Raw genomic sequence first — 57,671 nt, forward strand, 5'->3', positions numbered from 1 at the left:
GGTAATTCAAATTATTTTTAAACTTTTTTCTAAAACCCAACTTAATCAATTCAACCAAGTCATTGTTTTATCAGAAGTTTTAATCTTCATCACCGCCGATGGATGTGCATTCTACAGCATTTCACATTCGTTGCAACACCCTTTTTATGATTTATTTTACGCATGTCGCTTTTTTAAACACATAAACATTCTTTTGTATTATTATTGGGCTATATACGCCCTATTTCACATAATAAAACGTATATGCACCCAATTTTCATTCCATTTAATTTAAGACATTTTTGATTTCGTATGGTTGTTTTAAAAAAAACTGCCTATTTAATAATGGCGTGCTCCATTTCACCCTTATTATATGCAGCTCCCACAGCAAATATTTTCACAACCACTTTCTCTATTTTGAGTTATGCCAAGTGGGAAACCACTTCACCCAAATTTTGCGTGATTAATAATTCAAGTTTAGTCAATGATTTTAAAAAACTTGCGCCAACCCACAGCACTTATAAAATTACAGCCATCAATGTGAATGACATCAAATCCAGTCATTGCCAAGTTTTATTTTTTTCCAACCTAACAGCAAAAGAAGAACAAAACATTTTAAACAGCCATGTCAATTTCCCCGCCCTCTCTCTAAGCAGTAACAATAGTGAGTGTGAGTCCGGCAGTGCATTCTGTTTGTATAAAAAAAATCAGAGTTATTCGTTTAAAATTAATATGGAAAGTCTAACGCAGTCACAAATACATATTGATCCACGCGTTTTATTACTGGCGAAGTCATCGGAGTCAGCTGAATGAAACAACTCTATAACCCAATTACATTACACCAATTATTTACGCGTTCGCAGCTCACCATCTTTGCTTTAACATTTACGATTTGTTCTGCGATTTTTTTGGTGATTTCCACCTATACCATGCATACCTATGCAAAAAACAGCTTAACGATTTTATCAAATGCGATTAACGAACGTGTTCAACCGGCTGTGGTGTTTAATGACCAAACAACGATGCGTCAAATTTTAAATGAATACACTCAACTGTATCCCATTCGATCGATAGAAATTACCAACCTTCAAAATGCGTCGCTTGCTCATGCTGAGCAACAAGAAATTTCAACATTTTCTAGCCAAGCGATTTTAGATTATTTCTTTTTTAGCCAACCGATCCGTTTAGATATTCATCATGATCAGAAAAGTTATGGCGAACTGGTCGTATATGGAAACTCGTCAGATTTAGTTAGTTTCTTCCATAAAATTTTGCTGGGTTTATTTTTAGGTTTTATTCTTTTATTGGCTACTGTGTTTTGGTCGGTGAACTCTGTTTATCAATACTTAATGCAATCCGTTCGCTCTATTGTTGAATCAGCTCAAACCATTAGTATTAAGAAAGATTATAAAATGCGGGTTTCAAACTCTGATATTCAAGAATTACACGCACTCAGCACCGCCTTTAATGGTTTACTTAGTGAAATTGATCAGTCAAATAAAAACTTAATTTCAGAAAATGACAAGCTAATTCATCTAGCACGTCATGATGCATTAACCCAATTACCAAATCGCAATTATTTTTATGAAAAGCTGTTTGAGCTATTTGACTTACAAGCGAACGCTGCCGTGTTCTTTGTCGATATTGAAAACTTTAAACATGTGAATGACCAATATGGTCACTTAGCTGGGGATGCAGTACTGCGCGCCTCATCACATTGTTTAAAACAAGCACTGCCAGATGATGCTTTCGTTGCGCGACTCGGTGGTGATGAATTTGCAATTATTATCAATCGTTTAAATTTCCTGACAGAACTCGAAGTCTTTTGTCACAAAATACATGAATGCTATGGTTCCACATTTGTTTATGAGCAACATAATATTGCATTACAAGCTAATATTGGTGTGGCACTGATCCAAAATGCGAAATCGCCAGAAGATCTAATCGCAGATGCGGATCGCGCTATGTATGATGCTAAACTTTCGAATAATCATTGGTGCATTGCACCACAACGCCCCAACTCATAGGATTTGTTATGTTAAAGAACGCATTTAAAGTTTTATTTATACTTGCATTCACGGCCACTATGACAGCCTGCATGAGTTTAGGTAACTTAAGCTACAAACAAGCACGCATGCTTAAAAAAGAAGGTTTTGTCTTGACCAATGATGGTTGGACACTTGCCCTACCAGAACGACTTTTATTTGGCTTTGATGATTATCAAATTCAACCCCACCAACAAGGCAAGTTAAATACACTTGCCACTCAACTGATTAAATATGACCTAAACAAAATTAAGTTTATTGGTCATACGGATAATGTTGGACAAGCCAATTACAACCAACAACTGTCAGAAAAACGTGCGCAAAGCGTCGCAAACGTCTTTTTAAAGCAAGGTTATAACAGTTCAAATATTCAAATTATTGGCCGTGGGGCTGAACAGCCGATGGTCTCTAATGACACCGAAACAAATCGTGCCATAAACCGTCGTGTAAATGTCACGATCATTCCCTAAATAGTGAAATATAAAAAAGCCACCATAAGGTGGCTTTTTTATTGTGTTTATAAATTTTAGGCATAAAAAAACCGCTAAATGCGGCATCTTTTTTTACAGTATTGCTTTTGAGATAAATGGTCGGAGCAGTAGGATTCGAACCTACGACCCCCTGGTCCCAAACCAGGTGCACTACCAGGCTGTGCTATGCTCCGCTTTCAACTTTAAAAATTGGGGTGAATGATGGGATTCGAACCCACGACAACCGGAATCACAATCCGGGGCTCTACCAACTGAGCTACATCCACCATCATGTTCTTGCTTGTGAATAACCAATATAACGCATTTTAAATTACAGGCATAAAAAAACCGCTGTATGCGGTATCTTTTATCGACCGTTTTCTTTAAGAAAATGGTCGGAGCAGTAGGATTCGAACCTACGACCCCCTGGTCCCAAACCAGGTGCACTACCAGGCTGTGCTATGCTCCGAATTGGGGTGAATGATGGGATTCGAACCCACGACAACCGGAATCACAATCCGGGGCTCTACCAACTGAGCTACATCCACCATCACAACAAGTTTCAGATTCTAGTATCAGAACACCATTAAAATGGCGCGCCTGACAGGATTCGAACCTGTGACCATCCGCTTAGAAGGCGGATGCTCTATCCAACTGAGCTACAGGCGCATTACCGATGACATAGACTATCACGCGATTTTTGCCTTGAGAAATTGGTCGGAGCAGTAGGATTCGAACCTACGACCCCCTGGTCCCAAACCAGGTGCACTACCAGGCTGTGCTATGCTCCGTTTCATCTCAGCTTTCGCTGTATCGCATATCATGCGGTACGGTGTGCATTCTAGGCGTGACGTTGATTAACGTCAACACCTATCTTCAAAAAAACATAAAAAATCATTTCAAGCGATTATTTATCAAGCACTTTAATCATTTTTCAAGCAAAAATTAACGTTTTAAACTGGCACTGAAATTCAACATCCGATCTAAAGGCAATTTAGCACGCTCAGCCAATGCCGGATCTACAAAAATTTCCTGATCACCTTTTTGTAAAACTTCCAGAATGCCATCCAATTCATTCATCGCCATCCAAGGGCAATGCGCACATGAACGACATGTCGCTCCCTCACCTGCCGTCGGCGCTTCGATGAGAATTTTATTCGGTACAGCTTGCTGCATTTTATAAAAAATACCGCGATCTGTTGCCACGATTAAACGTTCGTGTGGCAAGCTTTGTGCAGCCTTGATCAATTGTGAAGTGCTACCGACGGCATCTGCAATATCCACTACAGATTCAGGTGATTCCGGATGTACCAAAACTGCTGCATCTGGATACAGCGCTTTCATATTGGCAATACCACGCGCACGGAATTCTTCATGAACAATACATGCCCCATCCCATAGCAACATGTCTGCACCAGTTTTCTTTTGAATATAACGACCGAGATGCTGATCGGGTGCCCAAATAATTTTTTCACCTAAACTATCTAAATGCTCAACAATTTCAACAGCACAGCTCGAGGTTACCACCCAATCTGCACGCGCTTTCACTGCCGCCGAGGTATTGGCATATACCACAACCGTATGGTCCGGATGTGCATCGCAAAATTTGGTAAATTCATCGACCGGACAGCCCAAATCAAGTGAGCATGTTGCTTCTAGGGTTGGCATCAGTACGGTTTTTTCAGGAGATAAAATCTTCGAGGTCTCCCCCATGAATTTCACCCCTGCAACTACCAACGTCGTTGCTTCATGATCCCGACCAAAACGTGCCATTTCAAGTGAATCCGAAACGCATCCACCGGTCAGTTCTGCTAGTTCCTGCACTTCAGGATCGCAGTAATAGTGTGCAACAAGGACAGCGTTACGCTTTTTGAGTTCCGCTTTAATTAATTCAAACTTTTCAAGCTTTGCAGCTTCCGTTAAGTGATGCTCTTTAACATCACCCAAACGATCCAAATGCGCTTGTACAATTGATTTTGCTTCATTTGCAATTAAGTTGTTTGCATTATTCATCACAACGTCTTCTCTATCCTTAATGCCTGCTACTACACAGGTGCTTCACAACTGACCCATAAATATGGCACTTGGCTATTTTTTACCGGTCATTAAAAAGTTCCACTTATAAAAAAGCCTCACAACGGAGGCTTTTCAAAAACATCAAATATCTTATGAACGGTAATCTGCGTTAATCTTGACATAGTCATACGACAGATCACAGGTATACACAGTATCTCGCGCACTGCCACGTCCTAAATCTACACGGATCGTGATCTCAGATTTCTCCATCTCTGCAGCCCCTGCTGCTTCGGTATAATCTGCTGCGGCACCACCGTCTTTACAGATTTGAACATCACCTAACCAGACCTGAATTTTTTCAACATCTAAGTTTGGCACACCTGCATAACCAATCGCTGCCAAAATACGGCCCCAGTTTGGATCTGATGCGAAGATTGCAGTTTTAACCAACGGTGAATGTGCAATGCTATAAGCAATATCACAACATTCTTGAGTATCTGCGCCGCCTTCTACCGCCACAGTAATAAACTTCGTCGCACCTTCACCATCACGGACAATGAGCTGTGCAAGACGTTTCATTACACGTGTTAACACGTCTAAAACAGCAGCATAACGTGAATCTGATTCTGAAGTAATTTCTACGCCACCAGCTTGGCCCGTTGCAATCAAAATACATGAGTCATTCGTTGAGGTATCACCATCCACCGTAATACGGTTAAACGACAGGTTAACTGTAGTTTTCAAAAGCTGTTGCACCAGCTCACGGCTAATGGGTGCATCAGTCGCCACATAACTCAACATGGTCGCCATATTTGGACGAATCATGCCTGCGCCTTTAGAAATACCTGTCATGGTATACAGGACGCCATCTAACTCAAATTGTTCAGATGCACCTTTAGGTGTGGTATCTGTGGTCATAATGCCCGTTGCCGCTTCCAACCAAGCGTCTTCTTGCAAACTGTCTAATGCCGGTTGCAAGCCTTGAACCAAACGATCAATAGGTAATTGCTCGCCAATTACACCCGTTGAAAAAGGAAGGACTTCTGTATTTTGAACACCAGCCAGTTCTGCCAGTTTCACACATGTCGCTTCAGCATTTGCCATGCCGATTTTGCCAGTACCTGCATTGGCATTTCCGGTGTTAATCACCAAATAACGTGGATTACCTGCTAATAAGTGCGCTTTCGAAATATGAACCGGCGCTGCACAAAATGCATTTTGAGTAAAAACGCCTGCGACATTAGAACCTTCAGCAAATTCAAAAATGACAAGGTCACGTCGGTTCTGATAGCGCACATACGCTTCAGCCGAACCGATTTTTACACCTTTCACCACATGCATCTGTGGCATAGATACGTCACCAACTGCCATTTTTCAACGTCCAACTATATGAGTTATAAAAAATACAGCTTAGTGCAAAATCTATAAAAAATCGAGCAGAAGCACGGTTTTGCTGTAATTTTATTGTGCATTTCTTTTGCACATAAAAAAACCAGTCTTTCGACTGGTCTTTATCGCTGTGCGTCGTAAATTAGTTACGCGCCAACTGAGTGGCTTCATCAAGAAGCACTTGTTTCGCTTTTTGTTGACTCGCAGCAGAAAGTGCTGGGTTTTCAGCCACAATACGGTCAGCATTCGCCGCATTGGCTGCTGCAATTTTCGCAGTCTGCAATACGATCGGACGATTTGGATTGGCAAAGGTATAACGAATACCCGTACGCGGGCTTGCTACAGTCACTTGACCGTCAGTACCAACCTGTACTTGAGTTGTTGTTGGACCAACTGCTTGTTGAACTTTCTCGACAGAAGTCGTCTGAGGAGCGTTTGCAAAGGCAAAAGTTGGCAAAGCCAAAGCAGCAATCATGAACGGTTTTAGTACTTTTTTCATTGTCTTTTCCGTCTTACGGTTATTGATAGAAACTAAATAACATTTAATCCGCTGCACTGCAAATACTATTCAGGTCAGATCAGCTGAGTAAATAAAAAATCAGAGCGCGATGGCTCTGATTTATTTGAAATTAAACAATGCTGTTTAAATTTTACCGTGACATTGTTTATATTTTAGACCTGAACCACATGGGCACGGTGAGTTACGACTTTCTGGCGGAACAATCACTTGCTCTGCAGGTGTATATTGCGCATCGATAACATCATTACCGTTGGCTTCAGCCAACAAATTATCAAAGTCATTGTGTGACAATTGAAGATTCATTGATTCAGCTTGAGCCTGTTTTTGAGCTTCCATTTCTGCAAGCTCTTCGGCTGTAGGCACATGAATACGAGATAAATCTGTCACGACATCTGACTTAATCACAGCAAGCATGTTTACAAATAAATTAAAGGCTTCTTTTTTGTATTCTTGCTCAGGATTTTTCTGCGCATAACCACGTAAATGAATCCCTTGACGTAAGTAATCCATTGCTGCCAAATGCTCTTTCCAATGGCGGTCCAATGAATTCAACATAAAGTGACGTTCGAGCATTGCAGCCGTTTCGTCACCCATTTGCGTACGACGTGAACGGTAGTGCTGAAGAACTTCATCAGTAATACGTTCAACCAAAGCTTCTTCATCCAAACGACGATCTTGCTCTAACCACTGCGAAATTGGCAGTTCAATCGATAGATCTTCACGTAGCGCCTTTTCAAGACCTTCTATATCCCACTGATCGTGAATAGACTCAGGTGGAATATATATTTCGATCATGCCTTTAGTCACATCCTGAATCATCGTTTCGATGTAATCTTGTAAAGACGGTTCAACAAGAATTTCATCACGCTGAGAGTAAATAATCTTACGTTGTTCGTTGTTTACGTCATCGTATTTCAATAAATTTTTACGAATATCGAAGTTACGTGCTTCAACTTTACGTTGTGCATTTTCAATCGAGCGTGACACCATTTTATGCTCAATGGCTTCATCTTCTTTCAGACCCATGGCACGCATCATTGCAACTACGCGATCACCTGCGAAGATACGCATCAAGTCATCTTCAAGCGACAAGTAGAAACGTGACACACCTGGGTCACCTTGACGGCCCGCACGACCACGTAACTGGTTATCGATACGACGAGATTCATGACGTTCTGAACCAATGATGTGTAAACCACCAGAGTTCAGCACCATTTCATGATTTTGTTCCCACTCTGCTTTCAAACGTGCTTCATCTGCTTCAGTCGGCTCTTCAATCTTCGCCAGCAACGCTTTCCAGTTACCACCTAACAGAATATCAGTACCACGACCAGCCATGTTAGTCGCAATGGTTACTGCACGAGGTGAACCCGCTTGCGCAATAATATCCGCTTCGCGCTCATGTTGTTTCGCATTAAGTACTTCATGTTGAATACCAGCTTCTTTCAGCTTATCTGATAAAATTTCAGAGGCTTCAATGGTTGCTGTACCAATCAGGATCGGTGCAACACCCGCTTCATGAACACGTTGAATTTCTTGAATGATGGCGTTGTATTTACCTTCACGGTTTAAATAGATTAAATCGTTTTGGTCATTACGAATCATCGGGCGATGGGTTGGAATAAGTACAACATCCAAGCCATAAATTTCTTTCATCTCTGCAGCTTCAGTATCTGCAGTACCCGTCATCCCTGATAATTTTTTGTATAGACGGAAATAGTTCTGGAATGTTGTAGTTGCTAAAGTTTGGTTTTCAGGTTGAATTTCCAAACCTTCTTTTGCTTCCACTGCTTGATGCAAACCTTCTGACCAACGGCGACCCGGCATGGTACGACCAGTGTTTTCATCGACAATGATCACTTCACCTTCGTGGATGATGTAATGCACGTTGCGTTGGTATAGGTAATGCGCACGAATGGCCGCAGAAACATGGTGCACCAAGTTTAAATTAGCAGATGAATATAGACTTTCACCTTCAGCAAGCAAGCCCATTTGAATCAATTCAGCTTCAACAGTTTCATAACCGACTTCGGTCATTTCTACAGAGCGCTGTTTTTCGTCAATCCAGAAGTGACCACCATCTGGTACCTTCTCTTCTTTTTGTGCATGAAGTTTTGGTGGAATGCTGTTAATGGCAGCATACAACTGAGATGAATCTTCTGATTGACCAGAAATGATCAACGGTGTACGCGCTTCATCAATCAGGATCGAATCGACCTCATCGATGATGGCATAGGTTAAGCTGCGCTGTTTTTTCTCAGCAGCAGAAAACACCATGTTGTCACGCAAGTAATCGAAACCGAATTCGTTGTTGGTACCGTAAGTAATGTCAGCTCGATACGCTTGAGCTTTTTCAGTTGAGTCTTGCATTGAGTAAATAATCCCAATGCTTAAACCTAAAAATTCGAATAATGGACGGTTTAATTCAGCATCACGCTGTGCGAGATAGTCGTTCACCGTAATCACGTGAACACCTTCACCACTAATCGCATTGAGGTAACAAGCAAGCGTTCCCATGAGGGTTTTACCTTCACCGGTACGCATCTCTGCGATCTTACCTTCATGCAAGGTAATACCACCAATCAGCTGTACGTCATAATGACGCATGCCCATGACACGCTTCGCAGCTTCACGACAAACAGCAAACGCTTCAGGTAATAATTTATCAAGGCTGTCGCCTTTTTTATAACGTTCTTTGAATTCTTCAGTTTTTGCAGATAAGTCTGCATCGCTTAGAACAGATATCGTCGGCTCGAGCGCATTAATCTTCTCTACGATTTTACGCATGCGTTTGAGTTCGCGCTCATTTTTGGTACCGAAGATTCCTCCGATCAGACTTGCCAACATGAATAGACTCTCTAAATCTTGCTTGTCAAATGAATATATTTTCTTAGTCGTTATTATGGTGCTAGAAATTCGAAGTACAAGGGTTTTGCACAAAAATCCCCTTAAATATTCTGCGCTCGGGTTCTAGCCCCGGAGACTTAAGGCAAGCTAATGTAACAAATTTTCTGCAGACAACATAGTGACTCTGTCGTGAGATATTTCGCATTTATCCCCCAATAAAACTGTTTTATATGAAATATATTCATAAAGAAATGAAAAAACACTATTTTTAATCATAAAAAAAATCCTTCATATTTATTTTCAAGTTAAACAAATTCAATAAATACGGGGATATTCCATGACGATTCGTTTAGGTGATACTGCACCAGACTTTACTCAAGACTCAAGCGAAGGCAGCATTCATTTTTATGACTTTTTAGGTGACAGTTGGGGCATTTTATTTTCGCATCCTGCCGATTACACCCCAGTCTGCACCACAGAACTTGGATTTACCGCAAAACTAAAAGATGAATTTAGCAAACGTGGTGTCAAGGCCATTGCCCTGTCTGTTGATGATGTTGAGTCGCATCATGGTTGGATTAACGACATTAATAATACTCAAAATACCACGGTCAACTTCCCGATCATTGCAGACAAAGACCGTAAAGTGTCCACCCTTTATGATTTCATTCACCCCAATGCCAGCGAAACATTAACTGTTCGCTCTTTGGTGATCATCGATCCAAATAAAAAAGTCCGTTTAATCATTACTTATCCTGCATCTACAGGGCGTAACTTCCATGAAATTTTACGTATCATTGACTCTTTGCAACTGACAGACAACCATAAAGTTGCAACACCGGCCAACTGGCAACAAGGTGAAGATGTTGTGATTGTGCCGTCATTAAAAGATGAAGAGGAAATCAAACAACGCTTTCCTCAAGGATATAACGCAGTTACGCCTTACCTTCGTTTAACGCCTCAACCTAAGTGAGGATAAAACGGAGCATTACGCTGTCCGAGCGCAAGATAAGAAGCTCTGCTGTGAGTGACCAAAGCGAAGGTACAAATTTAACTATTTTTAAGCGCAGCACCTAAGCAAACTAAGTATCATAACCATAGTTAATATAGTTTTCCCCCTTCAGAACGAATGACGAGCCCGTTCTGGCATTCTCCAACCTGCTCATCTCCGGATGAGCTTTTTTTGATTACAAATTCCTCTCAGGGATTAGATTGGTTAAACATCACAATTCCGTTATAACTAATAAAAACTTGAAAATAACAAACCGTGATTCATCAAATTCATCATTTACATTGTGGTAGTTTTTGTCCAACGTGTGCCCCTTTATTTGGACAGAAAGGCTTTCGCGCACATTTGGTCTGTCATTGCCTGCTCATTGAAACCGATAAAGGGCTCGTCTTAGTCGATACAGGACTGGGCTTACAAGATTATTTACATCCACAAAATCGTTTAGGTCGGTTTATTTCACGCACAGCGCAGATCAAATTTAATCCGCAACTGAGTGCGACTCATCAATTTCAAAAATTAGGCTTTAAGGCTCAAGATGTTCAACACATTTTGTTGTCACACTTAGATTTTGATCATGCTGGCGGGATCTCTGATTTTCCGCAGGCGACCGTGCATGTCTTAGCCAGTGAATATAATGCCACTCAAAACCTTCATAGCTTAAAATCACGACTGCGCTATCGACCACAGCAATTCCAACTGCATCGTTATTGGAATTTTATCGAAAGCATCGGGACGCAAGCATGGTTTAACTTAGAGCACACTGCCGGTCTATCTATTTTTCAAGATGACATTTTAATGCTCCCGCTTTTGGGACATACCGCGGGTCATGCCGGTATTGCAATAAAAAATAACCATCGCTGGTTGTTATATTGTGGCGATGCTTATTACTCACATCATCAATTAAATCCAAATTTTCATTCGCGGGCCTTAAATCAGCTTGAACGTTTATTTGCCACCGACAATACACAGCGACTGCACACACTTCATAAGATTCAGCAGTTAGCGCAGCATCCGGACATCGATCTCATCTGTGCACATGACCCATTCGAATTCGCTCGCTATCAGAATACAAGCTATGACCGCTAAAATCCTACCAATGATCCTACTCAGTGTTAGCTTCAGCTTCACGGGTTGCATGACATCAAATCCATTACCGTTAAATGAACGTCCTCAGCATTGGGGCAAAGTCGTTCATCAACAGCATAATTTTTATCAAATCAGCCCAACAGTATTTCGCAGTGAACAACCTGATGCAGATCTCGCCCCTGTTCTACGAGAACAGCACATCGATGTGATCATAAATTTACGTTCACGGCACCATAACCCAGAACGCTTAAAAAATACTATTGATACACAAAAGATTAAATTTGCACATATTCCGATACACACGTGGCAAATCGATCGTGAAGATTTACTGGCGGTGATGAAAACCATAAAAGAAGCTGAACAACAGCAGCAAAAAGTATTAATCCATTGCTACCACGGCTCAGACCGTACAGGAGCGAGTGTGGCCATGTACCGTATTATTTTTCAGCATTGGTCCATTGAGGAAGCAAAACGTGAAATGAAACAAGGTGGTTATGGCTTCCACCCTATTTGGAAAAATATCGACCGATTATTCAGCCCTGAAAATGTAAAATGGATTCAGCAGCAACTACTGAATCCATCTTATTAAAGGTCATTCCTCAAATAAACTTAGCGTTTATCGAGTGGTACCCAATCAATCACCCACGCCGATTTCATATTCAAACTTGCATCTGAATTGATCTTTTTACGTGTTGCGTCCGCAGCATCACGGTCCTTCGAAGGGCCGACCATAATACGAATGCCTTTAGATGTAGGACTCTTCGTCACTTTATAGCCTTTTGCACGTAATTTTGCAGCAACAGCATCTGCATTGGCTTCATTAGCAGCCAGTGCAACTTGCACCATCCATTGCTTATCGCCATTTTCCAACAGATCACGTGCTTTTTCAGCTTCAGCTTTTTTCTTGGCTTCTGCTTTACGCTTTTCTTCTGCCTTATGTTTTTCTTCGACTTTACGCTTTTCTTCAGCTTGTTGCTTCGCTTCGGCTGCTTTCTTATCTGCTGCTTTTTTCTCAGCTTCAGCATGTGCTTTACGTTCAGCTTCTTTTTGAGCATCCGCTTTACGTTTTGCTTCGGCTTTTTGTTTATCTGCTGCGATACGTGCCTGATCAGCCTTTTGCTGCGCCGACTGAGTCTCTAACTTTTTTTGAGCCGCCAACTTATCCTCAGCTAAACGCTTTTGCTTTGCTTTTTCATCTTCAACCAATTCGGGAGGAATATTATCCGAACTTTGTTGAGCTGAACGATGTGCGTTTAAAGCCGCATATTCTTCTGCTGCTTTACGTGCTGCATCAGCCTCCGCTTGTTGTTGCATCGCTAAAAATTCTGCTGCACGTGCTTCTTGCTCCGCAACCGATTTTTCACGGGTACGTCGTTGTTCTTCGAGCAAACGCTTTTCAGTTTCAACATCAACAGTCAATGATGACATTTTACCCGCACCCTGACCTTGTTGCTCAACTTGAGCCATTTCAGGGGTTTGGCTTTGATTTTGATGTATTTCTTCTTTGCCTTTAAGTAAAAGTGCGGCCAGCAGTACACCACCACCTAATAAAACAACACCACCCATCCAGCGTTGTTTGTTATTCATTGACATTCTTCCAGATACTCCCATACCGCTTCTAAGGTATGAAATGAACCACATACCAGAATCAGCTGATTATTCTTTGTTTCTTCCAGCGCGGACTTAAAAGCTAATTGCACATTGTCATAATGTTCTACGACTTGATGCTGCAGTGCGCTATCCAATTGTGTGATAGATGCCGCACGTGGCACATTTAATTGTGCAATTTTCCACATTCTTACCGTATCTTTCAATAAGTTAACGACAGAATTTATGTCTTTATCAGTCAGCATGGAGAAAACGCTGATCACTTCTGTGTATTGTTTATTGTACTGGAGGAAATTTCGCAATTGCTTTAACAAAAATTCAACACCATGCGGGTTATGTCCCGCATCGAAAATCACCGTTTTTCCTGCAATTTCTCTAACTTCAAAACGACCTTGTAACTTGGCATTGATAATCCCCTGAGCGATCGACTGCTGAGAGACCACCAAACCACTGGCCAAGATTGCCGCTACAGCCGTAGAGATATTTTCGAGCGCCAAAGAACCCACGGGTAGTTTTAAAGTTGTACCTGATGAAGCAAACATCCAAGATTGTCCGTCATCACTGTACTGATAAAAATAATCACGATTGAGTACATGTAAAGCGGCTTGGCAATCTTCTGCTTTTTGACGAATGGCTTCAGGCAAAACTTGCTGCCCACCAAAAATTACGGGAATATTTGGACGAATAATTCCTGCTTTCTCAAAAGCAATTTTTTCAATGGTGTCGCCCAACCAATCGGTATGGTCTAAACCAATATTGGTAATCACTGCAACATCTGGATCGACGACATTGACCACATCAAGTCGACCACCGAGACCTACTTCAAGTACCCATACATCGCAATGTTGCTGTTTAAAAATAACAAAAGCGGCCAAAGTGGTCGCTTCAAAAAAAGATAAACTTAATTCACATTCACGACGCGCCTGATCAACAGCTACAAAAGCATCAATCAGGGTTTTGTCAGCCACTTCAACACCTTGAAGCTTTACACGTTCATTGAATCGATAGATATGCGGTGATTGGTAGAGCCCCACGTTATACCCTTGGGCATTTAAAATTGCAGCCAAAGTGGTCGTGGTTGAACCTTTACCGTTTGTTCCCGCGACCGTCAGCACTTTCGCATCAGGCTGGGTTACACCTAGTCGTTCCGCAACAGGAATTACCCGCTCCAGTCCTAAATCAATACCCGTAACATGAACATGGCTCCAATAATCGAGCCATGTGTTTAAAGAATCAGTTGCAAGTGGTGCTGTGTTCAAGGCAAGTTCATCAATTTCGCTACAATACGATAAACTGTATCACGTAATGCATGACGGTGGACAATTTGATCGACTACACCATGATCAAGCAAGTATTCTGCACGTTGGAACGGTTCTTCCAATTTTTCACGTACAGTTTGCTCAATCACACGCTTACCAGCAAAACCAATCATGGCTTTCGGTTCAGCCAAGTGAACATCACCGAGCATTGCCAATGATGCAGTCACACCACCATAGACTGGATGTGTCAGCACCACTAGATAAGGCAAGCCAGCATCTTTCATTTTTTGGATGGCAGCAGAAGTACGCGCCATTTGCATGAGTGACAACATGCCTTCTTGCATACGTGCACCGCCAGAGGCAGCGAAGCAAATAAGCGGTTGTTTTGCTTTAATCGCAAGTTCAGCCGCTTGAACAAAACGGTCACCAACCACAGTGCCCATTGAACCGCCCATGAAATCAAATTCAAATGCGGTTGCAATCATTGGAATGCCTTTCAGCGTTCCTTGCATCACCACTAAAGCTTCTGTTTCACCGGTTTTCTTCTGCGCTTCAGACATACGGTCTGGATACGCTTTGCTATCTACAAATTTAAGTGGATCTTTGGCTTTAAATTCTTGACCCAATTCTTTTTGTACTTGGTCAAAGAACCAGTTCAAACGATCACGCGCTTTCATTCGCAAGTGTTCATCACACTGCGGACAAACGTAGGCATTAAATGACATTGCAGTACGAGTCACAAGTGCATGACACTCAGGACATTCAATCGTCGGCTCAGTAAATGTCGCCTTTAATGCTTGCTGTTCATCAGGTACATGAATACCTGGTACCGCACGCTCTGTCCATGGCGTAGATGCGCTCAGAATTTTGCCTGTTTTTGCGTCTTGACTCATACTAACTCATCGAGCGCAGCTCGAAGCTCCTTCACTTTATTCACTGTTTCGATTACAGCTTGTTCTGGCGCTAAGTTTGCAAATTGTTTAACAAAAGCACTACCTACAATCACCGCATCTGCAGCCACACCCATGGCTTTCGCCGATGCTGCATCACTAATACCAAAGCCAACGCCGACAGGTACCTGAGTATACGATTTGATTTTTTGAATACGTGCCGCAGCTTCAGCAACGTCTAAAGTCGCTGCACCTGTCACACCTTTCAAAGAAACATAGTAGATAAATCCACTGGCTTGTTTCACCACATGCTGAATACGTTCATCAGTGGATGTTGGCGCAAGTAAAAAGATTTGATCCATGTCGTATTTTTTCGATACTGCATCTAGATCTTTTGCTTCTTCTGGTGGAAGGTCCACCAAGAGCACGCCATCTACACCGCATTCATGTGCATAGGCAACAAACTTTTCATAGCCGATTACTTCAACAGGGTTTAAATAGCCCATCAGTACTACTGGTGTTTCTGTATCGTTTTTACGGAACTCTTTCACCATGTTCAAGGCATCTAGAGTATTGGTTCCCCCAGCAAGCGCACGCTCAGCGGCAAGTGCAATAACAGGACCATCCGCCATTGGGTCTGAAAATGGAAGACCCAATTCGATCACATCTACACCTGCCTCAACCATTTGATGTAACAAAGGTACCGTTACTTGTGGATGAGGGTCACCAGCCATAACATAAGAAACCAAGGCCTTACGCTGTTGAGATTTAAGCGTTCCAAATCGAGTGGCTAAACGTGACATAGGGTTATACTTTCCTTGAATGAATCAAAACTATGATGTGGGTTTTGTCGAAATACAAGACATCGCATTGTAACGCTATTTTTTACCCATTGAACAGGGTATACAATCCTCAGTCGGCATTTCTCATGCAAACATAATTTTCCAGAACAACCCGAAAGCATCATTTACCGATATTTCAGTTTTTTTCACAATGATCAAAGATGCCTAATTTTAGGATCTGGCAAAATTATAAGGTTTTAGACTAACTTAATTTTATCATCAAAAAAATGTTAAAAATAACAGGCTTAGCATTTACATTTTAATTTTCCTTAAATTGCAAAACCTGCTTTATACTAGCCGCATACTTTTATTTTTTTATCTCCTATGTCCTCCGATTCACAAGTGAAAGTGCCTGCTCGGGCATTTGCACTGCTCCCGCTTATTGTTTTTCTGACCATTTTTTTGGGCAGTGGTATTTACCATTCCATCATTGGAACTGAGTTTGCGTTCTATCAAGTGAAAGCCCCAGTCGCTGCTCTTCCTGCAATTGTATTGGCAATTTTGCTCTATCGCGGCAAGATCAATGACGCGATTGACACATTTATGAAAGGTGCCAGCCACCCGAATTTGATCTTAATGTTCATGGTCTTTATGCTCGCTGGTGCTTTTGCCAGTGTCAGCAGTGCCATCGGTAGTGTTGATGCAACAGTGCAATTCGGACTATCGGTAATTGCGTCTGAGTTCGTGCTGCCTATGCTGTTTATTATTGCGGCCTTTATTGCCACAGCGATGGGAACCTCCATGGGCACCATTGCAGCCTGCGCGCCAATTGCCTTTGGTTTTACACAAGTCACAGAAATTGAAGTGGTGTATGCCATTGGTGCTGTGGTCGGTGGTGCTATGTTTGGTGATAATCTGTCGATGATTTCAGATACCACCATTGCTGCAACGAACAGTCAAAAAGTTCAACTTCGCGATAAATTTAAGGTCAATGTCTGGATTGCTGTTCCTGCATCGATCGTTAGCATTTGTATCTATTTAATTATGAGTCAAGGTTCACAAGCGATTGAACACAAAGCTTATAATGCGTGGCTAATCCTGCCGTATTTAGCCGTATTTATTTTGGCCTTTTCACGTTTGCACGTGCTTGCTGTGCTGACTATTGGTGTCTTACTGTCTGGTTTGATTGGTTTGGTGATTCAACCTGAATTTAATTTTTTAAGCTTAAATAATTCTATTTATGACGGCTTTACCGGCATGTTTGAAGTTGCCCTGCTTTCTATTTTCTTGGGTGGTATTTCTGCCATTATGCAAAAAGAAGGCGGTTTAGAATGGCTGATTCAACGTATTTACAGCATGACACGCTGCTTTAAAGTTGGTGCTGAACGCGCAGGTGAAATTGGTATCAGTTTCTTGGTGATTTTCTCCAACCTATTTGTAGCAAATAACACTGTCGCAATTATTTTATCTGGTGACATGGCACGTGAAGTCGCCAAAGAATATGGTGTAGACCCTAAACGTGCTGCTGCGCTCTTGGATATTTTCTCTTGCGTAGTCCAAGGTCTCATTCCTTATGGTGCACAGCTGTTACTGGCTTGTTCGATCGCAAAACTTTCGCCTGTGGAACTGATTGGTAGTGTGTATTACTGTTGGGTCTTGGCAATCTTTGCCATCCTTGCCATTTTACTTCGGTATCCAAAATTAAAAGCTGCGGCATAAGTTTGGCTTTAAAGAAAAGCGGTCGTTTGACCGCTTTTTTTAATGTTGTTTGAAAGGCTTTTCTTAACGAGCAATCTGCAAGTTTTATTCTAATCTCAAGGCTTTTTTTCGCGCTAATAATGTCTCTCCGCTATATGCCTTAAAAGCACGTGCCAAAGCAGACTGATCTGAATATCCTAACTGCAACGCGATATCCGTCAAATGGGTTTGTTGTGAAAGTAGATATTCACAGCGTTTCATCCGTTCAAGCTCCAAAAGCCGTTTAAAGGAGGTGTCTTTCTCCTTTAACTGTCGTTGCAAGGTTCTGACTGACAGATGCAACTCCTCTGCTAACCACTCTATTTTAGGGGCTTGCTGTTTTCGTTTGAGATGATCAGCGATGCATTGTTGCATCTGTAGAATTGGATCTGCATGTTGCGGACGAGCGGCGATCGCCTCTTCGGCCTGACGTAATAACAATTGCATCAGTGACGGATCAGCAAGTTCTGATTTTAAATCCAAACTGTCTGCATGAATCACAAATGAATATTTAAGTGTCGAAAATTCCATTTGGCAGCCATAAAACTTTTCATAGTTATAACGAGCCATCCGCGGCGCATGGGCAAAATGAATGCGGAGTAACTTTAAAGAATCTGGAAAAATTTGCTTGGCCAAATGTGCCATACAGGCCATCGTCAATTCATTCACCAACGCATATTCATCATCATGCTGTGGCCAAGACAGAATAATTTGATGATCTTGATGGCTCATATTCATCGGCACAATTTGCGCGCCATCAATCACCAAACGACTAAACCGCATCACATATTGCAACGCATCTGCAACGCTGTTGCTCAGTGTCGCCATATAGCCTAACACCCCAAAATGCTCCGCACGAATATACTTGGCCATTTCAAAAACCAATTGCGGGCAATCCAGATGCTGCTGAGTCAGTTGCATAATGCTGTTAAAAAAAGAATTCGGCGATTGAGAGTCGATCGGCAAAGATAGCACATGCTGAATTTGCGCAGCATACGGTGCAATCCATTCGAGCTGTGTATAGTTTAATTCACGCTCAATTAAGACCATACTCCACAATTGGAAGTAACCATTTGGGATCTGAATTTCAGCCATCTCGCCCCTCTTTTTGACCTGCCAATTCTGACATTTTATATTTTCATCATGGCGTAAAATGTATAAAAATTGGCAATATCTGTCAAAACAAAGTGCAATTTCTCCGACATACTGCAATCAATACGACTCGCACAGAAAAAATATCATGAATGCTATCGTCAAATATCAAGTCGAACCCATTGTTCGCACAAAGCTAAATTTTAAGTTGGAAGAAATTCCGCGCTATTGGTTTGGCGGAGACCCATTTTTAACACGTATGTTTGATGCCTTGAGCCTGACCTTTCCTGATGGCGAGCGCTATTTTATTGAATCTGTACGTCTGTTCCGCAGTCAAATTCAAGACCCTGATTTACAGCAACGTGTCGCTGACTTTATTCGTCAAGAAGCGCAGCACGGTATGGCGCATGACAAAATGAATATGTTGATGAAACAACAAGGCATGCCTGTTGATGCTTTCATTAAACGCTTAAATAAAATTTTTAAGTTTGAATTGAGCCAGCGCTCTGCCGAATACAACATTGCCATGACGGCTTCTGCCGAGCATTTGACCGCGCTGATGGCTGAAACGTTCTGTAGCCAAAAGTCCGTACTAGAATCTGCGCATCCTTATGTCCGTGCATTATTTATTTGGCATGCGATAGAAGAAATGGAACATCGCGATGTGGCTTTTGATGTGATGAAAGATGTGGCGAAGGTCGATGAAAATTTAAAGAAATTCACTCTGGTCTGGACCAGTGGATTGATGCTCGGCTTTACCTTATACCGTGCCAATGTGATGCTGAAACATGACGGCTTCAGTTTCACTGAACGTTTAAAATTAAATATGAAAGGCTTACCGTGGTTCTTTGGTAAAAATGGCACCCTCACCCGTATGAGCAAACCATATCGAGATTGGTTTAAAAAAGACTTCCATCCGAGTCAGCATCCCATTGTGCAAAATTATGATCTTTGGTTAAAAACTTATGAAGAAACCAATGATCCAATTCAAGCTGCAGAAGTGTTTTGGCAAGCTGCAAAATAAAAATTGAATAAAAAAAGCCGCATCGATTGCGGCTTTTTTATAGGCTTAGACTTACCATTTGGCATAGTGCTGCTCAAGTAAACCATATTCATTTAAGAATACTATTTCTTCGCCATCACGTTGAATTGTACCGCTAATTTTTGCCTGCCATTGACTGAACTGACTACCGACCAATCTTAAATTCAGGTTTTCATAGCGTCGCCAACCTGTGGTGACGATCAAATTTAAGCTGTTGTCTAATGAGCTAATATTCCATTGATTATCGCCTTGCTGTTGAAACAACACATCAGACATGGCATACAGATGTCCATTGACCCACAGACAATTTTCATTACCAAAGCTTTCATTTACCCCAGAGGCAAGATTGATCCCAACGCGTCGATTTTGACTGTCCCAAAAGTTACACGATAACCAAAACCATGCGGTTTCAGGACGAAGAAAACCACAGGTATCATCTAAAGACACCAATGTTCGGTCATGAAATTGAATGGTCTTGCCTTGCTTATTGATAAAAAAACCTTCACAGCCCAACGTCGTCAATTTTTGAGTATAGGTCCAACCATTAATTCCTGTAGGGCTACACATACTCAGCGGATCAGTCCCCGCACAAAACACTCGAGCGCTCAGTTTGAGTTCGCCATGTTTTGACATTTGAATGTATCGCACACCATTGGCATGCTGAATGTCTAGTTGAATCCCAGACTTAATAAAATGACTTTGATTAAATAAAGGTTGTTCATCTAAAACGGTATTACGTGACAGGAAATTAATCGAATTCCATTCCAACACTTCATTCGTAATATGGTCATACACATAGACAAAACCGTGCCCCGCCCACGCGATATCGGCAATCGCTAGACCAATCGTATAATGATCATGCTGAATACAACAAAATTTAAATTTTTTATATTTTAAACGCTTACGCCAACCTTGAAGTCGTTTTCCATACGGTGTCTTATATTCATACTTACTTAAATCGATGCGATTGGGAAGTTCACTAAAACGCCCATAATGCGGCTGTCCATTCGGCCGTATTAAATCCATATACGCCATTCCATTGAGGTTTAAGGTCTAAATCCTGAATGTTATTATGCCTATTATTTAACGCCTGAAAAGACAATCCATCTGATTTCAGGCGAATATCACAAAAAAATATAAAAGCTGACATTTCAGCTCTTAATCATCACAATTATTCATTTATTAAGATGTAATCATTTTTCCATGAATTTTGCTGGCTATGCGGCGTTTCAACCAATTCGATATAGCGCCCATAGACATGATCAATCGCAATACAATCATCAACATCTAGGGTTCGGTCGGTATGTTGTTTTTGCCAATGTGACTCAAAAAAAGCCTTGCCCCGTTGTTTTGCAACGCTGGCATTTTGTCCCGTCACCAAAACATAACGATGTAATTCACCAAATTCGCGGGCATCATATCCCCCGAGATTAATCAGCCATAATTTTTCATCTTCAGCTCGGGGCGCGGCATCACAAAATTGGATACGATAATGCCGATTTTCAGTGCTGACTGTATGTACCTGTGCCCAAGCATCAATATGTAAGCCTTTTTGCTCACCAAACCATGCCGTTCTCAGTTGTGGATAAACCTCTTCTAATGCGTTACCCACTGCAAGAATGACATCATGCACTTCGATATTTGCTCTTGAATGGCGTCCGCCGAGCATCACCATAAATAAACTAGACACAATCTCCCCCTATTTTTGACTTCAACTGCCCACATAGGGCTGAAGTAATTTCAACAAAATCACGCCGCCTAAAGAGAGTACTGCATTGTTGACGAAATGAATGAGTAAGACATGCCAAATGTTACGCGTCCACAAATAGATGAGGTTGAGAAATAGGCCTGCCGCCATAAAACTGATGGTCGCAATCAAATCGCCATCAAAATTATGATAATGTATCAAGCCGAATAAGATTGAGTTCAGCAAGACCAAAATCACTCGCCACAGCCACGGCTGTACAAACAGCTTTTGCAGCAAGGTATAGCGGAAAATAATATCTTCAAGCAAAGCGGTAAATAATGGCCCAAGGCTGATGATCAGCAAGCTAAAAAACGCAATCGTATTAGGATCAATGGTCGATTCTTTTTCAATGCTCTCACCAACGGGCAACAGACTGCGTGTAAAAGAAATCACTACTTGTAAGACGACTGCACCGACAACCACCAACAGGCTTGAACGCCAAAAGGCCTGTTTATACTTTTGCCAGTGCGTATACAGCATCGTTTTATAGAGCCAACACACGGCAATAAATAAAATACCGCGAAAGATCGAATCACCCAAAGCAACCTGAGCTGAAACACCAAAAAATTGGTCTAAGACATAACTGTTGAACAAGATCAGCGGAAGAATGCACAGCGCAAAAGTATCACGCCATTGCCAATAAATATGGGTTGGAAAGGATTCTGCACGAACCAATTGGGTAAACGTCATTGTTATAAAGTCTTTCTAAAGCAATAAAATTTACACAGTATTGTGATTTATTTCACACTTTTATTCTGCATCAGTTTTGTAGTGATTTGCCTTAATAAAATTTTCAGCCAAAAAAAAATCGCGCGGAATTGCTTCTGCGCGATTTTTTAATCCTCACCTTTAACAAAGCAGGGCTTTTCCCCTCTTTATTAAAGAGGGGTTGGGGGAGATTTTACATCTCAACCATTTCCACGCCATCAATGCGGGCAACGGTCATTAAGTCTTTATCACCACGGCCTGATACAGTCGCAATAATGATTTGGTCTTTGTCCATGGTCGGCGCAAGTTTCGTCACATAAGCCATCGCATGTGAGCTTTCCAATGCAGGGATAATACCTTCAATTTGGGTTAAATCACGGAAGCCTTGTAGCGCTTCAGTGTCATTGATTGGCACATAGTTCACACGGTGCATATCTTTGAGGAAACTGTGCTCAGGGCCTACACCTGGGTAGTCCAGGCCTGCAGAGATTGAATGTGTTTCAATGATTTGACCTTGATCATCCGACATCAAGTACGTACGGTTACCGTGAAGTACACCGACATGACCTGCGTTTAATGGTGCAGAATGCTTGCCCGTTTCAATGCCGTAGCCTGCAGCTTCGACACCGTACATTTTCACATCTTCATCATTTAAGAATGGGTAGAACAAGCCCATTGCATTTGAACCGCCGCCCACACATGCAACAAGCGCATCCGGTAAACGGCCTGCTTGTTCCTGAATTTGTTTACGCGCCTCACGACCAATGATTGATTGGAAATCACGAACCAATTGCGGATATGGATGCGGGCCTGCAACTGTACCAATCACGTAATAAGTAGAATCTACGTTTGTGACCCAGTCACGCATCGCTTCGTTCATAGCATCTTTCAATGTTTTTGAACCGCTCTCCACAGGTACAACCGTTGCGCCAAGCAAACGCATACGGTATACGTTCATGGCTTGACGTTTTACGTCTTCAGCACCCATGAACACCACGCATTCAAGGCCCAAACGAGCTGCAATCGTTGCCGTTGCTACACCGTGCTGACCTGCGCCAGTTTCCGCAATAATACGTTTTTTACCTGACAGCTTAGCCAGTAAAGCCTGACCAATCGTGTTATTCACTTTATGTGAACCTGTATGGTTCAGGTCTTCACGTTTTAAGTAAATTTGCGCACCACCCAATTCTTTCGACCATCGCTCAGCATAATACAAAGGACTTGGACGACCGACGTAATACGCCAAGTCACGGTCGAATTCTGCCAAAAACTGTGCATCATCTTTCATACGGAAATAGAGTTTTTCTAAGTCCTCAAGTGCTGCCATTAGAGTTTCTGACACAAAACGCCCGCCATGAATACCGAAATGCCCTTGTGCGTCAGGGAATTGGGTATAGTCAATCTTATTTTGCTGATCCACGATGGACTCCTTGCATAAAGCGTTCTATGAGTTGTTGGTCTTTAATACCTTTTGCCGATTCTACACCACCACTCACATCTACGGCGTAAGCGCCTGTGGTCTGAATCGCATCTTCAATATTGGTCGGAGTTAAACCGCCTGCCAAAATTAAAGGAATATCGAGTTTTGGGAACTGTGCCCAGTCAAAGCTATGCCCTGTACCGCCTTTCAGTTCTGGATGCCATGCATCCAATAGTACGGCGCTTGCCCCAGCCTGTTGAAAGGCTTGGATTTCGGCAATCACATCCAGTTCAGGTTTCATCTGAATGGCTTTATACCAGCGGCGCCCAACGGACTGCGCAATCGTTTGGCACTGTTCAGGGCTTTCATCACCATGAAACTGCAGGATGTCTACAGGCGAATTTTTTAAAATATCCTGTATGTCTGCAGCCGATGCATTCACGAATAAACCGACGGTCTGCACATACGGCGGCACATGCTGAATCAGTTCAGCAGCCTGCACTGCCGTTACACTGCGCGGACTTGGCGCAAAGAATACAAATCCGATCGCATCTACGCCAGCTTGGACGACAGATTGAATATCTTGAATACGTGTAATTCCGCAGATTTTGGCACGGGTTCGCATGTTGTTTTGGCTCTAACTCCGCCCTATTCATAGCCTATCTATAAATATAAGGGCGAATCATTGTAATGCAATTTTCAAGTATTGCGTGGATTTTCAGCATCATTCAGCAGAATTTAAAAAGCCCTGATCAATCAGGGCTTTTTTTAAGAAGGCTTGATACTTATTTCATGGCATAACGCAAGGTTACCCAAGCAGTGCGACCATCTTGATTAAATAAAGTGCTATTGCTGTAGTTGGTCGAATATTCTTTATCAAATATATTGGCAAGTTTGGCTTGAACACTGAATTCAGGCGTGGCTTGATAAGTTACTCGCGTATCCACTGTGGCAAAAGAGCCCAATTCAGCAGTATTTGTAGCATTAGTATAACGCTTATCTTCTGCATGAACTGAAGCACCGACAGTCCACTTATCCATTGTATAATCTGCTGAAGCATTAAAGATTTGCTTTGGTTTTAAAAACAACTGCTTGCCATGAAGTCCTGCTGTCTCGTTTTCAGGTTCTTGATATGTATAATTCACATTCCAAACAAAATCATTTAATTGCTGAGTGAATGATAATTCAGCACCTTTAATTTTTGCATTATCTATATTGCTTGGAACATAGTTCCCCGTTGCATTTGGTGCCCATGCGATCATATTTTCAATTTCATTATAGAAACCGTTTAGCTCCCATTGAACATTGCTGATCACACCTTTGAACCCAATTTCATAGTTTTCAGATTCTTCTGGCACTAATGTAGGATTTTCACTTCCTGGCCAATACAAATCATTGAATGTCGGGGCTTTAAATGCGGTGCCATAACTGACATAACTTTGTACAGTATCATTAAAGCGATATCCCAAAGTCGCACTACCAGTCGTATGGTTGCCAAATTGTTCGTTATCATCCTGACGAACTGCACCTTGCACATCAAAGCTGCCAAATGAACCTAGATATTGTGCAAAGTAAGCTTTGTTATCCCGCTCTTTAACGGCATAAGCTTTCGTACCTGACACTTCATCATTCTGGTAATCAAAACCAAGCATCAAGGTATTTTGCTTATTAAAGTTCAGTGTATTCAGCCAAGATAAGCTGTCCCGCTGTGTGTTAATGACCGATGGATTTGCATCACGACTATCTAATTTATCTTCAGAACGCCCTAACTTTAACCCTGTAGTCCACACATCAAATGGCTTGTAGGTTGCACCAATACTGTAAACATTTTGCTCGATTTTACTATGCACATTTTTTGCATCAATATAAGGAGAACCCCAGTCATCCCTATTATCATATTCATTTTCACCATCAACAACTAAAACACTTGCATCAATATCAAACTGATCATTGAATTTATGCCCCATACGTAAAGATGCAGACTTATTTTCGTAGCCGTCTTTATCTAAATCATTGGCTTCATTAATATTTGTCGCGTCGATGCCTTGGGTTTTGGTGCCAGCTAAACTCAAGGTTGCCCAAGTATTGTCATGTTTAACATTTAAACCAACATTGCTCTGATATGTTTCATGAGAACCATAGGTAAAAGATGCAAAAGGCTTCACCCCATTTTGCGTGCCTTTACGGGTAAAGATTTGAATTACACCGCCAATCGCTTCTGAACCATACAAGCTAGAACGCGGACCACGCAGAACTTCGACACGCTCAATCTGATCAATTGGGAAGTGTTCAAAAGCCGTTTCACCAAGCGTTGCTGAACCTACCTTTTGACCATCCATCAAGACCAATGCATGGCGATTACCCGTACCGCGAATTGAAACACTGGTAACTTTACCTAAACCGCCAGTATTGCTATACGTGACGCCCGGCACAGTACGTAATAAGTCTTGTAATGAATTAAATTGCTTACGTTCAATTTCTTCACGGCTAATCACGGTCACTGCTGCCAAAGTTTTTTGTGAGTCTTGCTCAACAATATTGGCAACGGTGTTGGTAATGACTGGAAGTTGATGAACTTGGTCTTCTGCCATGGCCGCAGAAAGTGGAGATAAAACAAAAAGCGACCCGATAAGAGTCTTAGAGAAAGAATGCATGCTGTATTCCCCGATCGCACCGCCCGTGCGAAATAAAAGTTGGATAACGCGAGGCGGTTTTGGGGTAAGACAAGGCTTGCCATTTTTCAGACAAAAGCATGCAATCCCGCTATAACGCCCGCCGCATTATGAATAGGTCTGCATCAGGCCGGTCTCCGGACTTACGTTATGAATAACGATTCACCGTTGCGGGGGCAGTGTCAGATAACAACAGCTCTATACTGCTGGACTGACTTCCCAGTTTCACTTCTCAATTAAGAAAGCACCTGAAGCGCAGGCAGATTAATTTCTGCTCCACAGCAAGTCAAGCTGTATATGTACCTATCTTCAAATACCCCATAGTTTCGATTGTTCGAATAATCGGAGTTCACTATACTTAAGCCATTCACAACAGTTGGCATGGGAAGTTTCCACAACACTGCCCCCGCAACGGTGTGCAAGCAATGCTTTGCCAGTCCGATACCTGCTCACTGTGTTCTATCACTCAATCATTTACGTGGGGTAAATGCATGGAGCATTGTATGCCTTTTCCTTTTCAGCCGACTGCGCTTGCAGCTGGCATATCTGCCCTTTGTATTTTTAGCTCCCAAATATCTGTTGCAGCAGATTCCATTGCACAACCTAAATTGGACACCATTGTCGTCACGGCAACACGCTCACAAGAAAAATTAGAAAATGTGCCTGCGCGTATTTCCATTATTGATGAGTCGCTCATAGATCAATCACCAATTGCATCATTTCCACATTTATTAATGAGTGATGCTTCTATCAATATGGTGCAGCTGGGTGGCTATGGACAACAAGCTTCATTTTTTTTACGTGGCACAGAGTCAGACCACACTTTGGTATTGCGTGACGGTGTCCGTTTAAATAATGATGCCAGCGGTTTAGCGCCAAATAATTTTATAGATACCACAGACATTAAGCAGATTGAGGTTTTAAAAGGCCCAGCATCTGTCCTTTATGGCACCAATGCCATTGGTGGTGTGGTACAAATCATTAGCAAAACCCCTGAAAAAAATGCAGCTTTTATCAGCGCTGAAATAGGTGAAAATCAAACCTATAAAAGTACTGTCGGGGTAGACCTAGCCAAGCAAGGTTTTTATGCGCAAATTCGTGGACAGCGTTTAGAAACCGACGGCACACTGATTCATGAACATGAAAATGCCAGAGCTTCTAGCTTTAATCAAAAAGGCGTGTCTGCCAAATTTGGCTATGAAGAAACACGCTTTGGCACTTCATTGGATTATTCTGAAAACCAAGGTAATGCTCAATATGAGCAATACAGCTGGAATTCACTGCAATATGAGCAAAAGTCGCAAGATTTTAAAAATCAAATTGCAACCCTGAAGTCACGCTTCAACCCCACAGATCAGCTGACCCTGAATGCTCGCGTGTCTTATTTTAAAGATGAGTTGGAACAGCTCAAAATCTTTGAACAGACCCATTATGAATCCACTGAATATGAACTGACCGCAAAACAGCAAATGACGCCGTCTCAGAACATCATTGCAGGCATCACCCATCGGCAGCTAGAAACATCAACGCTAAAAACTGCAGAGTCTTTTCATCAAGACTTAAACAGTACGGGTTATTATCTACAGCACCAATATCAAACTGATAAATTAAAAACTCAAGCGGGTATTCGTCGTGAAGACCATGAAAAATATGGTCAACACACGGTCGGACAAGTTGCTGCGCGTTATTTTTTCACGCCGTTGTTTAGTAGCTATGCCAATATTGGTACAGCATTTAAAGCGCCAACCATGAACGACTTATATTATGGCGACTATGCAAACCCTGACTTAAAACCCGAAGAAAGTCAATCCTATGAAATTGGGCTAGACCTACAAATGACACCACAACTAAAAACTGGTTTGTCTATCTACAGAACTGAAATTGATAACCTTATTGATTCTGATCCCAACAATAACTGGAAGTTTGCCAATATTGATGCAGTGACCATTCAAGGTTCAGAAGTCTATGTGAATTGGAGCAATGAGGCATTTTTTACAAAGGCCAGTTATAGCTACAATCAAGCAAAAAATGATAAAACAGGTTTGGATTTGAGCCGCCGCCCACGTCAAAAACTGGCATTGTCAGCTGGTTGGGCTGATGAACATTATGGGCTGTCAACAACACTGAGTGCGAACAGCCATTCAGACAGCAGTAATTATGATGAGGATGTGATCCCTGGACATGCTCAGATTGATTTCAATAGTTATTACCAACCCAACGAGCAACTGCGCTTCTTTGCCAATATTCAAAATGTCGGCGATGTTCAATATAAAACGGCTTCTGCTGGCAATTTCGACGGCAAATTCTATTTAAATGGCGGCCGTTTGGCTTCCTTTGGCATCACAGTTAGATATTAATTTCACACTGATTTATTCAACTTTTAATCAAAAAATGGACAATTAAAATGGGCCACCGCTTAAGTAAAATTTATACCCGCACAGGCGATTCAGGTACGACAGGTCTTGGCGACGGATCACGCGTAGCCAAAGATGATTTACGTATTGAAGCCTTAGGAGATGTCGATGAACTCAATTCAAGCATTGGTATTCTGCGTTCGCACATCGCACTTAGCAGTATTGAAGACAAAGCGACTTGGGATAAATCCCTCAGCCTGATTCAGCATTGGTTATTCGACCTTGGCGGTGAAGTCTGCATTCCAAACTTCAACTTGGTACAACCTGTGTCAATTGAGTTTTTGGAAAATGACATTGACCGTATGAATGAAGCGCTGCCAATGCTCAAAGACTTTATCCTGCCATCAGGAACATTGGTGTGCAGCTTTGCCCATCAAGCGCGTGCAGTCTGTCGTCGCGCAGAACGCCGTTTAATGGCAGTACATAACCGTGACCAGAACATTCAAGCACCGTCATTGCAGCTACTTAACCGACTCTCTGACTGGTTATTTGTCGCATCGCGTACATTACAACGCGCTGAAGGTGGTTCTGAGGTGCTGTGGCAGAAAAATATTAACGACACGATTGATCAATAATTTTTGGATTCAAAAATTGCTCAAATCCTTTGACCAATTAAAAGTCTATTTTACATTGAAATAAATCGAAACATTTCGTCCGATCATTCTTGTATTTCAGGATGATCGGATCAAAATAACAGTGTCATCTCCCTGTCATTCTTACAGGACATTATGTTCTTAACATCCTTTTTTGTAGGCCTCGTATGCGCATAATCGGTCACCGTGGCGCTCGTGGTGAAGCACCTGAAAATACCCTAGGTGGTTTCCAATATATTCAAGATTTAGGCATACGCTCAGTTGAATTTGATGTGCGACAGCTAAAAGATCGCGCCTTAATTGTGATGCATGACGATCAATTCATCCGTACCACCGGCCAAGATAAGTATCTTTATGAATGCGAAAGTTCTGAACTAGAACCGTATAACCATGCAGTGACATGGTCAGAATGGGATAAAGTTGAGCCGACGCCACTGCTCGAACAAACGCTCAAAATTATTCATAACTTCGATCATATTGAAGTCGAAGTGAAAGCAGTGAATACACAGACTGAAGCTGAAGCGCTGACTAAAACCTTGGAACAACAGCTCCAAGGTTTCGAACATTCCGCGGTGATCACCAGTTTTGACCCTAAAATTCATCTTGCTTTGCAACAGAAAAAATCAGGCTTCAAACGCGGGCTACTGGTTGAAACGGACATAAAATTTAAAGCGATTGAACAAGCACTCGAATTGGGTTGTATTCAAATTGGTTGGATGAACCAACTCGCCAATTCAGACATTATTCAGGCCACACAGCAGGCAAAATTAAATGTGAGTGTATGGACCGTCAACGAAGTTGATCGTGCTAAACAGCTTAAAGATTGGGGCATCAACGGTTTAATTACCGACTATCCTAAATTAATGATGCAGCATTTTTAATGCTGCTTTATTCACCTAGATTTGTGTAATTCACTTCTCGATCAACACGTCGCTATTTCAATCGGTCTATTTTCTTTCTAAAACCAATACAGTTTTTCCCAGACTGTTTTGCATCGTCATCTGTTTCGCTTGAATTTGAAACTGTGTTGCGGCTTGCAAGGCATCTGAAAGTTCAGCCTCTTGAGCCAAAGCCGAATCACAGCTGAAATAACCTGCTCGGGCATTCAGATCAATGCTGTGTTTTAAGGTATCGATCACATAAGTGCCACTGATAGTGTTACATCCCGTATTTCCCTGAATTTGTCGAAACTGCGAATTGAACTGAAGATAAGGTTGATGATGAAAAAACTTGGCTTTTTGTCCAGCGATTTTTACAATCGTCCATGGAATATCTTGTATCCCATCGTTCACGCGAATAAGTTTTAATGGCTGCTCAATACTGTTGCCCAGTGATTTTCCGTGTGACTTTGTAGACACTGTCTGTGTAGGAGAATTTTGACAAGCCATCAGTCCAAGACAACTGATCAGAAAGCTGCCCCAGATGCAGTATTTGATAAGTAATTTCAGATTATTTTGACAAATTTGCTGTTTTTTTGGCATCTTTTTACTCCACAAAAAGTCAAATAACTTCAGTCGTATTATGTTACTGTTTAGAACAATACAACTGTACAATAACAGTGGTGAAAACGGGTTTTCCCGTGCTACTATTCTGTACGTTTAAAATCCCTTAAAAAATTAATGGGATTAGTCCTATCTATACCTCCCAAGGTTTCAGGAGTGCTGTTGGAGATGAATGCTCCCCTACCCAAAGCCCCAATGAACTGGATTGCTATTTTTGCATTGGTGTTTTTACCTATTGTCGCAGTTATTGCAATTCCGTTATATGCCATTAATCATGATTTTAGTGCCGCTGCTTGGATCAGTATGTTTGTTTTACTGGGTGTCAGCAGTTTAGGTATTACCGCAGGTTATCACCGCTTATGGGCACACCGTGCTTATGAAGCAACCTTGCCTTTAAAAATCATTTTAATGCTCATGGGTACTTTTGCTGTTCAGAACAGTATTTTGTTCTGGGCTTCTGGTCACCGTACACATCACCGTCATGTAGACGATATTGACCAAGATCCATACTCGATTAATCGTGGTTTCTGGTATGCCCATATCGGGTGGATGCTTCGTGATTATCCAGCAGCAGAACCGAACTACAAAAACGCGCCAGATCTTTTAAAAGATAAAGTCGTTTTGTTCCAAGATAAATACTACATTCCACTGGTGATTGCTGTGCATGCAGCGATTTTAGTGCCAATTGGTTGGGCTGTTGGCGACATGTGGGGCGTTCTATTATTGGGCGGTTTAATGCGTCTAATCTTGAGCCATCATGTGACGTTCTTTATTAACTCACTGTGCCACATGTGGGGTAAACGTCCGTATACTGACGAAAATACCGCTCGTGATAACTTCTGGCTCGCTATTGCTACTTGGGGTGAGGGTTATCATAACTATCACCACATTTTCCAATACGACTACCGTAATGGTGTGAAATGGTGGCAATACGATCCAACAAAATGGTTAATTTGGAGCTGCTCTAAATTAGGCCTTGCCAAAAATTTACGCCGTATTCCTAGCTTTAATATTAAAAAAGCTGAGTTGGCTATGAAGTTCAAGTATGCGGAACAAGACCTTGCGATCTATGGTCTCAACATGACCGATGATATTGCGACCGCTAAGCAACGTATTTCTCAAGAATATGATGCGTTTTCGCAAACTTTGAATGACTGGGCAAAATTAAAAGAACAGGAAATTCAAGCGAAGAAAACTGCAGTTGCTGAAAAAATTCATCAGATGGATGACAAACTCAAACTTGAATTCCTACAAGTTGAACAGCGTTTGTCACAGCACCGTGAAGCATTGAATCAATTGATGCGTAATTTGAAAAAGAAAACTGCTTAATTCTTTTAAGCCTCTCAAATGTAAAGCCTCCCTTGTGGAGGCTTTATTGATTTTAAGCTACAGTTTTTCTATCTGGTCTTTGCTATAGTTCCAACATAACTTGAATTTTTTAAAGATCATTATGCAGTTCAATGCCCGCTATAACACCCTGCCGCCTCGCCTGTACCACCATCAACAGCCTGTACCCTTAAAAGGCACAAAAGCTGGGCATTTTAATGCGGCTCTTGCAGATGAGCTGCAATGGTCTGAGACAGATAAACAGGCTTGGGTAGACATTTGCAGCGGTCAAAGAACCTTTGCAGAATTTGAACCTTTGGCCATGGTCTACGCAGGTCACCAGTTTGGACAATGGGCCGGCCAATTGGGCGATGGACGCGGCTTATTGATTGGGCAAATCATCGATAAACATGGGCAAACCATTGACCTGCATCTCAAAGGCGCAGGCTCTACGCCTTATTCACGCATGGGCGATGGTCGTGCAGTATTGCGCTCGACTATTCGTGAATATTTGGCAGGACATGTGCTGAACAGCTTAGGTGTTGCATCGAGTAATGCAGTGGGTTTTACCAGTTCCGAGCAAGGCGTGCAGCGTGAAAAGCTCGAGCTCGGCGCGATGATGCTGCGTACATCTGACTGTCATATCCGATTGGGACATTTTGAATGGATCAATCAATATCAGGGTGATTTGCTACCTGAATTCACGCAAAAATGTATTGAGTGGCACTACCCTGAATGCTTGGATGCCGTACAACCGATTTTAGCTTTTGCCACTCAAGTCATTCAGCGTACCGCAGTGATGATTGCCAAATGGCAGCTGATTGGTTTTGCGCATGGCGTGATGAATACCGACAACCTGAATATTACAGGTTCAACTTTGGACTTCGGCCCTTATGGCTTTATGGAACGTTTCCGTCCAAATTGGATTAACAACCATTCGGATTACCAAGGCCGCTATACCTATCAGCAGCAGCCAAGTATCGGACATTGGAATCTATGGCAATGGCTGAATAACTTAGTGCCGCTCTGCCCTGCAGATTATGACAAAGAGCAATGGAAAGAAGATCTAGCCAAATGCTTAGAGCATTTTGAACTGACCTTCTTGGAACATTATAAATTGGGCTTAAGCCAAAAAATGGGGCTGCCGAGTTTTCATAAAGACAGCTTCGACTGCGCCATGGCCTTTTTACGCATTCTGCAAAGTGAACAACTGGATTACACGCAAAGCTTTATCCGTCTGCAAAATCATGAATATGAAGCCATTAAAGATGACTGCCTTGACCGCCGCGGCTTTGAAGGTTTCTTGGCACAATATGAAAGCATCCGTGCGCATCAGGACACCGATGCTTTAGATGCTGAAATGGCACAGGCCAATCCGCAATATATCTTGCGCAACCATATGGCACAAAAGGCGATTGAACTTGCTGAACGTAATGATTTTTCAGAAGTACAGCGTTTGTTTACATTGCTCAGTCAGCCCTTTAGTAAACAGCCTGAACTGGAAACAACAGAAGATTTAGGCCCCTTGCCAAGTGATGTGCCTGAAGTGATGGTCAGCTGCTCGTCTTAAACATTTATCCACAAATCCACATTTCACTCGGGTCATAATTGTGGATAATTTAAACATTATCCACAATTCAGAAATCGATGGACTGCGAAAGCACTTCATCCTCTCAAAAATAATGACAAGAAAAAATATCACGATCTTTAGTTTCGCTATCCTCGTCTGTATTGTCGCTGCCTGCTTTGCCTATCAAAAATTTGAAAAATATTTACCTACACCTGCCAATGCACTAGCCTTTCCACCTGAATTAAGTGATTTGCAAATTCAAAAAATTCGCACAGAAACACCGATCGACAATATTCAGGTACATAAGGCTCAGCGTTATTTGGAATTAAAACATCAGGATCAAGTCATTCGGCGTTACCCGATGCGTCTGGGTTTTCAACCGCTTGGACATAAAGTTCAAGAAGGTGATGGCAAAACGCCTGAAGGCAGCTATATGATTGATTGGCGCAATCCGCAAAGTTCATTTTATAAGTCTTTGCATATCTCTTACCCCAATGCGACCGATAAACAAAAGGCTAAAGATTTAGGTGTTTCTGCAGGTGGTGACATTATGATTCATGGTTCGGCAACCAGTTTACAAATGAAAGCTGCACCACAACTGATGACTTATTTCCCACAAAAAGATTGGACTTGGGGCTGCATTGCTGTGCGTAATATTGATATGGATGAAATTTGGCAATTGGTGAATAATGATACTGTTATACATATTCGTCCCTAGGCTTTAAAACTCAGGCTTATTTTTAGGTTATCCCCTATGATTGCATTACACACTGTAGCTGCTAAGTCGGCCTTAGCCCTGCCTGAAACCACCTGTAGCCAGCCTTTTGGTGAAGGCTGTGATGTGTTTAAAGTGATGGAGAAGGTCTTTATGCTGAGTTTTCATTTGGAAGGCAAAGCGGCCATCAACTTAAAGGTGCTGCCAGACAATGGCTCAATGCTCAGAGATATTTATCCCTTTATTCGTGCGGGCTGGCATATGAATAAGCAGCATTGGATTTCTGTTTTTACAGATGAAGAATTAGAAGAAGAACTTCTGCAAGATTTGGTGCTGAACTCTTATGAATTGGTGGTATCGAAGTTAAACAAAGGACAGCGGCAGAGGATTGAGCTCCTCCAACGTCTATAGCTTAATTTTTAACTATTATTTTCTAATTCAAAACTCAAAATAAAAACAGCACCTCACTGATCTAAAATCATTTCAAATCAAATTGGAAAACAGTCTGCCTGTTTTGAACAAAAAATTAAAAAAATGGAAATTTTAATCGATCACTCTCCAATTAAAGTTAGAATCATCCAAAATTAAATGATTAGCTATTTTATTTATGCAATTCAGACACGATATCAATGGATTACGGGCCATAGCCGTATTGGCCGTTGTACTATTTCACTTTAATCCACAATGGCTAACCGGCGGCTTCGCAGGCGTCGATGTTTTCTTTGTCATCTCAGGCTTCTTGATGACCGCCATTATTTTTAATGGCATAGAAAAAAACACATTTAATCTATTTAAATTTTATACAGCGCGTGCAAACCGAATTATTCCTGTTTTAGCCACAATGTCTATCATTTTAGTCATATTTGGCTGGTTCTATTTAGCACCAGTTGATTACAAGGATTTAGGACGACAAGTCGAAAAAAGCTCTTTCTTTATTTCCAATATTCTTTTTTCAAAAGGCAGTGGCTATTTTGATACTGCTGAACACACAAAATGGTTATTACACACATGGTCTTTGTCTGTTGAATGGCAATTTTATATTGTTTTTCCACTTATCATTTTGTTTTTAAAAAAATATTTAAACCTTCATAATTTAAAACGCGTGGTGTTTTTGCTCTTTTTAGTCAGCTTTATTTATTGTATTTTTGCAACCTATAAAGACAGCAAAACTGCCTATTTTCTACTAACAAGTCGCGCATGGGAAATGCTCATAGGTGGTTTAGCATTCCTCTATCCTTGGTCACTAAAAAACAAAAAATCACAGCTCATGACACAATGCTTAGGACTCGTTCTGATTCTAGCATCGTATATCTTTATATCTAGTGAAACACTTTGGCCGGGTTATATGGCCCTTATTCCTGTATTTGGTGCTTATTTAATTATTGTGAGTAATCATCAGCAAAATATATTGATTAATAATCCAATTTTTAACCACGTTGGAAAATGGTCATATTCAATTTATGTCTGGCATTGGCCCTTGGTTGTTTTGGGTTTCTATCTTGGCCTCGAAAATTGGTGGATATACGGAATCCCTCTGTCAATTTTATGTGGCGTCTTAAGTTATCACGCTATTGAAAAGATTCATTTCCCACGCTATTCATCTTGGAAAAAGCTTTATAAAGTGAAAGCAATTTATCTCGCTTTATTCCTTTTAGGCGTCGGCCATTTCATCAAATCTAATGATGGTGTCGATTCTCGACTTCCAGAAGTAGCTAAAATCGCAAATGAAGAAATCAATAATACCAATCCTTATGATTGTGACCAACAAGAGTTGCATGAATGTATTATAGGAAACCCAACTAAAATTAAAGCCATTGTTATTGGAGATAGCCATGCTGATGCAATGACCACCTCTGTGGCAACCACTTTTAATTTGAAAGCTGACGGTATCATTTCATTTACAACTTCTGCCTGCCCATTTATTCCCAATCTACAGTTTTACAAAGATAAAAGTCCTTGCCCAGAAATTAATCAGAAACGCTTAAACTTAATTGCATCCAAAAAATATGAAAATATTCCAATGGTTTTCATTGCAAGGTACCCAAGCTATTTAATTGGAGAAAATGACCCTGATATCATGGATGCTAAGAGTTCTAAACCTATTGTTTATTTTGATGATAATCCAAACATCACTCAAAAGAATCGAATGATTTCATTTCAAAAGAATCTAACTGAAGTTTTGTGTCAGACCTCTAAGACCAATCCTGTTTATATCGTGCAACCCATTCCAGAAGTTGGTTTCAATTTACCGCAAAGAATCATTAAGAATGTATTCTACAAGCGTAATGAAAAAATATTTATTTCACACGACACATATTTAAAAAGATCAGGAGAGATTCGCAAAATTATTCAAGAAAGTGCAGAGCAATGTCAGGCCAAAGTCTTAGACCCTGCATTACATCTATGTAAAGGAAATGAATGTATTTCTGAGTATAAAGGACGCCCGATTTATCGTGATGGTAATCACTTAAGTGAATATGGAAATAAGCTTTTAGTTCCAATGTTTAAAGAAGCCCTCAATCCATAAAAAGTGAAAGTACGCCTAAATGACTTTAATTTTTTGAAGTCATTTAGGTGAATTTAAAACTAAAATTTAAAATCTTTTCTGCTTCCATTATTAAATATTTTAATATAATTCAAATAAATAAATAGACTTAATGTAGTATGCTTCATTTTTATTACCATCCATTAGGTAATAAATCGATCATCATGAAATTCATGAGTAGCAATGAGTGTTAAATAGGTATAAGACTTACTCGCCACTTGATCATCCACTTTAAAAAATTCTTGATAGATTCCCCCCGTCATTTGACTCCACAGACACCAAAAACATAAGAATCCTAAAGTACTTGAAACTCCTGCTAAAGCAAGCTCCTTTGATAGCCCAAAGAAACTTAAAGCAACCAAAGTAAAACTAAGATTTAACCCAGCGAGAATTAGGAGAGTTAATTGATAAATTATTCATTTTACTTATCATTCAAGAAAATAAATGAAATTTATTGATTCTAAAATCAACACAAATCACATATTTTAACTTACATTTTAATTACTTAAATAAACCAAATTATTAATTCAAGCAATTTAATAAAACTCTTTCAAAATCGTTGTTAAACAACTTTAAACCAAGAATTTAAAACTTCAAAAGGCTCTTCCCTAAGCCTTCATGGTATTAAACCTTCTTTGCTTGCATCACTTTAAACAGCACATACAGCAGTAAAATCCATAGCGGCTGCATCAACACCGATAGCATAAAGCCCTGATTCCACATGATGTACAAAATCATCAGCATGAACACTAAGACAAAGTAGTTGGTAAACGGTGCAAATAAAGCAGGAAACTTGGTCTGTATACCCTGCTGCTGCATCGCTTTTCTAAACTTCAAATGAATCAAGCTGATTAACATCCAATTCAGCACCGCAGCACTCACCACGATATAAATCAGGTAACTTAAGGCTTTTTCAGGCAAGAAATAATTCAGCAGCACGCAACCAAAAATCAGCAAAGCAGAAAATAAAACCGCGGCAATCGGCGTGCCGTGTTTATTTACCTGTTTAAACGTTTTTGGCGTATTGCCCTGTTCTGCCAAACCGAGCAGCATGCGGCTATTGGCATACATGCCGCTATTACAGACCGAAACGGATGCAGTCAAAATAATAAAGTTCAGCAAATGTGCCGCCCAATCAATCCCCATCTGATTAAAAATCATCACAAAAGGACTATGATCCAAACCGCCAAGTTTCAACTGATTCCACGGCACCAGCGACAGCAGTACCGCCAAGGAACAGATATAAAATAAGAACACGCGGATCACGGTCTGATTCACCGCTTTCGGGATATTTTGATCAGGATTTTCAGTTTCAGCCGCCGCCATGCTGATTAATTCAATGCCGCCAAAAGCAAACATCATAAAGGCTAGCATGTAGAATAAGCCTTCAAAACCGTGCGGGAAGAAGCCGCCATGTACCCATAAATTACTAATCGAAGCGGTAGAGTCTGCGCCTGCTGTAAGTAGCAGATATATACCAAAAATAATCATGGCAACAATCGCCACAACTTTAATCATCGACAGCCAAAATTCAGATTCTGCATACAGTTTGACATTGGCTAAATTGGCTAGCGTAATCACAGCAAAAAACACCAAAACTGAAACCCAAGCAGGCACATGCGGCCACCAGTAATTGACATATTTGCCTATCGCGGTCAGCTCGGTCATCACTACTAAAATATACAGAATCCAGTAGTTCCAGCCCGTTAAAAAGCCCGCAAACTTGCCCCAATACTTAAAAGCAAAATGACTGAATGAACCTGTGACTGGCTCTTGTACAATCATCTCGCCCAACTGGCGCATAATCAGAAAAGCAATCAAACCACCAATCAAATAGCCCAGAATTATCGATGGTCCAGCCGACTCAATAATATGCGCAGAGCCTAAAAATAGCCCTGTCCCGATTGCGCCACCCATTGCAATCAGCTGAATATGACGGTTCTTTAATCGGCGCTGCAATTGAGGCATTTCGCTGCTCACAACACGTTCTCATCTTATAAAAAAGTGGATTGTAGCCTGTGCAGCTCTTTGCAGCCAAATATTCGCAAATCATTTCTGTATGAATCATTATGGAATACAGTGCGTGAGCTGCATCAATCTATAGCACATAGTCAACTTGATAGGATGGACAATATAGGCCATATGGTTCTATTAGAACAGCCAGAAAATTTAGCTGCCAGCATACTTAAGTGGCTGAATATATTGTCCCTTTAAATATAAACAGCCCTCAATAGAGAGCTGCTTTTTAGCATTCACTTCACTTGATGGATGATTGATAGTGAATACAGTACGTCTAAACCTATTCTAACCATTCATACTGCACCACCATGTAAATCGTTATTTACGCTGTGGAACTTCAGCCCACCGTGCATAACTCTTCGTGCTTTTCAGCACAGTGTCCGCTTGTTTTGCAGCGACGCCACTATAGTCCTGAGAGAAACTATCTGAATTTTCATCAAAACTCGCACCATCAAATAATGGGAAAGTACCGGCTTTTTTCTGAATCACCACATCATCAATCATCCAACCGCGGAAACCGTTATAAAGTTGATCGACTGTTCTGAATTGGAATTTCAGCTGAACATTGGCCTTGCCTGCATATTCATCTAATGAAATTGCTTCTTGCTGAACAGCAGCCGGTGCGAGGTTAAAGCCTAAATTACTGTATGGAATCGGCGCGCGCTCATATGCCGAGGATGGATCTGCCAGCGGGTTTAATCGAGCCAAAGTCTTGAAGCTGTTACCGCCGTCGGTAGAAACTAAAATATTCATCAAATCGAATCCCTGATTATTTGGATTGACCGACTCAATTTCCCACCATGTTTTAAAGCTTAAACTCAAAGGCGCCTGATACTGGCTTAGATTAATGGAAGGTGAAATCAATTCACCCCTATTGTCATACTGCGAGGTGCCGCCATCAAACTCTGGAGCCGTAGATGAATCACTTAAAGCACCAATAAAGTTGCCATTTACTTTGTCACCATACCAATATGCCGTATTACCTTGCAGTGGCTCAGGCACCTTGCCTTGGCTCTGATCATTCGGCGCTAAGCGCACACGCTGATTTACTTGATTATTACGAATGTTGTGACCTTTGTTTAGCAACTGCCAATCGACATTAGCCACACTTGGCTGCGACCTTGTCCATGCATTGCGAGTAGCAGAATCCGCTTCAAAAGTTTCACGCCATACCGCATCTACAGATGCTGTTTCAGGCAGCACTTCAAATTGATAGCCCGATGCAGAAGAAGCAATGACCATAACTTTTTTCGTAATAGTGTTAATTCCTGCACCGTTAATGGTGAGCGTGGCATTTTTCAATGCTTCAAGCAGATCATTGCTCACATTAAATGAAAGCGTGAAATATCCATTGGCATCAGTCAAAGCACTAACAAATGCGCCATTGGTCGCTGTACCGCCAGACAATGACACTTGCGCATTCGCCAAAGGTTTCCCTTTAAAAATCACTTGACCAGACAATGTTCCGACCACTGCATCATTGACTGGTGCATCACTTAGTGTCTGACAGTCTTGATCTAAGCAGTTGAGAACCACATTCAACACAATGCTCTTATTGGTATTTTTAGGATGGATCAAGAATGCCGAAACTGTAGACTGTCCATTTTTAGTGACCAAAACATAATATGTGCCTGCAGCCAATTTAGGCAGTTTAACGATGCCTTGAGCATTGGCAAGATAACTTTGACCTTTAAAATGAGTTGCTGTCGGTAAACTATTGATCGGTGGAAAGAACTGCTCAGAATCATCCGCTATAATTGTATTCGTTGCTATTTTCAGACTGCCTGCTTGTACTTTTTGCCATTCTTCATCAGTTAAAATCTGAATCGATGCAGCATTTAAAGCAAGATTATTCACATCTAATAAAGTCAGCTCTTCTACGCTTTTTTGAACCATAGCATCGGCAACTGCCTCTGGCGGTACACTCCCTGTCTCGTCACGATCACTACCGCCACATGCCGTTAAACCCAAGACACCCGTGACCATTATTATTTTTACAAAAGCGCTATTTTTCATCTGTTCTGCCCTCTAATTTTCCATTTTTAAAATTGTTATCTCTACATTGAACTCTGCCAGCCCAAACATACTGGTCAATATTCAAGCAAAATAATACCCAATTTCCACTAAATGCGCAAATTTCACATTTTATGTTTTTATTGCTTTGTTTTTCTTGTTTTTAAAATTAATTTAGCTAGGTATGTACAAAAAAACAGGCCAAAGCCTGTCTTTTAGAATTTACAATCTATGTTTTAATCTTCTGGATATTCAAAACGGTAGCCAACGCCATACACGGCTTGAATCCATTCATGACGGTTGCCAGTTTCCGCTGCATCTGAAATCTTACGACGTAAATTTTTAATATGACTATCAATCACACGGTCAGCCACTTCAAAACTGTCTGGGTTAATATGATCAAGCAATTGCGCACGTGAATACACCTGCCCTACATGCTCTAAAAACAACTCAAGTAAACGAAACTCTGTTGGCGTTAAGCTCAACGCTTTTTGTTGATACCAAATACGTTGCTGTGCTTTGTCCATACGGAATAAATCATTCACCTCTGGCTCTGCTTTACGTTCTAAACGACGTAATACCGCTTGCACACGTGCCACCAATTCTTTCGGACTAAACGGTTTGCAGACATAATCGTCAGCACCCATATTGAGCCCCAATACACGGTCAATTTCTTCAGTGCGTGCAGTCACCATAATAATTGGCAGATCAGACTGCTCACGGACTTTACGGCAAATGGTTAAGCCATCCATACGTGGCACCATTAGGTCCAAAATCATTAGACTCGGCTTACGCTGCGTGAAGCTCTCATAGGCTTCTTGACCATCATGAAACATGCTGACTTCAAAGCCTGCAGCCTCTAGATAATCACGCACTAGCTGTGCAAGTTCCACTTCATCTTCAACCAACATGATATGTTTCATGCATGCTTCCTTTTAATATTTCATCTGTTTGGGAAATGTCAATTTGCAACGCAAACCGCCCAATGGAGAATGATCAAAACTCAATTCTCCGCCCAATGCTCTAGCTATTTTTACGGATAACGCCAATCCTAATCCTGTACCACCAGTTGCACGCGTACGTGAATCATCCACACGATAGAAACGCTCACCTAAACGTGCCAACTGTTCATCAGTTAAACCAAATGGGCTGTCATCAACATACACGGTCCACTGGGTTTCATCTTGCTCAGTATGAACATGCACTTCACCACCAGCTTCCGTATAACGAATACTGTTACCCAATAAGTTGACCATAATCTGTTTAAAACGGTCTATATCTAATTGTAATGAAGTGCCATCGCCCGTTGCGGTAATTTTCAAATCGGCTTGTTCAAACTTCGGTTTAAAGCTTTCAACCTCCTGCACAATGACATCCCACGGATTAATCGTAGTGAGATAACAATTTAATTGCTGTGCATCAGCTTGCGCCAAATCAGCCAAATCTTTGGTCAATTTTTTCAGACTACTGACTTGATTCAACATCGAAGTAAAATGCTCTGGCGTTGGCTTACGAATACCGTCCTGCATCGCCTCAATTTGAGCCTGTAACACGGCCAATGGCGTTTTCAATTCATGTGAAGTATCAGCCACCCATTGACGACGTGACGTTTCATGCTGATCGAGAATTACGGCCAACTGATTCAATTCATTCGATAAATCACCAAGCTCATCATTACGGTTCACCGCGACTTGATGTTGATAATTGCCCTTGGTTAACTCACGTGTTCCCATTAACAAACGCTGAATCGGTTTTTTAAAGTATGTTGCCAATAACAATGCTGCAATCAAACTTGCAATAAACGTAAGCACATAAACCAATAATAAATAACGTTTTTGCTTACTAAAGAAGTTAATACTGATTGCATCATCTTGCTCGAGGACAGGTTTGAGTCCTAGATACCCCACGATTTGATTATTCACCATAATCGGACGATAAGAAATCTGTTCATCTGTCGGTTCACCCACGACAAATTGGCGCTGTGCATCATATAAAGATAAACGCGAACTCAAGCCCAAGCGGTCAGGCATTTGGATAAACTGTTTTTTACCACCATTATTGGTGTTGTTTTGAGAGGATTGACCCGCATCTTTATCTTTTTCATCCGCGTTTGCTTCTTTGGGGCGGAACACATTTTGATTCGCACTTAAAGGAAATTTTAAACCTTCAAAGGGTTGGAACTCAGATGGTAAGTTTTGTTCCAGCCATTTCAGCTCTTCAATTTTTTGCTCTGCCGTATGCTGTGGTGTTGCCAGCATCGATGCTGCATTTAAACTATGATCTTGGAAATAGCGCTGCTGCAATGCAATGTCATATTGACGACGTAGCCACCACCGAGAGAGACGATCATAGTCATCTGGCGCTGCCTGCCCTTCAATTTGCAGAATCTGTGCCTGAATCGCATTGCCCCAATCATGATAGACCGTATACACATCGGCTAAATTTTCAATGACATGGTCAAGCTTTTGCATCTCGACATCGGCCACATATTTGGTGAAATTACGCTGCATATTCCAATGCAAAACGCCAAGACTTACCGTTGTGATGACGAGCGTCGTCAACAGCACAGTCAGAAACAAGCGTAGGGCAATCGGGATACGACGTATTTTCAAAAGAGAACTCTCATTTTTCTTCTATATTCATTATTGTAGCGAACACGCAACTAAAAAACTCTCCATTGTTTCTACATCTTTATTATTTAATCTTTAACCATCGGAAAAATATCTAATCTGGTGGGGTAAAGACTATGAAACAAATGACCAAAATGGCTTTAATCGGTGCAAGCGTACTGAGCATGGGTGCATTAACTGCCTGTCAATCGACAACCGCACCAAAAGATAACGATCATGGCCGTATAATGAAACAACATCATGGTGATCACGATCGTCGTATGTCACCTGAGCAACGTGAACATTTTAAACAAATGCGTGCCGAGCAACGTCAAGTGTTTGCTGATATGCAAAAAGCCTGCGATGGTAAGGCTACAGGTTCAACAGTTCAAGTAAAAGCTGGCGATAAAAATATTGATGGTACATGTACCATGGTGTTCAAAGCAGACCGTCAAGACATGAAAAAAGCACGTGGTGAACACAAACCAATGCGCGGTGAACATCATCCAATGCGTGGCGACATGCGTGGTCAGATGCAACGCGGTGAGCCACTGACTGATGCAAAACGTGCAGAACTGACTAAACAATTTGATCAACGTTTAGCAGAACGCCAAACGAAGCAACAAGCGATTATGAAAGCATGCCAAGGTAAGACTGATGGTAGCGCGGTTGCCATTAAAGTTGGCGAACAGCAAATCAATGGTAAATGTGAAGTTCGCTTCCAACCTAAAGCCCCTGTTGCCCCAACGCCAGCCCCAGTGAAATAATCCAAACTTAGATCGCAATATCATTGCGTAAAAAAAGGCACTCCCAGGAGTGCCTTTTTTATTGGACATATCTTTTTACGCTTTTTGACTATTTGTGTCATTCATTTTCAGCCAAAAGTGTTTACACTCAATGCACTTAGCATTTTCAAGGGATATTTCTTTGACTTTACAGTCACCAACAAATCGCCCTGAAATGCTTGTACCCAATAAGAAGATGTTGCACGATTAGAACCATTCCAATACGTGTCATTGAAGACACGTTCAAATGTTTATTTAGGATTACTAACGCTGGTAGAAACCAGTATTGAGGAAAACGATATGCCACAATACAAAGCGCCCTTACGTGATATGCAATTTGTTCTGCATGAACTTTTAAAAGCAGAAGATCACTATGCACAACTGCCTGCATTTTCAGACACCGTAAGCCGTGAGTTGGTTGACCAATATCTAGAAGCTGCTGCTGACTTCTGTGAAAATGAACTTTCTCCTCTTAACCAAGTCGGCGACCGTGAAGGTTGTACTTGGAATGATGGCGTTGTAACAACACCAACTGGTTTTAAAGAAGCGTATCAAAAATATATCGAACTCGGTTTCCCATCTTTATCTGCTGAAGAACAATACGGCGGTCAAGGCTTACCGGTTTCTTTAGGCAACATCATTTCAGAAATGGTGGGTACTTCGAACTGGGCATGGGGTATGTACCCTGGTCTATCTCATGGCGCTGTCCGTACATTAGAACATCACGGTTCTCAAGAGCAAAAAGACACTTACCTTCCTAAACTTGTTTCAGGTGAATGGACTGGTACGATGTGCTTAACAGAATCTCATGCAGGTTCTGACTTAGGTATTATCCGCTCTAAAGCTGAACCACAAGCAGACGGTAGCTATGCAATTTCTGGCGAGAAAATCTTTATCTCTGCTGGTGAACACGACATGGCTGAAAACATCATCCATATCGTACTTGCTCGTCTTCCAGGTGCACCAAAAGGCACGAAAGGTATTTCATTATTCATCGTACCTAAATTCAATGTAAATGCTGATGGCTCAATTGGTGAGCGCAATGCGGTACGTTGTGGTTCGATTGAACACAAAATGGGTATCCATGGTAACGCGACTTGTGTCATCAACTTTGATAACGCAAAAGGCTTCTTGATTGGCCCTGAAAACCGCGGTCTAAACTGCATGTTCACATTCATGAACACTGCACGTATCGGTACTGCTGTACAAGGTCTTTCAGCTTCTGAAGGCGCTTTCCAAGGTGCACTTGCTTACGCAAAAGACCGTTTGGCAATGCGTTCACTTTCAGGCCCTAAAGCACCTGAAAAAGAAGCAGATCCAATTATCGTTCACCCTGCAGTACGCAACATGCTGCTTACGCAAAAATCATTTGCTGAAGCTGGCCGTGCTCTGGTTTACTTATTGTCTTTCCATGCCGATATCGTGGAACAAGGTGCAACTGAAGAAGAACGTAAATTCTCTGACAACATCTTGTCTCTATTAACACCAATTGCTAAAGCATTCTTAACTGAAACAGGTTCTGAGTCTGCTAAACACGGTGTTCAAGTATTCGGCGGTCATGGTTTCATTTCAGAACACGGTATGGAGCAAATCGTACGTGATACACGTATCTCTTGCTTGTACGAAGGTACGACTGAAATTCAAGCGATTGACTTGTTAGGCCGTAAAGTATTGGGTACTCAAGGTGCAATGTTGAAAGACTTCACCAAGATCATCCATAAATTTGTTGAAGCTAACAAAGACAACGCTGCCATGAAAGAATTTGTTGAGCCGCTTGCTGCGCTAAACAAAGAATGGGGCGACCTAACCATGCAGATTGGTATGAAAGCAATGCAAAACCCTGAAGAAGTGGGTGCTGCTGCGGTCGATTACCTGTACTTCTCTGGTTATGTAACGCTTGCTTACCTATGGGCTCGTATGGCGTTAGTTGCACAAGAAACTTTAGCTGCAGGAACAACAGATGTTGATTTCTACAATGCGAAAGTAACGACTGCCCGTTTCTACTTCAAGAAAATCTTACCGCGCGTCCGCTCTCATGTAGAAGTGATCGCAGGTGGCCTAGATCCTCTTATGGCATTGGATGCAGAACACTTTGCATTCTAATGTGAATATCTAAAACATATTCAAAAAATTGTACTCTTGAGTGCAGAAATAGAGAAAGGACGGTCATAGCATTGGCAGTCCTTTTTCTTTATAAATAGTCCCATAATTTTACTTTGGTCAATTTTCTCCACGCTTTGTGCCGATACAAATTGCCCCAAGTCCACAGATTCAAACAATAAACAGGTGAACGAACATGCCAATTTATAATGCGCCTCTTGCAGATATGAAATTCATCTTAAATGATGTTTTTAAAGCAGAACAATTCTGGCAAAACAACAAAAATCTTGCTCACGTTGATGCTGCAACTGCAGAAGCCATTCTTGAAGAAATGGCAAAATTTGCGCAAAACGTCACTCATCCTTTAAACCGCACAGGTGATGAAGAAGGCGCAACCTATAGCAATGGCAATGTCACGACTCCTGCTGGTTTCAAAGAAGCATTTAAACAATATGCAGAAGGCGGCTGGATTGGTCTAGGCGCAGATGAAGAATGGGGCGGTCAAGGCATGCCAAAAATGCTGACTGTTCTGTCTGACGAAATGCTGTTTGCAACCAACCCATCCTTCATGCTCTACCCGCTTCTTTCTGTAGGTGCAGGCATGGCATTAAACAGCTATGCATCACAAGAGCAAAAAGAAACTTATTTACCAAAAATGTATACAGGCGAATGGTCAGGCACCATGTGCTTAACTGAACCGCATGCAGGTACAGATTTAGGTATTATCAAAACTAAAGCCGAACGTAATGAAGACGGTACTTATAACATTACTGGTACGAAAATCTTCATCACTGGCGGTGACCACGACCTTTCTGAAAATATCATCCACTTAGTTTTAGCGAAAACGCCTGATGCGCCTGCGGGCTCACGCGGAATTTCACTATTCATCGTACCTAAATTCTTGGTGAATGCAGATGGTTCATTAGGTGAGCGTAATGCTGTAGGCCCTGGTTCTATTGAACATAAAATGGGGATCAAAGCGTCTGCAACATGTGTGATGAACTTTGATGGCGCGAAAGGCTACCTCGTTGGTAAAGAAAACGAAGGTCTTGCTGCAATGTTCGTAATGATGAACTACGAACGTTTATCAATGGGTATTCAAGGCCTAGGTGCTTCTGAATTTGCCTACCAAAATGCTGCGCAATATGCGACTGACCGTTTACAAGGTCGCAGCGCTTCTGGCGTGCAATCCCCTGCTAAACCAGCAGACAGCATCCTTGTACACGGCGATGTACGTCGTATGTTGCTAAATGCACGTGCCAACAATGAAGCATCTCGTGCATTTGCGGTTTATGTTGGTCAACAACTGGACATTACCAAGTTCTCTACTGACCCAGAAGCAGTCAAAGCAGCCAATAACCGTGTTGCGCTGTTAACACCTATTGCGAAAGCGTATTTAACAGATACCGCTTTCCAAGCAACACTCGATGCTCAAATGGTCTTCGGTGGTCATGGCTTTATTCGTGAATGGGGTATGGAACAATGTATCCGTGACCTGCGTATTGCACAGATTTACGAAGGGACCAACGGTGTTCAGTCTCAAGACTTAATTGGTCGTAAAACCATTAAGTGTAATGGTGAATTCATTGCTGAATATATCCAAGAAATCCGTGATTTTGCCAATAACTTAGATGCCAGCTTGAACTACATCAAAGATGCAACATTAGATGCAGCAGCTGAAGTTGAAGCTGTGACTCAATATGTACTTGAAGCTGCTCGTGAAAACATTGAGTTCCCGAACTCAGCAGCCGTTGATTACCTACATGCTGTAGGCTTACTCAGCTTTGCCTATATGTTTGCCCGCATTGCAGATGCAGCAAAAGACAAAGATGGCGAGTTCTACCAAAACAAACTTGCACTAACCCTTTACTTCACGCAGCGTATTTTACCTGAATTGGCTTTACGCATTGCTAAAGTGAAAGCAGGTTCTGAAGTGATCATGAACTTCTCTGAAGATTACTTTACCAACCAAGCTTAATTAGTCGTACAAAATCAAAAATGCCCGATTTATCGGGCATTTTTTTATTTTACTGCTCTTATTACATAAACACTGAGTGCAACTTTTTCAAAAAATCATAAGCATACTTACTTATTCACAATCTCCTAATTCCATTCGATATGTAAAACAAGGATGGAACTGATCGTCTAGCATTGGAAATCTAGCCCAATGCGTTGTATCTTTATCTTGTTTAAATCCTGCCTTCATTAAGACATTTTGTGATGCTAGATGTTCCTCAGCACAAAAAGATGAAACAACATTCGTGACATGATTCTGCTTTAAATACTTAATTCCTCCAATTAAGGCCTCAGTCATATAACCACAACCATGAAAATTCACCCCTAACCCAAAATGTATTTCTCCATGGTTTTCTTGATTGAAGAAATACAATAAGCCCATCGCTAAATGCGTATTCTTATCACTAATCACCCATGCAAAATCAGGATTGTGTATCGACCAATAATAATCTGCCCACTTTTCTAAAACACTCTTAGTCTGTTGAATCGTTAAATGTGGCAACCGCTGCAGATAACGAGTTGCTTCTATATTCGAAAAATATGTATCAAATAATGAAATTTCATCTCCTAACTGATACTTTCTCAGGCATAAACGTTCAGTTTCAATCATATTGGGCATGATTATTTAGCCTGTTATTTCATGGGATAAAATTTTTTGATCGACTCAACCATTTTAGCATTCGACATTTCCAAAGCTTTTGCCACATTCATCGCATCTATAGCGCTGCGATTTTGACTCACTTTAAACTTACCGATTATCGACTGAATATCGACTTCAATCGCTACAATTTTTTTCAGTTGTTCCGCAATAAAATCATTCGGTGCATCACCCATTTTCCATGGCATGGGTTGGCTAGCTTCATGTTGCCGAGTCAACCGAGCCAGAAGCCCTCGTAAATATTTTTCATCTGCAACTTTACGTATCTTGCCTTTGACATGTACCACGCGGTAATTCCATGTCGGTACAACGCGATGATGCTCCTGTTTTCCTTCATACCAGCTTGGCGATATATATGCATCATCGGCATGAAAAATCACATAGGCTTGCGCTGACTGATTTAGCAATTCAAACATTGGATTAGCCTTGGCAATATGACCGCGCAATATGCCCAATTCGCCTGACTCAGCGTCATATTCTAGTGGTAAATGATTCACTTCCAACTCACCATTGGGTGCAGTCAGTATTACTGTCCCCAAAGCATACTTACGCATAAGATCAATCAGATCAGGCAGTTCATCATGTTTAAAATGCGTTGGTTGATACATCGTCGCTTCATTCTTATAGGACAAAATTTAAGCTCAAACTTAACATTAAAACCTTTATTAAACCTAAAAAATATTTTTGTCATATTCGCTTCATGTGCATGAAATTTGCTTAGTATTTAATGAACATTCAAGTGATATACACAGGAGGAATATATATGACACACCGTGATCCCAAAGTAGAAAAAATCGAAGCCCTCCTCGACCGACTTGGCAATATTGCTGTAGAAGGTTTTCATTATCTTGCGCTGTTTGTCATCGGCTGTATGATTTTATGGTCTGCGGGTCATACTATTTTTGAAATTATTACGGTTAAACAATTCGCCACGATTGACGATATTTTATTATTGTTTATTTACCTTGAACTCGGTGCCATGGTCGGTATTTATTTTAAAACTAACCACATGCCGGTACGCTTCCTGATTTATATTGCTATTACTGCCCTAACCCGTTTGCTCATTTCGGACATTCAACACGACCATAAAGCAGATATGGGCTTGGTCATTACCACAGGTTCGATTCTAATTTTAGCAGTAGCCATTTTGATTGTGCGCTATGCCTCTTGGACTTATCCATCGGTGATCCGCGATAAGCATTCAGAGAAACCGCTGCCTGAAGGTAAAACCCCGCGCCCGCAAGATGATGAGTTAGCTTAGTCTTATTAAAGCCCCTCTTTTTTAAGGAGGGGTTTGGGGAGATTAAATTACCGATTCGGCACCAACACATAGCGACCATTTTCAAAAATCCAGTACATGCCACTTGGGGGTGCAGGTAAACCTAAACGCTGCCAATCACTAATAAAGGTATAGGTCGAACTCGAAATACTAGCGCTGGCAGGATCGCCATTAACCCAACTATAGCTCTGCGAATTTTGAGTAATCGTGGTCGGCGCATTGTATTGAATACTAATGCCACTTTGTGGATACTGCGGATAAGGTCGATTTGGATATTGCGGATAAACCGGCGGGCGACTTGGATAATGAGGATAATGTTGAGGATAATTCGGCGCATGCTGCGGATAGCCAGGCCGATTCATCGACGGTGGGCGGTGTTGTGGTTTTGATGTATCCACACCTTGGTAGTTTGCCCATTTGTTTTCCGCAAAAGTACTGGCTGAAGCACTGATCAGCATCACACCTGCAATCGCATAGAATAATGTGGTTTTCACTTAAGCTCTCCTCAACGGTTTATACGCTCAGTATAAATTCCATTGTAGGAGAAAAAATGGATAAAAATCCATCAAATGCAATAATTTGTTAAATCATCCACCCGATTCGGATCAGCAGATGATGCACTCGATTTTCGACGGAATATGCTAAGATGCCTTTTATTTCGTAGTGGATCAACGCTGTGTCTGAATTAAGTTTTGACCGACTTCATCAATTTTTTTCTAAAGTTCCAAGTATTCAAGAACAACTCATTGACTCGTACGGAACCGATGGTAAAACTGCTTGGTGGTTTAAATTTCAAATTAATGTAGATCACCCTTTAGCATGGCAAACTGTTCAAGAATTGGGCCATGTATTGAACTATATTTCTAAAAATGAACGCTTACCGACTCAATTTTTACCGGTTTCTCCGCCACCATATATGAATGGCGAAGCAAAACAATTCTTGTCTTGGGTGATTCAATGTAACCACGCCGATTTTCCACCAGATGTCATCTGTGACTGGTTAGAAGCTCGTTTGCCACAACCAGTAGATGATGCCGATAAATGGAAAATCAAAACCGATATTAAAGAATTGGATCAAATGACGGATAAGGATTTAGATCAAATCATTCCGCCAAATCCGGAACCGAGGAATTAAAACTGATTAAATCCCTCCTAACCTCCCTTTAAAAAAGGGAGGAAAGTCCCTCTTTTCAAAAGAGGGATTTAGGGAGATTAAGACAATTCTAAAAAGTAGATAATCCGCTCCATTCCATAAAGCGATACAACACATATTTCAACTTAGATTCATCGGCATACGTATCGTAATCCACACTCATCTGCTTACCATCACGGTTTGACCAAGCCGTATTAAAATACTGATTTGCCTCTTTAAAGACTTGAGCGTCTTTCAAACCGATCACTCTTAAATCCGTTTCTAAATTATAATTTTTCAGGTTACGCGCTGTGAAATTGGCAGAACCTAAAATCATATCTGCCTGATAGGCTGTTCGTTTTAAAATCATCTTGCTATGGCACTGCTCACCTTGGGTATTACACCAACGCACATCAATACCAGCATCATGCAATTCAGAAGCAACAGGACGGTTTGGAATACCATTTTTGGTACGACCAAAAGCATCTTTATTCGGATCGAGTAATACCCGCACTTTCACGCCACGTTCATGTGCAGCAATGAGTGCTTTGATAATTTTACGTTCTGACAAGTAGAACATCGCGATATCAATTTCAGTTCCAGCTTTCTTCGCGCTATCAATTAAGTCGAATGTGGCATCATAAATTGCTTTTTCAGTTAGCACTTGAACCTGTGGCTGAGTTTTCGCCGCTTCAACATCCTTAATCACCACAAATGGAATATTGGCTTTGGACATCATTCCAACGGCTTGCTCGGTCTTTAACAGATCAATCGCGGTCATGCCTTTGACGGTTAAGGCCACATTAGAATGTCGTGAGCTACCATCATGCGGATTCATAGAGGTGACCAAACCTTTCCAACCTTCAACGGTATCTACCACCAAGGTTTTACGATGATTGGCTTTAAAGTTGAAAAGATCCATATAACTGCGGATCGTCACCTTTTCGGTTCCCAATGGGTTCGGTAACCAGCCTTTTTCAGGATTATTGCCAATATCTTGACAACAGATATACCAAAAACCTGACCATGCAGGATTGGACGCACGAAGCGGCGCCAAATTGGTTTCCATCAACTCAATCCCCCCTTGCCGTAATTGACGATAATGCTCGGGTTGAATGCCGCCATAGACCGAATTGACAGGGTCAGTAATCACAAAAATTTCCACTTGAGGAGATAGTCGACGCTTCAAAATCAGCGCATCGGTCAGCTCCTGTGTTAATTGTTCATGTTTTAATTGAGAGTCGCCAACTTGCGGATTAAAGAGAAACATATCCAACACAATGGTCGACTGTGCTTCTTCGATCATTTTTAGCATTTCTTTAAAAATGCGATGTTCCTGTTGCTGCTTTCCTTGCGCATCAATATAGGTTTCATCCACTAAAAAGTTCACTTCAGCATGGCGAAGTTTCCCCGTGTAGTTCAGCCCTTCAGGGAGTGGTTTTAGCGTGTGATAGGTTGCCGATGCCAAATAACCTAAAACCAATAAACCAATGACCACACCCACATAGCGACGGCGTGACCAATTGAGCTTGTGATGTATTCGTTGAATGATGCGCATAAGAAAAAACCTAGTCTAATGCGCTCAGACTAGGTTTTATTCATTGATTTTTCAAGAGGATTTCTGTGACTTTACCTAGACTTCCTTAGAAAAGTCTGTGCAAATTCAATTAGAAACCAAATTCAAGACCAACCGTAAAATTACGACCGACTTGTGGAATATTGGCAAGGAATGACGTATGAGAGTAAACATCTTCATCCAATAAATTATTGGCTTTGAAATAGACTCGATAATCATTTTGATCTTTCAATTGACCACTATAGGCCACGCCCAAGTTCACCATGTTGTAGCCATCTGTTTCACGCTCAAATGCAGTGATTTTGTCTTGTTTGAATACATGTGAATATTCTGCAAGACCTGACCAACCATCCGCAAAATCGACATCAACTTTCGTGCCTAAACGGCCAGCTGGTACGCGTGGTGCATTTTCACCATCAATTTTGCCACGCACATAATCACCAAAGACACTGAGTTTATACATGTCATTTACTGCATAACCCACTTGAGCTTCCACACCATAGAACTTGGCTTTGTCTTGGGTGTAATCAACTAAGCGGAAGTTTTCAAAATTATCTTTGGTTGCAGCATAAATGTAGTTGTCATACCAGTTGTGGTACACATGAACGTGATAATCCAACTGATCTTTTTCATAATGGAAACCTAATTCTAGATTATTAGATTTTTCAACATCTAGATTTTCATTTCCGCGTTCATAGGTATTGGTCGCAAAATGCTTACCATCTGCATAGAGCTCTTGCGCCAATGGCAAACGCTCTTGATGAGAACCCACCAAGGATAATTTATAATTGGGTGCAAACGCCCAGTTCACAGCACCTGAGTAGGAAATACCATAATCGTCATAATCTTTTTGTTCTGAATCAATCTCAATTTTTTGCTGATCGACACGGGCGCCCAGCTCGACATGAAAATCACCAAATTGTTTATGTTCTAAACCAAATACACTCCATTTTTGGGTTTTATTTGGGTTCATCAATGACTCTTCGCCACTGATATTGAGCTTTTGCTGATTGTATTGTGCGCCTATCACCCCTTCCCAATCCGCAATCGGGTTATGCACCAACTCTAAACGACCATCATAGCCCTGACTTTTAAAGGTCGTTGCCGCTGTATCACCTTCAATTTCATCATGTTGATAATCGGTATAACTTGCATGTACACGGATTTTTTGGAAGCCCGCAAACGGATTCGCAAGTTCGGTACGGAAATCATAGCGTTCTGACTTTAAGTCGACCCATGGGCCTGCGGCATCATGATCGTGATCATGTTCGTCATGCGCTGAATGATCATGCTCATCGGTATGCCCATGGTTATCATGACCATCACAGTGTAGATGGTCATCATGTGGATGACAGCTTTCATATTCATGACTATGACCCGGCAAGCCATATTGGTCTTGACGGTTGCTATAAGACAGTCCAGCAAAACCACGATCATGAATCCATGACGCACCTACACTGACATTTTGCCCTTCTGCAAAAGTATTACCGACTCGGCGTTCTTTTTCTAATTCACCATCATGATCATGGAAATAATTGGGTGCAATATAATCATTGGCTTTGCGTTTCGAACCTTCTACACGGATGGCAAATTGCTCACCTAAAGCAGCCGTCACACCGGCACTCGCCAATTTTTCATCACTGCCTGAGTTATAACGAACCCCAACTTGCCCTTCATAACCTTTATCAGGAATAGAGGTAGGAATCTTTTGATCCGTCACATTAACCAAACCGCCGACTGTGCCTGCCGCGTATAACAGTGTTGATGGCCCACGGATCACTTCAATTTGTTTTGCCAAAATCGGATCTACCGTAACCGCATGGTCAGGAGATAAAGTCGAAACATCTGCAGTTTCTGAGGCGTGTTCTAAGACTTTGACACGAGGGCCATCTTGACCACGCAGCACAGGACGACTTGAACCTGCACCAAACTGATTTGAATATACACCCGGCTGTCCGGCTAACGCATCACCAATTGTGACGCCACCTTGTGCAAGAGCTTTATGTTGAATGACATTATCGGCAACAGCAAAATCTGCCGCACTTTGGTTTAAAGGATGGACCTGAACATTAATAGCTTCGAGCTTTTGTACCTGTTGTTCTGGGTCATCGGCATAAAGGTTGGGTGCAATCACTGCAAAAATCGAAACAGTTATTAAATTCTTATGAAAAGACATGTTGGAGAGACTCAAATCAGGCTATTTTTGAATAATGTTATAATATAACATTTCATTCGTTTTGCAATAAAAAACATTCTAATCTGCCCAAATCATATACACTCACCGATACCACATTGTATTTATTCATATATTTATTTTAATTCAATGCCTTTTACCATATCCCATGCTGTACTCGCACCGCCTATTTCCAAATTAAGCGGAAATCGCCTGCCTATTGCAGCACTCGCAATTGGTAGCATGGTGCCAGATTTATTCCGTTTATTTACTAATGCTGACTATGCAGGTTCACATCAATGGTCGGGGTTAATTGTTCCAAACTTAATCCTTGGTTTGCTGTTTTGTGTGCTGTGGTATGTGCTCTATCGCCCGATGTTATTTGCTTTTTTTGGTTTAAATAAGCCGCTGAATCTACAGAATTTCAATCAATGCTGTGGGTTTATGCTCAGTCTCATCCTCGCACTCATCATTGGAACTTCGACGCATATTGTTTGGGATGGCTTGACCCATGTTGACTTTCGTACCTTTGCATTTAAGGATCTATTGAGTCTACCGATTCAATTTTTTGGTCATTCATATCCCCTACATCGCGTGTTGCAAATTGGATTATCTGGCTTGGCACTCCCCGTTTTGGCATGGATGATTTATCGTCATCATCTTCACTATCGAAGTACTGTAAACGTCCCCACAACCATCAAAGTCTATGTATATGGTTTAGCGGCCCTGTCTCTAGCTGCGGGAATCGCAAGTTATTTTTATTTTGCTGACAGTATTTACTCAGATGCCTTTGTGCATGACCTGTATGCCTATGTCGGCAAAGCCATTAATTATTTTTTTCGTGCATTTTTAGCCACGTTTAGCCTCGGTAGTCTGATATTTCTGATCTTAAGCAAGAGCACCAATATTTTTTCAACGTCATCGGCTTAAGCCCATCATTGACCGAAAATTTGCTGTAAATTTGGCTGTTTTAGCAATAAGTCCTTGTGACAAAACAGCCAAAAAGAGGCATAATCCCCTATTCGAATAAAAGCGGTACGCTGTTTACGTATTCGCTGACCTTAACCCATATAGTTGGATTTCTAACGCTATGATGCGAACTCATTACTGCGGCTCACTTACTGAAGCCCAAATCGACCAAACCGTTACATTATGCGGTTGGGTTCACCGTCGCCGTGACCACGGTGGTGTAATCTTCCTTGACATGCGCGACCGTGATGGCCTTGTTCAAGTGGTGATTGACCCTGATACTCCTGAAGCTTTCGCGACTGCTGATAAATCACGTTCAGAATTCGTATTAAAAATTACAGGCCGTGTACGTCGTCGTTACGCAGGTACTGAAAACGCGAATATGACTAGCGGTCAAATCGAAGTTCTTGGTAAAGAAATCGAAGTGCTTGCTGGTTCAGAAACTCCGCCATTCCCATTGAATGACGACAACACAAATATTTCTGAAGAAGTACGTTTGAAATATCGTTTCCTCGATATTCGTCGTCCAGAAATGTTAGATCGTTTACGTTTCCGTTCTAAATTAACAAACCTGATTCGTAACTACTTCGAAGAAAATGGTTTCCTAGACGTTGAAACACCGATTTTGACTCGTGCAACTCCTGAAGGTGCGCGTGACTATTTAGTACCAAGTCGTGTTTCTAACGGTAGCTTCTACGCACTTCCACAATCTCCGCAATTGTTCAAACAGTTGTTAATGGTTGGCGGTATCGATCGTTACTACCAAATTGCTAAATGTTTCCGTGATGAAGACTTACGTGCTGACCGTCAGCCTGAATTCACACAAATCGACGTTGAAACATCGTTCATGAGTGACGATGACATCATGGATTTAATGGAACGTTTAACGGTTAAGATGTTCAAAGAACTTCTAAACGTTGAATTCGACAAATTCCCTCGCATGACTTATGCAGACGCAATGCGTGACTATGCATCTGATAAACCTGACTTACGTATTCCTTTGAAACTTGTTGATGTTGCAGACATGATGCAAGACGTTGAGTTCAAAGTATTCGCAGGTCCTGCAAAAGATCCTAAAGGCCGTATTGTTGCGCTTCGCGTACCAGGTGCTGGCGCGCTTCCACGTAGCCAAATCGACGAATACACTAAATTCGTTGGCATTTATGGCGCGAAAGGTTTGGCTTACATCAAAGTCAACGAGCTTGAAAAAGGCATCGAAGGTCTTCAATCTCCAATCGTTAAATTTATCGAGCCTATCGTACTTGATCTATTGAAACGTGTTGGTGCTGAAAATGGCGACATCGTATTCTTTGGTGCGGACAAAGCAAAAATCGTAAATGATGCGATGGGTGCTTTACG

48 protein-coding genes, 6 tRNA genes and 1 riboswitch (1 of these 55 running past the window's edge) are annotated in these 57,671 nt (G+C 41.5%); of the genes, 23 read left to right on the forward strand and 31 right to left on the reverse strand.

What is annotated here, in order from left to right; translation table 11 throughout:
• Nucleotides 1–291: 291 nt before the first annotated feature.
• From FTT76_RS09435 to FTT76_RS09445, 3 genes are read left to right on the forward strand one after another with little or no spacing between them, the layout of a single operon-like run.
• Nucleotides 292–792, forward strand: coding sequence for a YfiR family protein (locus FTT76_RS09435; protein ID WP_180049915.1), 501 nt, complete (start codon nt 292–294; stop codon nt 790–792).
• Nucleotides 789–2,006, forward strand: coding sequence for a diguanylate cyclase domain-containing protein (locus tag FTT76_RS09440; RefSeq protein ID WP_180049927.1), 1,218 nt, complete (start codon nt 789–791; stop codon nt 2,004–2,006). Before FTT76_RS09435 ends, FTT76_RS09440 begins: the two co-directional genes overlap by 4 nt.
• 8 nt (nt 2,007–2,014) lie before the next feature.
• Nucleotides 2,015–2,494, forward strand: a complete 480-nt coding sequence (locus FTT76_RS09445) for an OmpA family protein (RefSeq protein WP_078191210.1) — start codon at nt 2,015–2,017, stop codon at nt 2,492–2,494.
• Nucleotides 2,495–2,611: 117 nt separating this feature from the next.
• Here FTT76_RS09445 and FTT76_RS09450 read toward each other — a convergent pair.
• The 10 genes from FTT76_RS09450 to secA form a co-directional block, all read right to left on the reverse strand.
• Nucleotides 2,612–2,688, reverse strand: a tRNA-Pro gene (locus tag FTT76_RS09450).
• Nucleotides 2,689–2,705: 17 nt separating this feature from the next.
• Nucleotides 2,706–2,781: transfer RNA gene (locus tag FTT76_RS09455), tRNA-His, on the reverse strand.
• A gap of 105 nt (nt 2,782–2,886) precedes the next feature.
• A tRNA-Pro gene (locus FTT76_RS09460) sits at nt 2,887–2,963 on the reverse strand.
• 3 nt (nt 2,964–2,966) lie between these two features.
• A tRNA-His gene (locus FTT76_RS09465) sits at nt 2,967–3,042 on the reverse strand.
• Between the two features lie 44 nt (nt 3,043–3,086).
• Nucleotides 3,087–3,163 (reverse strand) — tRNA-Arg (locus FTT76_RS09470).
• Between the two features lie 45 nt (nt 3,164–3,208).
• A tRNA-Pro gene (locus FTT76_RS09475) sits at nt 3,209–3,285 on the reverse strand.
• A 154-nt stretch (nt 3,286–3,439) separates the two neighbouring features.
• A complete protein-coding gene (nadA, locus tag FTT76_RS09480) occupies nt 3,440–4,507 on the reverse strand; it encodes a quinolinate synthase NadA (protein WP_180049929.1) in 1,068 nt (355 codons plus the stop codon).
• A gap of 153 nt (nt 4,508–4,660) precedes the next feature.
• The gene (gene argJ, locus FTT76_RS09485) at nt 4,661–5,881 is read right to left on the reverse strand and encodes a bifunctional glutamate N-acetyltransferase/amino-acid acetyltransferase ArgJ (RefSeq protein WP_180049931.1); all 1,221 of its coding nucleotides are present in this window, start codon (nt 5,879–5,881) and stop codon (nt 4,661–4,663) included.
• 160 nt (nt 5,882–6,041) lie between these two features.
• Nucleotides 6,042–6,398 (reverse strand): hypothetical protein, encoded by a 357-nt coding sequence (locus FTT76_RS09490; protein ID WP_078191213.1) that lies wholly within the window; start codon nt 6,396–6,398, stop codon nt 6,042–6,044.
• Nucleotides 6,399–6,542: 144 nt separating this feature from the next.
• The gene (gene secA, locus FTT76_RS09495; RefSeq protein WP_180074293.1) at nt 6,543–9,266 is read right to left on the reverse strand and encodes a preprotein translocase subunit SecA; all 2,724 of its coding nucleotides are present in this window, start codon (nt 9,264–9,266) and stop codon (nt 6,543–6,545) included.
• 337 nt (nt 9,267–9,603) lie between these two features.
• Between secA and FTT76_RS09500 the strand changes: the two genes are divergently transcribed.
• The 3 genes from FTT76_RS09500 to FTT76_RS09510 all read left to right on the forward strand — a co-directional run bounded on the left by FTT76_RS09500 (nt 9,604) and on the right by FTT76_RS09510 (nt 11,950).
• Nucleotides 9,604–10,239, forward strand: coding sequence for a peroxiredoxin (locus FTT76_RS09500; RefSeq protein ID WP_180074291.1), 636 nt, complete (start codon nt 9,604–9,606; stop codon nt 10,237–10,239).
• A 294-nt stretch (nt 10,240–10,533) separates the two neighbouring features.
• Nucleotides 10,534–11,361, forward strand: coding sequence for an MBL fold metallo-hydrolase (locus FTT76_RS09505; RefSeq protein WP_180190410.1), 828 nt, complete (start codon nt 10,534–10,536; stop codon nt 11,359–11,361).
• Nucleotides 11,351–11,950, forward strand: a complete 600-nt coding sequence (locus FTT76_RS09510; protein ID WP_180074286.1) for a dual specificity protein phosphatase family protein — start codon at nt 11,351–11,353, stop codon at nt 11,948–11,950. Before FTT76_RS09505 ends, FTT76_RS09510 begins: the two co-directional genes overlap by 11 nt.
• A gap of 20 nt (nt 11,951–11,970) precedes the next feature.
• Here the strand turns inward: FTT76_RS09510 and FTT76_RS09515 are convergent, their stop codons facing one another.
• The 4 genes from FTT76_RS09515 to trpA are packed head-to-tail and all read right to left on the reverse strand — an operon-like array spanning nt 11,971 to nt 15,921.
• On the reverse strand, nt 11,971–12,948 hold the full coding sequence (locus FTT76_RS09515) for an SPOR domain-containing protein (RefSeq protein ID WP_180190411.1): 978 nt from the start codon (nt 12,946–12,948) through the stop codon (nt 11,971–11,973).
• Nucleotides 12,945–14,228, reverse strand: a complete 1,284-nt coding sequence (gene folC / locus FTT76_RS09520) for a bifunctional tetrahydrofolate synthase/dihydrofolate synthase (protein WP_180074283.1) — start codon at nt 14,226–14,228, stop codon at nt 12,945–12,947. Before folC ends, FTT76_RS09515 begins: the two co-directional genes overlap by 4 nt.
• Entirely contained in the window at nt 14,225–15,121 is an 897-nt protein-coding gene (gene accD, locus FTT76_RS09525) for an acetyl-CoA carboxylase, carboxyltransferase subunit beta (RefSeq protein ID WP_180005414.1), read from the reverse strand. The genes folC and accD overlap by 4 nt, the downstream gene beginning before the upstream one ends.
• Entirely contained in the window at nt 15,118–15,921 is an 804-nt protein-coding gene (trpA, locus tag FTT76_RS09530) for a tryptophan synthase subunit alpha (protein WP_180190412.1), read from the reverse strand. The genes accD and trpA overlap by 4 nt, the downstream gene beginning before the upstream one ends.
• Before the next feature lie 363 nt (nt 15,922–16,284).
• Here trpA and FTT76_RS09535 point away from each other — a divergent pair, with 363 nt between their 5' ends.
• Nucleotides 16,285–17,619 (forward strand): Na+/H+ antiporter NhaC family protein, encoded by a 1,335-nt coding sequence (locus FTT76_RS09535; protein WP_180190413.1) that lies wholly within the window; start codon nt 16,285–16,287, stop codon nt 17,617–17,619.
• Between the two features lie 84 nt (nt 17,620–17,703).
• Here FTT76_RS09535 and FTT76_RS09540 read toward each other — a convergent pair whose 3' ends face one another.
• A complete protein-coding gene (locus tag FTT76_RS09540) occupies nt 17,704–18,732 on the reverse strand; it encodes an AraC family transcriptional regulator (RefSeq protein ID WP_180190414.1) in 1,029 nt (342 codons plus the stop codon).
• A gap of 145 nt (nt 18,733–18,877) precedes the next feature.
• Here FTT76_RS09540 and FTT76_RS09545 point away from each other — a divergent pair, with 145 nt between their 5' ends.
• Nucleotides 18,878–19,753 carry a metal-dependent hydrolase gene (locus FTT76_RS09545; protein WP_180009066.1) on the forward strand — a complete coding sequence of 292 codons (876 nt, stop codon included), beginning with the start codon at nt 18,878–18,880 and terminating at the stop codon, nt 19,751–19,753.
• A gap of 51 nt (nt 19,754–19,804) precedes the next feature.
• On the opposite strand, the gene FTT76_RS09550 is transcribed toward FTT76_RS09545, so the two are convergent.
• The 6 genes from FTT76_RS09550 to FTT76_RS09575 form a co-directional block, all read right to left on the reverse strand.
• Nucleotides 19,805–20,797, reverse strand: a complete 993-nt coding sequence (locus FTT76_RS09550; RefSeq protein ID WP_180011760.1) for a DUF2804 domain-containing protein — start codon at nt 20,795–20,797, stop codon at nt 19,805–19,807.
• A gap of 145 nt (nt 20,798–20,942) precedes the next feature.
• Complete coding sequence (locus tag FTT76_RS09555; RefSeq protein WP_180114467.1) at nt 20,943–21,461, reverse strand: DUF1543 domain-containing protein; 519 nt, start codon at nt 21,459–21,461, stop codon at nt 20,943–20,945.
• Between the two features lie 21 nt (nt 21,462–21,482).
• A complete protein-coding gene (locus FTT76_RS09560) occupies nt 21,483–22,208 on the reverse strand; it encodes a CPBP family intramembrane glutamic endopeptidase (RefSeq protein ID WP_180103187.1) in 726 nt (241 codons plus the stop codon).
• A 211-nt stretch (nt 22,209–22,419) separates the two neighbouring features.
• Entirely contained in the window at nt 22,420–23,646 is a 1,227-nt protein-coding gene (trpB, locus tag FTT76_RS09565) for a tryptophan synthase subunit beta (RefSeq protein WP_111885382.1), read from the reverse strand.
• On the reverse strand, nt 23,630–24,271 hold the full coding sequence (locus FTT76_RS09570; protein WP_180085477.1) for a phosphoribosylanthranilate isomerase: 642 nt from the start codon (nt 24,269–24,271) through the stop codon (nt 23,630–23,632). Before FTT76_RS09570 ends, trpB begins: the two co-directional genes overlap by 17 nt.
• A gap of 160 nt (nt 24,272–24,431) precedes the next feature.
• Nucleotides 24,432–26,300 carry a TonB-dependent receptor domain-containing protein gene (locus tag FTT76_RS09575; RefSeq protein ID WP_180190415.1) on the reverse strand — a complete coding sequence of 623 codons (1,869 nt, stop codon included), beginning with the start codon at nt 26,298–26,300 and terminating at the stop codon, nt 24,432–24,434.
• A 128-nt stretch (nt 26,301–26,428) separates the two neighbouring features.
• Nucleotides 26,429–26,585, reverse strand: a riboswitch (cobalamin riboswitch).
• Nucleotides 26,586–26,821: 236 nt separating this feature from the next.
• On the opposite strand from FTT76_RS09575, the gene FTT76_RS09580 reads away from it, so the two are divergent.
• The 3 genes from FTT76_RS09580 to FTT76_RS09590 all read left to right on the forward strand — a co-directional run bounded on the left by FTT76_RS09580 (nt 26,822) and on the right by FTT76_RS09590 (nt 30,206).
• Nucleotides 26,822–28,675 carry a TonB-dependent siderophore receptor gene (locus FTT76_RS09580; protein ID WP_180190416.1) on the forward strand — a complete coding sequence of 618 codons (1,854 nt, stop codon included), beginning with the start codon at nt 26,822–26,824 and terminating at the stop codon, nt 28,673–28,675.
• 47 nt (nt 28,676–28,722) lie between these two features.
• Entirely contained in the window at nt 28,723–29,307 is a 585-nt protein-coding gene (locus FTT76_RS09585; RefSeq protein WP_067767700.1) for a cob(I)yrinic acid a,c-diamide adenosyltransferase, read from the forward strand.
• Nucleotides 29,308–29,492: 185 nt separating this feature from the next.
• On the forward strand, nt 29,493–30,206 hold the full coding sequence (locus tag FTT76_RS09590) for a glycerophosphodiester phosphodiesterase (protein WP_180190417.1): 714 nt from the start codon (nt 29,493–29,495) through the stop codon (nt 30,204–30,206).
• A gap of 66 nt (nt 30,207–30,272) precedes the next feature.
• Here FTT76_RS09590 and FTT76_RS09595 read toward each other — a convergent pair whose 3' ends face one another.
• Nucleotides 30,273–30,806 (reverse strand): META domain-containing protein, encoded by a 534-nt coding sequence (locus tag FTT76_RS09595; RefSeq protein WP_180190418.1) that lies wholly within the window; start codon nt 30,804–30,806, stop codon nt 30,273–30,275.
• A gap of 189 nt (nt 30,807–30,995) precedes the next feature.
• Between FTT76_RS09595 and FTT76_RS09600 the strand changes: the two genes are divergently transcribed.
• From FTT76_RS09600 to FTT76_RS09620, 5 genes are all read left to right on the forward strand, one after another.
• Entirely contained in the window at nt 30,996–32,156 is a 1,161-nt protein-coding gene (locus tag FTT76_RS09600) for an acyl-CoA desaturase (protein WP_180055849.1), read from the forward strand.
• A gap of 121 nt (nt 32,157–32,277) precedes the next feature.
• Nucleotides 32,278–33,723 carry a YdiU family protein gene (locus tag FTT76_RS09605; RefSeq protein WP_180109263.1) on the forward strand — a complete coding sequence of 482 codons (1,446 nt, stop codon included), beginning with the start codon at nt 32,278–32,280 and terminating at the stop codon, nt 33,721–33,723.
• A 112-nt stretch (nt 33,724–33,835) separates the two neighbouring features.
• Complete coding sequence (locus tag FTT76_RS09610) at nt 33,836–34,441, forward strand: murein L,D-transpeptidase family protein (RefSeq protein ID WP_180109262.1); 606 nt, start codon at nt 33,836–33,838, stop codon at nt 34,439–34,441.
• Nucleotides 34,442–34,477: 36 nt separating this feature from the next.
• Nucleotides 34,478–34,849 carry an MmcQ/YjbR family DNA-binding protein gene (locus tag FTT76_RS09615; RefSeq protein WP_168378763.1) on the forward strand — a complete coding sequence of 124 codons (372 nt, stop codon included), beginning with the start codon at nt 34,478–34,480 and terminating at the stop codon, nt 34,847–34,849.
• A 196-nt stretch (nt 34,850–35,045) separates the two neighbouring features.
• A complete protein-coding gene (locus FTT76_RS09620; protein WP_168378762.1) occupies nt 35,046–36,965 on the forward strand; it encodes an acyltransferase family protein in 1,920 nt (639 codons plus the stop codon).
• 642 nt (nt 36,966–37,607) lie between these two features.
• Here the strand turns inward: FTT76_RS09620 and FTT76_RS09630 are convergent.
• From FTT76_RS09630 to baeS, 4 genes are all read right to left on the reverse strand, one after another.
• The gene (locus tag FTT76_RS09630) at nt 37,608–38,963 is read right to left on the reverse strand and encodes an amino acid permease (protein ID WP_180190419.1); all 1,356 of its coding nucleotides are present in this window, start codon (nt 38,961–38,963) and stop codon (nt 37,608–37,610) included.
• Between the two features lie 357 nt (nt 38,964–39,320).
• A complete protein-coding gene (locus FTT76_RS09635; RefSeq protein ID WP_180022416.1) occupies nt 39,321–41,018 on the reverse strand; it encodes a carboxypeptidase regulatory-like domain-containing protein in 1,698 nt (565 codons plus the stop codon).
• Between the two features lie 233 nt (nt 41,019–41,251).
• Nucleotides 41,252–41,938, reverse strand: a complete 687-nt coding sequence (locus FTT76_RS09640) for a response regulator (RefSeq protein ID WP_111885370.1) — start codon at nt 41,936–41,938, stop codon at nt 41,252–41,254.
• A gap of 12 nt (nt 41,939–41,950) precedes the next feature.
• A complete protein-coding gene (gene baeS, locus FTT76_RS09645; RefSeq protein ID WP_180073926.1) occupies nt 41,951–43,627 on the reverse strand; it encodes a sensor histidine kinase efflux regulator BaeS in 1,677 nt (558 codons plus the stop codon).
• A gap of 134 nt (nt 43,628–43,761) precedes the next feature.
• Between baeS and FTT76_RS09650 the strand changes: the two genes are divergently transcribed.
• The 3 genes from FTT76_RS09650 (at nt 43,762) to FTT76_RS09660 (ending at nt 48,487) form a co-directional block, all read left to right on the forward strand.
• Nucleotides 43,762–44,391, forward strand: a complete 630-nt coding sequence (locus FTT76_RS09650) for a hypothetical protein (protein ID WP_180073927.1) — start codon at nt 43,762–43,764, stop codon at nt 44,389–44,391.
• A gap of 318 nt (nt 44,392–44,709) precedes the next feature.
• Nucleotides 44,710–46,512 carry an acyl-CoA dehydrogenase C-terminal domain-containing protein gene (locus tag FTT76_RS09655; protein ID WP_078194152.1) on the forward strand — a complete coding sequence of 601 codons (1,803 nt, stop codon included), beginning with the start codon at nt 44,710–44,712 and terminating at the stop codon, nt 46,510–46,512.
• A 193-nt stretch (nt 46,513–46,705) separates the two neighbouring features.
• Nucleotides 46,706–48,487, forward strand: a complete 1,782-nt coding sequence (locus FTT76_RS09660) for an acyl-CoA dehydrogenase C-terminal domain-containing protein (RefSeq protein WP_180190420.1) — start codon at nt 46,706–46,708, stop codon at nt 48,485–48,487.
• 111 nt (nt 48,488–48,598) lie between these two features.
• Here the strand turns inward: FTT76_RS09660 and FTT76_RS09665 are convergent, their stop codons facing one another.
• Together FTT76_RS09665 and FTT76_RS09670 are read right to left on the reverse strand one after the other, a co-directional pair.
• Complete coding sequence (locus FTT76_RS09665) at nt 48,599–49,144, reverse strand: GNAT family N-acetyltransferase (RefSeq protein ID WP_180190421.1); 546 nt, start codon at nt 49,142–49,144, stop codon at nt 48,599–48,601.
• Between the two features lie 14 nt (nt 49,145–49,158).
• Entirely contained in the window at nt 49,159–49,791 is a 633-nt protein-coding gene (locus FTT76_RS09670) for an FMN-binding negative transcriptional regulator (protein WP_180190472.1), read from the reverse strand.
• Between the two features lie 155 nt (nt 49,792–49,946).
• On the opposite strand from FTT76_RS09670, the gene FTT76_RS09675 reads away from it, so the two are divergent.
• The gene (locus FTT76_RS09675; protein ID WP_078194156.1) at nt 49,947–50,444 is read left to right on the forward strand and encodes a phosphate-starvation-inducible protein PsiE; all 498 of its coding nucleotides are present in this window, start codon (nt 49,947–49,949) and stop codon (nt 50,442–50,444) included.
• 47 nt (nt 50,445–50,491) lie between these two features.
• Here the strand turns inward: FTT76_RS09675 and FTT76_RS09680 are convergent, their stop codons facing one another.
• Nucleotides 50,492–50,956: an RcnB family protein gene (locus FTT76_RS09680; protein WP_373685226.1), complete on the reverse strand. Its 465-nt coding sequence runs from the start codon at nt 50,954–50,956 to the stop codon at nt 50,492–50,494.
• Between the two features lie 182 nt (nt 50,957–51,138).
• Here FTT76_RS09680 and FTT76_RS09685 point away from each other — a divergent pair, with 182 nt between their 5' ends.
• A complete protein-coding gene (locus FTT76_RS09685; RefSeq protein WP_180190422.1) occupies nt 51,139–51,597 on the forward strand; it encodes a hypothetical protein in 459 nt (152 codons plus the stop codon).
• Between the two features lie 88 nt (nt 51,598–51,685).
• Here the strand turns inward: FTT76_RS09685 and FTT76_RS09690 are convergent, their stop codons facing one another.
• Together FTT76_RS09690 and znuD are read right to left on the reverse strand one after the other, a co-directional pair.
• Complete coding sequence (locus tag FTT76_RS09690; protein WP_180170454.1) at nt 51,686–53,152, reverse strand: phospholipase D family protein; 1,467 nt, start codon at nt 53,150–53,152, stop codon at nt 51,686–51,688.
• Nucleotides 53,153–53,261: 109 nt separating this feature from the next.
• Entirely contained in the window at nt 53,262–55,346 is a 2,085-nt protein-coding gene (gene znuD / locus FTT76_RS09695; protein ID WP_180190423.1) for a zinc piracy TonB-dependent receptor ZnuD, read from the reverse strand.
• A gap of 147 nt (nt 55,347–55,493) precedes the next feature.
• On the opposite strand from znuD, the gene FTT76_RS09700 reads away from it, so the two are divergent.
• Both FTT76_RS09700 and aspS read left to right on the forward strand, forming a co-directional pair.
• The gene (locus tag FTT76_RS09700; RefSeq protein ID WP_180039891.1) at nt 55,494–56,273 is read left to right on the forward strand and encodes a DUF4184 family protein; all 780 of its coding nucleotides are present in this window, start codon (nt 55,494–55,496) and stop codon (nt 56,271–56,273) included.
• A gap of 160 nt (nt 56,274–56,433) precedes the next feature.
• Nucleotides 56,434–57,671 carry the 5' portion of an aspartate--tRNA ligase gene (aspS, locus tag FTT76_RS09705; RefSeq protein WP_180190424.1) on the forward strand. 547 nt of this gene lie beyond the right edge of the window, so 1,238 of the gene's 1,785 nt are visible here — the first part of the coding sequence; the start codon lies at nt 56,434–56,436; the stop codon falls past the right edge of the window.

The sequence above is a fragment of the Acinetobacter sp. YH01009 genome (assembly GCF_013420765.1).
Classification (GTDB): domain Bacteria; phylum Pseudomonadota; class Gammaproteobacteria; order Pseudomonadales; family Moraxellaceae; genus Acinetobacter; species Acinetobacter amyesii.

Coding starts and splice junctions, on each gene's coding strand:
- FTT76_RS09435 (WP_180049915.1), top strand. CDS start 292: ATGGTTGTTTTAAAAAAAACTGCCTATTTAATAATGGCGTGCTCCATT.
- FTT76_RS09440 (WP_180049927.1), top strand. CDS start 789: ATGAAACAACTCTATAACCCAATTACATTACACCAATTATTTACGCGT.
- FTT76_RS09445 (WP_078191210.1), top strand. CDS start 2,015: ATGTTAAAGAACGCATTTAAAGTTTTATTTATACTTGCATTCACGGCC.
- nadA (WP_180049929.1), bottom strand. CDS start 4,507: ATGAATAATGCAAACAACTTAATTGCAAATGAAGCAAAATCAATTGTA.
- argJ (WP_180049931.1), bottom strand. CDS start 5,881: ATGGCAGTTGGTGACGTATCTATGCCACAGATGCATGTGGTGAAAGGT.
- FTT76_RS09490 (WP_078191213.1), bottom strand. CDS start 6,398: ATGAAAAAAGTACTAAAACCGTTCATGATTGCTGCTTTGGCTTTGCCA.
- secA (WP_180074293.1), bottom strand. CDS start 9,266: ATGTTGGCAAGTCTGATCGGAGGAATCTTCGGTACCAAAAATGAGCGC.
- FTT76_RS09500 (WP_180074291.1), top strand. CDS start 9,604: ATGACGATTCGTTTAGGTGATACTGCACCAGACTTTACTCAAGACTCA.
- FTT76_RS09510 (WP_180074286.1), top strand. CDS start 11,351: ATGACCGCTAAAATCCTACCAATGATCCTACTCAGTGTTAGCTTCAGC.
- FTT76_RS09515 (WP_180190411.1), bottom strand. CDS start 12,948: ATGAATAACAAACAACGCTGGATGGGTGGTGTTGTTTTATTAGGTGGT.
- accD (WP_180005414.1), bottom strand. CDS start 15,121: ATGAGTCAAGACGCAAAAACAGGCAAAATTCTGAGCGCATCTACGCCA.
- trpA (WP_180190412.1), bottom strand. CDS start 15,921: ATGTCACGTTTAGCCACTCGATTTGGAACGCTTAAATCTCAACAGCGT.
- FTT76_RS09535 (WP_180190413.1), top strand. CDS start 16,285: ATGTCCTCCGATTCACAAGTGAAAGTGCCTGCTCGGGCATTTGCACTG.
- FTT76_RS09540 (WP_180190414.1), bottom strand. CDS start 18,732: ATGGCTGAAATTCAGATCCCAAATGGTTACTTCCAATTGTGGAGTATG.
- FTT76_RS09545 (WP_180009066.1), top strand. CDS start 18,878: ATGAATGCTATCGTCAAATATCAAGTCGAACCCATTGTTCGCACAAAG.
- FTT76_RS09550 (WP_180011760.1), bottom strand. CDS start 20,797: ATGGATTTAATACGGCCGAATGGACAGCCGCATTATGGGCGTTTTAGT.
- FTT76_RS09560 (WP_180103187.1), bottom strand. CDS start 22,208: ATGACGTTTACCCAATTGGTTCGTGCAGAATCCTTTCCAACCCATATT.
- FTT76_RS09570 (WP_180085477.1), bottom strand. CDS start 24,271: ATGCGAACCCGTGCCAAAATCTGCGGAATTACACGTATTCAAGATATT.
- FTT76_RS09575 (WP_180190415.1), bottom strand. CDS start 26,300: ATGCATTCTTTCTCTAAGACTCTTATCGGGTCGCTTTTTGTTTTATCT.
- FTT76_RS09580 (WP_180190416.1), top strand. CDS start 26,822: ATGCCTTTTCCTTTTCAGCCGACTGCGCTTGCAGCTGGCATATCTGCC.
- FTT76_RS09585 (WP_067767700.1), top strand. CDS start 28,723: ATGGGCCACCGCTTAAGTAAAATTTATACCCGCACAGGCGATTCAGGT.
- FTT76_RS09590 (WP_180190417.1), top strand. CDS start 29,493: ATGCGCATAATCGGTCACCGTGGCGCTCGTGGTGAAGCACCTGAAAAT.
- FTT76_RS09595 (WP_180190418.1), bottom strand. CDS start 30,806: ATGCCAAAAAAACAGCAAATTTGTCAAAATAATCTGAAATTACTTATC.
- FTT76_RS09600 (WP_180055849.1), top strand. CDS start 30,996: ATGAATGCTCCCCTACCCAAAGCCCCAATGAACTGGATTGCTATTTTT.
- FTT76_RS09605 (WP_180109263.1), top strand. CDS start 32,278: ATGCAGTTCAATGCCCGCTATAACACCCTGCCGCCTCGCCTGTACCAC.
- FTT76_RS09610 (WP_180109262.1), top strand. CDS start 33,836: ATGACAAGAAAAAATATCACGATCTTTAGTTTCGCTATCCTCGTCTGT.
- FTT76_RS09615 (WP_168378763.1), top strand. CDS start 34,478: ATGATTGCATTACACACTGTAGCTGCTAAGTCGGCCTTAGCCCTGCCT.
- FTT76_RS09620 (WP_168378762.1), top strand. CDS start 35,046: ATGCAATTCAGACACGATATCAATGGATTACGGGCCATAGCCGTATTG.
- FTT76_RS09635 (WP_180022416.1), bottom strand. CDS start 41,018: ATGAAAAATAGCGCTTTTGTAAAAATAATAATGGTCACGGGTGTCTTG.
- FTT76_RS09640 (WP_111885370.1), bottom strand. CDS start 41,938: ATGAAACATATCATGTTGGTTGAAGATGAAGTGGAACTTGCACAGCTA.
- FTT76_RS09650 (WP_180073927.1), top strand. CDS start 43,762: ATGAAACAAATGACCAAAATGGCTTTAATCGGTGCAAGCGTACTGAGC.
- FTT76_RS09655 (WP_078194152.1), top strand. CDS start 44,710: ATGCCACAATACAAAGCGCCCTTACGTGATATGCAATTTGTTCTGCAT.
- FTT76_RS09660 (WP_180190420.1), top strand. CDS start 46,706: ATGCCAATTTATAATGCGCCTCTTGCAGATATGAAATTCATCTTAAAT.
- FTT76_RS09665 (WP_180190421.1), bottom strand. CDS start 49,144: ATGCCCAATATGATTGAAACTGAACGTTTATGCCTGAGAAAGTATCAG.
- FTT76_RS09670 (WP_180190472.1), bottom strand. CDS start 49,791: ATGTATCAACCAACGCATTTTAAACATGATGAACTGCCTGATCTGATT.
- FTT76_RS09675 (WP_078194156.1), top strand. CDS start 49,947: ATGACACACCGTGATCCCAAAGTAGAAAAAATCGAAGCCCTCCTCGAC.
- FTT76_RS09690 (WP_180170454.1), bottom strand. CDS start 53,152: ATGCGCATCATTCAACGAATACATCACAAGCTCAATTGGTCACGCCGT.
- znuD (WP_180190423.1), bottom strand. CDS start 55,346: ATGTCTTTTCATAAGAATTTAATAACTGTTTCGATTTTTGCAGTGATT.
- FTT76_RS09700 (WP_180039891.1), top strand. CDS start 55,494: ATGCCTTTTACCATATCCCATGCTGTACTCGCACCGCCTATTTCCAAA.